The sequence below is a fragment of the Affinundibacterium macrobrachii genome, from assembly GCF_014652415.1.
GTDB classification, from domain to species: domain Bacteria; phylum Pseudomonadota; class Gammaproteobacteria; order Burkholderiales; family Burkholderiaceae_D; genus Undibacterium; species Undibacterium macrobrachii.
On the sequence record NZ_BMYT01000001.1, the window covers coordinates 1,153,427 to 1,211,097 of the forward strand.

Below are 57,671 nucleotides of genomic sequence, written 5' to 3' on the forward strand. Positions count from 1 at the left end.
TAACGCCCTTTTGCGCTGGCAAAGTGCATCGTGTCGAAAAACAGTGGTTGATCACTTACATCAAAATAACGCCCTGCTAACTCAGGGTCATTCGATTCTTGTACGATAATGCGATTGATGTATTTTTCCACTTCTTTTTGCGTTTCCATTCCACGCACAGGCCACACCATCACATCACTGCGTTTTGCCATCAATTTTTTAAATCGCGCATGTGTTGAGGCAGAATCTTCTTGCACCGTAAAAATGACATCACGTGCCAAATCAAATTCCAAGCCATGACTAAAGCCACGTCCAGTACTCACTACCTTGCCGCGTAAATCTTCAACTGTACGATACTTCGGCTTTGGCTTGCCATAGGTAATCCCCCAAATTCGCTCGACCACCACAGGCTCCGAAAAATGATAAGCAGCAATTCGTTCTCTTGAACGAGAAAAACCATAAATCACCCCTTTTCCGGCCAAGGTTTCTACTTGCGCACGCTTCCAAGGCAAAATGACTGGTTCGAACTTTAAGCCAGTCTGTTTCTCAAAGTATTTCAAAATCTCGATCAACTTTGGATCGGTCGGCAATTGTTTGCCTTGTTGATCTAGGCTTTCTTGTAAAAATAATCGAACTGGTTCTTGGGTAGCGGCTAACACTAAGTTCGGCAACAGCCAAACTAGCAAATAAGCAATTAATCTAAAACAAAAAACACGCATAAATAGGCAAAATATTTGAATAGCGCCCAGTATCGCAGCCATGATGCTTTTGAGCAAGAAACTGTTTGTCTTTAACCCACTTCAGTATAAATAAAGCTTCTAAAAAAGTAAGTAAATAAATTCATATGCTCGCATCAACAACACTTGCCTTGATGAGGAACATTTCTTCATGGATACTGTCACATCACATCGCGTCGAGCAAACTGATCGCAAGCGTTTGTATCACCATTTATTTCAACACAGGAGCACTCTGAATGGAATCACCCAAAATTCCTCAGAATGAAGAGTCCAGATTACAAGCACTGCGCGAGTATCACATTCTCGACACGCTCCCTGAAGAACGCTTTGATCGCCTTACTCGACTAGCACAACAGATTTTTAATGTTGATATTGCACTAGTCTCTTTGATTGACGCTGATCGTCAATGGTTTAAATCAAAACAAGGACTTGATGCTTGCGAAACGGATCGCGAAATTTCTTTTTGTGGTCATGCAATTTTAGAACGCGATATTTTTCATATTCCAAACGCCCTAAATGACCCACGTTTTGCCGATAATCCACTCGTTACAGGCGCGCCGAATATTCGATTCTATGCAGGCGCACCACTACGACCAGACGGTGAAAATAGCGTTGGCACCTTGTGCATTATCGATAGCAATGCACGAATGCTCAGTATAAAAGAGCAGCGTATCTTACGAGATTTGGCCGATAGCGTTGAACGTGAAATCGCCCAACTACAACAAAATTATCAGCACCAAGCCTTACTCGCATTAACCCAAATCTCATCGCTGCTTGATCCTGATTATGCGCAATTGCTGAGCAAGGGATTAAGCATCGCGCAAGAGTTTTTAGGAATGTCACAAGCGTTGATCAATCGCATGCGAGATCAACAACTAGAAACCTTGATTTGCACCGGCACACCGTGCGGCAAGCTTCAATCGCATAAATCGCGTTCACCAGTATTTGATCCGAGTTGCCAAAGCTTACGTCCGTTTTACATTGAGAACGATCAGCTTAGTTTAATTCCTGACCTAAAAAAATCGCCATATGCGGATATCGGGAACCAATCTCCGCTAAAAATTGGATCTTATATTGGCGTACCGATCAAATTTCGTGGTGAAGCTTATGGCAACCTAGTTTTTATATCGCAAGAAGCACGTGTCCCAAATTATTTTAGTAAGGTGGAGATAGAATTCATTCAATTATTTAGTGAATGGGTACATAGCAAGATTCACGAATGGGAACTGGATCAATCGCTCAAACTACAACAAAATTTAGCAAAGGCGATTTCACATGCGCAAGAACGTTTTATTCATGGACAAGATCAAAGCAAAGGATTTCAAGGATTGCTGCATGACATACTCGCTTTGGGGGATTGTCAGTTCGGTTTCATCGGCGAGATTTTAGAAGACAAATCTGGTGATCCCTTTGTAAAAACATTCGCGATCGAAACCATACAATCTGGAGCCACTGTCGATATTACTGCACCTAATGTCGACGAGCTTGGGCAAAAAACCGAACGATTGAATGAAGATAAGTTCGCACAAAGAATCGAACAAAAAATCGACATCAAACCACAGAACGATATTTTCACAGCGGCGATCCGTTCCAATTCTGTCGTGATCGATAATGCCGTCAGCGACCGCAAAGCATTTGCCAACTTTGTTCCACATGACTTAGAAATCCACAACTTTCTCGCGATACCAATTCACTATAACGATCAACGGATCGCCATGATTGGTTTGGCGAATCGGCCTTTTGGTTTTCAAGATTCGTTTATCCAATTTCTGGATCCGATCTTACTGACGATAGGCCAACTGGTTCAAGCGAATCGGGTACAAGTACAGCATACGGAAAGCGAACGACGCTTAGCTGATATTATCAAGGGCACCAATATTGGCACCTGGGAATGGAATGTACAAACCGGTGAATCTTCGTTTAATCAGCGTTGGGCAGAAATTATTGGTTACAGCATTGAGGAGCTTTCGCCTACGGATATTTCTACTTGGACTAGGTTCGCCCATCCTGATGATTTAAAAAAATCGAGTGAATTATTACAGAAGCATTTTGACGGCGAGCTCGATTATTACGAAGCCATCAATCGTATGCGTCACAAAGATGGGCACTGGGTTTGGATTTTAGATCGTGGCTGTCTTGTTAGTCGCACCGCAGATGGCAAGCCTTTAATGATGTCTGGCAGCCATGCTGACATTTCAAAACAAAAAGAGGCTGATGCAAAACTCGCCAAGGCATACGATCTGTTAGAGCAATCCAACACCATTGCACGAATAGGAACATGGGAAATTGATTTACAAAGCTCGACGCTGCAGTGGAGCAAAGTCACCAAAGAAATTTATGAAGTTCCTGACGACTTTGTCTGTACAATCCATCAAACAGCGCAGTTCTATCCCAATGAAAAAGATCAACATACCATCCAACAACTGATCCAACGAGCAATCAATCAAGGTATTTCCTTCGATACCGAATTATCTATTCTCACGTATCACAAGAAAGAGCGCTGGGTCAGAATTGTCGGCATGAGTAAATTTCATGATGACGTTTGCGAGCGTGTCTATGGCACTATTCAAGACATCAGCGAGCGCAAACGCGTGGAACGGATGAAAGATGAATTTATTTCCACTGTCAGTCATGAACTAAGAACGCCATTGACTTCGATTTCTGGCTCTTTAGGTTTGATGGTGAATGGCGTGATGGGCGCGATTCCCGACAAAATTTCTAGCATGTTGCAAATCGCTTATAAGAACAGCCAAAGACTAAGTTTTCTGATCAATGATTTACTCGACATGGAAAAAATCTTGGCAGGGAAATTAAGCTTCGCGATGGAAACACAAGCGCTGGCTCCACTGCTGCAAAATGCCGTTGAAAGCAATCTTGGCGCGGGCATCGAGCGCATGATTTCAATTGCGATTGATAATCCGCATCAAGAGATTCGAATCCATATTGATACACAGCGATTACAACAAGTCTTATCGAATGTAATCTCGAATGCAATTAAATATTCGCCGAATCATGGACATATTCAAATTACCGTATCACGACAAGACAAACAGGTGCGCATCACCGTACGTGACCAAGGTCCTGGCATTCCCCTTGCCTTTCAAACACAGATATTTAAAAAGTTTGCGCAAGCAGATTCATCGGATACGAGACAAAGAGGAGGAACTGGGCTTGGATTAGCGATCAGCAAAGAATTAATTGAAGCCATGCATGGCAAGCTCAGTTTCAGCTCAGTATATGGCGAAGGCGCTAGTTTCTATATTGATCTGCCGATACAAGAAACTTAAATGAAACACTGAAATAGAAACGCAAATAAGAAGCCAAAACAAGGACTCAAAACTTAATAAGTACCCTGTTCAATATGAGTAGCAAATCAAGCTAGCAGTAGCATTTATTAACCCAGCATCATAATAACGATAGAGACTGTCATATGAATAAATTGAAATCCATGAGCCTAGCCATTGCCTGCTGTGCATTGGCGACACCAGCCTTCGCTGCAAGCACCGTCGTCAATTGCGGCAAACTTCTGGACGTAAAAAATGGTGTGTGGCGCGATAAAGTTAGCGTAACGATTGAGAACAATCAAATCGTTTCGATTACACCGATGAAAGCAGATGCGGCAAGCGTCGATCTTAGCGGCTATTCTTGCTTGCCGGGCTTAATTGATATGCACGTACACTTATCACATGATCCCAAACCACAAGTAGAACAACTACGCGCACGCCTCACTTCTGATCCTGCGGATTATGCATATGCATCAATTAAATTGGCTGAGCGCACCTTGTTATCCGGCTTTACTACCGTGCGCGACCTCGGTGCGGGCGATGGCTTAAATGTGTCGATGAAGCGCGCCATCGAAGCTGGCAGTATTATTGGCCCACGATTATTTACTGCAGGCAAATCAATTGCGACCACTGGCGGTCATGCCGACCCTAGCAATGGCTTGTCAATGGCAATGCGTAATGCAATTGGCAAACCAGGTCCTGAGCAAGGTGTGATCAATGGTGTTGATAGTGCGCGCGAAGCGGTGCGTAGTCGTTATCAAGAAGGCGCTGATTTAATCAAGATTACGGCGACTGCGGGCGTCTTGAGTCAAGCCAGCAGCGGTGAAAATACGCAATTTACCGATGAAGAATTAAAAGCAATTATTCAAACAGCCAAGGATTATGGATTCCGCGTTGCAGCGCATGCACACGGCAATGAAGGCATCAAGCGTGCGCTGCGTGCCGGTATTGATTCGATAGAACACGGCACGTATATGGATGACGAAGCGATCGCCTTATTCAAAAAAAATGGTGCATGGTATGTTCCAACCATTTCAGCAGGTAAATTTGTTGCCGACAAAGCGAAAGTACCAAACTATTTCTCACCGTTAGTGCAACCTAAAGCTGCAGCGATTGGCCCTTTGATTCAATCGACTTTCGCGCGTGCATACAAAGCTGGTGTAAAAATCGCCTTTGGTACCGATGCTGGTGTATTCCCGAATGGCGACAATGCAAAAGAGTTTCGTTACATGGTAGAAGCCGGCATGCCAGAACTTGCAGCGATTCGTAGTGCAACTTTGAGTGCTGCGGAATTACTCAATCAAAGCAAACGACTAGGTTCAATCGAACCCAACTTTGCCGCTGACATCATTGCGGTCAAAGGCGATCCTTTAAAAGACATCAGCGTCTTAGAAAAAGTCGACTTTGTAATGAAGGATGGTGTTGTATATAAAAGACCAGATGCAAAATAAATGGCATTTATTGTCGCGTAAATGAAGCATTAATGATGCAACATTGATATACAAATGCAAAGATAAAGACTCGCTCTGATATTATCCAAGTTGAATTCAAGACAGATTCAAAGGAGATTCAAGGGAGCTTCAAAAGCACAAATCCCATTCGCAACTTGCACACCAGCAAATCTGCGAATGGATCCTTTGTTTTTATATGAAATCGAAACAAATCTGAGCGTTCCTTATTTTTGCATAACCACCTCTATTCGCCACGCCTTGTCATGCGCCCTCTGCCGATTCCTTACACGCCACTTCCACCAGTTCCTGCTACTGCCCCCAAACTTGCTTACGAAGCCATAGAGCAAGGCAAGAATTATTGGATTGTGGATGATGTTTTAGATAATGCCGAAGAAATCGCAGAACGCTGCTTCAATCAAGCGCAATGGGAGTACGGTGCGCCCTATCAACCAGAAAGTTGGCCGGGCATGCGTTTTCATGGCGCTTTATTGCCTGCAGAACTGGCACAGATCGAGGCAAAAGTGAAGGCTCTGACGGGCAAAGATCGCTTATGGACCGAACAACCGCCAAATGGATTACGACTCGATTGCAATGTCGCTCAACTTGTCGGCGAAAAAGAAAGCACACCGCATCCGCATACTGATAGCCGCAATTTATGTCGTTATGCCTGCGTCATTTATCTTAGCCCCAATCCACCGCCAGATTCCGGTACAAGTTTTTGTCGACTGCGCTACCCGAATGGCGCGATTGGCGGCAATATTGTACTGAGTCCGCACAATAATTTGGTCGATGCGTTGCAAGTAAAGGCTTTGCCAATACAGGCTTGGTATGAAGATTTGCGCGTACAAAATGTATTCAATCGCATGATTTTATACAAAGCCAATTTAGTACATTGCGCCAGTGCTTATTTTGGTAAAGAGTTACGAGAAAAGCGTCTAACCACAGTGTTCTTTTGGATGACAGACGATTAATCGAGATCAACGATCCACCATAGTGATCGCTTATTTTGCTCAATTTCCTCAATAAGCGACAGAAAACCCGCCTAATCTGGCGATCAGCTTGCCAAAATATCGCTACACTTTCAACATTCACTCATTTAGCCACGGTGTACCGCAGTCGATTCACTCGACTTCTGCACAGGACTTAACTCGAATTCAAAATGACTATGCGACAGCTTGCTCACTCTCGACCATTCACAACTATCATCAAACTGGCCTGTCTCTGCATAGGTATCAGCCTCGGTGGCTGTGGCGGCGGTAGCAAAGATGCTGCGACAACGACCACCACAACTACTACACCGAGCTTGGTGTCGATTAGCGTCACACCAGCGAATGCGACGATCTCGGTCGGCTTAAATCAACAATTTACTGCGACCGGTACTTATTCTGACGGCAGTAGCGCGGCCATTAGCAAAGATATTAGCTGGAGCACTGGCGGAACGATTTCTACGATCGTGCAAACTAGCGGTCTCGCCACTGGCAAATCGGTTGGAGTTGAAACTATTACTGCCACTGTTGGCAAGATCGTCGGCACCACTAAGCTCACGGTGCAAGCACCGTATGTCGGGGTTTCTGCCGGCGGATATCACTCTATCGTGTTGAAATCAAACGGTACTTTGATAAGTAGTGGTTTGAATCGCACGGGCCAACTCGGTAATGGCACTACCAATGATCTAGCAACATTCGCCAATCTTGGGGCGGTGAATACGTGGACACAAGTATCTTCTGGCGAATTTCACTCCATTGCAATTCGTAGCGATGGTTCAATTTGGGGCTGGGGATTTAATCAAAATGGCCAATTAGGAGATGGTAGTTTTGTTGATAAAGCCGAGCCGGCAAAAATTGGCAGCGCGACTTGGATTGCCATCGCGGCAGGCAAATCCCATACCGTCGCAGTAAAAAAAGATGGCACGTTATGGGCTTGGGGCCGAAATTTCTTCGGACAACTTGGTGATGGCACAGTCATCGACCGCGCGGTTCCGGTACAAATCGGAACTGCAAAAAACTGGACTACCGTCGCAGCCGGAACCAACCATACCATCGCTCGTCGCGATGATGGCAGTATCTGGAGCTGGGGCGATAACAGCGCTGGACAGCTTGGGATTGGCACCGTCGTCAAGGCGACCGCGCCAACACAAATTGGTACTGCAACTTGGGTGGCGATTAGTGCCGGCGAGAGCCATAGCCTTGCGATTCGCGCCGACGGTGCTTTATTCGCTTGGGGAAATAATACAAAAGGTCAAATAGGTATTCCAAGTTTATTTTTCACACTCACCCCAGCGCAAGTTGGTACGCAAACGACTTGGGCATCGGTCGCTGCAGGAGCGAATCATAGTTTAGCAATTAAGAGCGACGGTAGCCTTTGGTCATGGGGAGCAAATGATGAAGGCCAACTTGGTCTCGGCAACAATCAAACGCAAACTTCCCCTTTACAGCTTGGAGATGTCAAAACTTGGAGAGCGATCAGCGCTGGTCAAGCGCATAGCTTGGCAACTCGTTCCGATGGCAGTTTATGGGTCTGGGGTAGAAACATAGAAGGCCAATTAGGCGATAGCAAACGTACAAATAGCAACGCACCAAGCCAGATTCCTTAAGCATAATCGAGCAAACTACTGTCTTTCAGCGCCAACAAGGACTAAAATTCGCGTTATAACTCAATAAAATATGTGACTTAGTTTCGCTTAAAGTTTCGCCTAAAAATAGCGTCAGCTAGACGCTACACGCTGCTCTCGGAAAATCATCTTGCTTATTTTGCTGCAAAAACTAGTTATTGGCGCAATACTCTTCTCCTTGCCGATTCTTGGCACGGCTGCACCAACTCCATCAAAACAACATAGTCGCCCCACGGTGGCGGTTTTGATGGCAGAACAAAAAGGCGATCGCGAGCAAACGCTTCCACTTACGCGCAATGTCTTGCAACTGTTTACTTATCTCGAAGATGCCGCCCAGATCAAAATCGACATCCGCCGCTATCCTTGGCGCAGAGTTTTACATAATGGTGAAAATGGCGAAGGCTTAATTTTTGGTATTTATAAAACGCCAGAAAGATTAAAACTATTTCACTTTTCAGAACCCGTCTATTCCGACAAGGTTTGGTTGGTTAGTCGTTGCGAAGATAATCTTCAATTTAATTCGATTCAAGACTTAAAAGCTAAAAGAATCGGAATAGTGCAAGGATCAAGTGCTGGCAGTGAATTTGACAGTCAAGTCAATATCCTCTTCAAGGCAGAATATAACACCAGCAGTTTGGCGGGACGTTTCTTAAAGCTATACCAAAAACGTATGGATGCCTTCTTACTGTATGAACCGCGCACCAATCTTAAAGAAGTCCAGAAAGAATTAAATCAATTGTACGCAGCGGAATTAGACGAGTACAAAAAAAAGAAAACCGACGTTTTCTGCATCCTCCCTCGCCCAGTTTCCGTCATCGATGCCTACTTTGCGTTAAGCCTCAAAGCAGATCGCAACACACTTGATCTTATCGATAAAGTGCTGATTCAAGCAAAAAAATCGGGCGAACTTGACCGCATTTTTGCCAAGTAGTGACAGCCGTTTTACGCTTTTATCTGTCGCAAGTTGCTTTGGATTTTTCAAATTTTTCCTAATATCTCAATAGCTCAATCGATGACCATGTCTGATTTTCAAACAGAAATTCTCGCGCCTATCTCGGCTCATGCAGTGTATTTACATTGCTGCCGCCAACCGCAAGCATTGAACACAGAAATCAAGCAAACCCTAATCCAATTGCAAGAAACACTCGCAAGCACACCAGCGGTAATTGGCTTAGGTGCTTCCTTGCTCAATTTTTTGAAACTCGACATTCCAAATATGCGCAGCTTTCCGCACTTGCCAGCATCGCACATCGATATGCACGCATTTGATATCGATCTTTGGGTATGGCTAAAAGGAGATGATCGTGGAGACTTATTTCATCGTGCTAGAGAAATACAAACTTTACTCGCGCCCAGCTTCGCAGTTCAGCAGACTGTGAATGCCTTCAAATACAAATCAGGTCATGACCTCACTGACTACGAAGACGGCACTGAAAATCCGCAAGATCAAGCTGCTATAGCATGCGCTTTTATCGAAAGTAACAATCCCGCTCTGCATGGGAGTAGCTTTCTTGCAGTTCAGCGCTGGCAACATAATTTTTCCGCGTTTGATGCGATGAGCGATGCACAACAAGACGCTATGATAGGACGACGTCGTAGCGACAATGAAGAGCTCGATGACGCGCCAGAGAGCGCGCATGTGAAACGAACAGCACAAGAAAGTTTCAGTCCTGAAGCATTTGTGCTGCGCCGCTCCATGCCGTGGTCAGAACAAGACAATGCGGGATTATATTTCACCGCATTTGCACATTCATTTGATGCTTTCGAGGCACAATTGCAACGTATGTTGGGTTTAGATGATGGGATTGTCGATGCACTATTTCAAATATCTACACCGATTATTAGCTCTTACTTTTGGTGTCCGCCTATGCAAAAAGGGCGCCTCAATTTAAGCGCCCTTTTATCTACATAAAACCTCAGTATTCGACTACAGCCTTAAACGTTAGCATAAACCGTTCTCGCTAGAACTGATGTCAAGCATTTGTAAAACTAAAACGAGAGAAGTTGATGGCTAGCACGGTACTAGCCATCGCTACGCAAAGCGGCAATCGGGTCTAAACGCGATGCTTGTTTTGCTGGGAAAACACCAAACGCCAAGCCAACCGCAATACACATAGAAACGGCAATCAACAAACTGATCGGCGACCAAGCAACAGACCATCCGGCTAAGGTCGCAATGCTATACGCAGCAATCGCACCAAGCACGACACCCATCAAAGCACCCGACACCGCAATCACAAGTGCTTCTGCCAAAAATTGTTCAACGACATCTCGACGACGTGCCCCCAGCGCACGTTTCAAACCGATTTCACGGCGGCGTTCTAACACGTTCGCCAACATAATATTCATGATGCCGATCCCCCCCACCAGCAAAGATACGGCGGCAATCGAACTCATCACAATCGTAAAGATTCTTTGGGTTTGTTGGTTTTGTCGATACAAACCCATAGGCACAATTAAATTGGTGTCATCGGCATTCGCATGACGTTGCGCGATCACTGTTTGCAATACGCGAGCAGCGGTATCTGGCGCGACCTTGCCATCTAATCGTAGGCTAATACCATCCACTTCATCTTCAATTAGTGTGAATAAAAAGCGTGCACGCCCGCTTTCCCAAGGTACGAATAAGCGTTCATCATCAAGCCCGAGTTTAATGCCCTCGAATTCTGATTTTCCCGCCGAACGATCCGCCAATACGCCAACCACTTCTAGCCATGTATGATTTAACTTGACCCGTTCACCAATCGGATTTTGCTCACCAAATAAACTCTTGGCCAAGCGGGCACCAATCACACAAACCGGAGCCAAGGTCTCACTATCTTCAGTTTGTAGCCAACGCCCCTGCGCAATTTGCAAACCGCCGTGCTCAGCATAACTATGCGAGACTGCAAAGGCACGCCCCGCAATAATACTGGTGCCGTACACCAATTGATCAACTTTGATTTCTTTTCGTAAGGCCACTGATTGCGCACCGGGCACGACTGACATAGCGGCACTCGCATCGGCGGCAGACAAGCCTAAGGAACGCGTGCGAATATCCTTTAACTTATCGGTAGCGATGTTTTTTGACTCTAACAAAATATTATTCAAACCAAGTTCAGCTACTAAACGTAAAGCTTCACGTTTACTACCTTCACCCACTGCGAGCATGGCAACGATCGCGGCGACGCCAAACACCATACCTAACAAAGTTAAACCAGTTCTCAACTTACGCCGTTTTAACTCAACGATTGCCTCAAGGATTAGCGCGCGATTCATGATTTATCTTCTTTCTTTTCGGGTACTAACACCAATTTCGCACCAACACGTAGACCCGCTTTCACTTCACTACGTATTTGCCCGCGCAATCCTAGCTCAACTTTTTGCTTAAGCATGCTAGATTTTTCTTTGAGATAAACAAAGTAATCAGTGCCCTCTTGCACTAAAGCGATATTCGGTACCGTCAATACCTTATTCGCATCAAACAAAATCACTCGTCCGGTGATGGCCTGTCCAGGTGTTAATGCATACTTACGAACCACATCTTGTCCAATATTTGCTTCGAAATCAGAGTATTTGACTGGCGATTCTTTTGACTTAGTACTGGCAGTTTTCCCCAGTTTCGTCAATTTCAAATTGAGCTCGGTTCCGGTACCTGACAAACGCACTTTGACGGTTTGCCCCTCTTTCAATCCAAAGGCAGCACCTTCGGCAATACTGAATTTGGCGACTTGTTGTTCAAGATCTGGCAAAGAACCAAATTCCTCTCCCGCCCACAATTTGCTACCGACCTGCGGCAAGGAGCCATCCCAACGCGGTTTTAACAGAAACACGCCCTCGTGTGGCGCTTTCAATTCCAATGCAGATAAACTCTTACGTTGCTGCGCTATCGTCAAATTCACACTTTCTTTTTGCGACTCAACGACAGCCTGATCAGCGCGGCTACGTGAACCGATTTGATTATTCTTCCATTTTAAATAATCTTGCTTTTGATTCAGAAAGCCAATATCGACTAGCGTATCGAGAATTTTATTTTGCGCAAAAATTTGTAGATTTGCATTCGCGTAGCGTTGACTCAAATTCAAATCGCCACTCACTTTCGCACTATCAGAACTCAACTCAGCGCGACCTAGCTCTGCAGTTGACTGTATACCTAACTCCAGTAACTCTTTACGCAATAAATCCGTCTCAGCTTGCGACAATTTTGTTCTAGACTGCATCGAATCAAAAACCGCAATGGTTTGGCCTTTATTTACCATGCTGCCGTTCGCCACCATTGAGACCAGATTCCGCTCATCCCAACCTGTTCCAGGGACATTCAATTGGGTGCTCGCCGCCGCTTTAATCTCTCCGTCCGCGACAATTTCTTCTTGCCACTGACGCGCTTCAATGATTTCTACTGGCTCAGTGTCATTATTTGAATCACTGCATGCAGCTACACTACATACTGCAATCAACATTATCGAATTAAGCACTCGTCTCATTTCTTCGCTCCTGCTGGTGTAGCCACTGTTACAACGGCTTGCTGTAGCGCGGGCTTGTTGTTCGCTGAGGAAGATTGAGCACTTTGACCTGTATTTGTTTGATTCATCAGTTTCACCTGTACCGCGGTTCCGGGTTTCACATTCTTGGGCAAGCTATCAAATTCAATTTCCACATCACGCACAATGCTAGGCTGATTGGCAGACTTGCCATGAAAGACCGCACCAAACCCGACTACCCTTGCGATGAGTTCTGTATTGGTTCCCGGTGTCGTCACCGATACTAGCTGTCCTTGCTTGACCAGAGAAACCTGCGCTTCAGGTAATTTTGCTGCGACATAGATTTTCTCTGGATCAGCCAAATTTGCCACCGAGGTTCCCATAAACACTTGGCTACCAACGGCAATTTTTTCATCGTCATAGCCAACGTTGTGAACCACCATGCCTGCACGTGGTGCAAGAACTGTTAAGCCTTTTAATCCTTCTTCCAATATCGAAATCTTCTGCTGCAATTGCGCGATTTCCGATTTCAAGCTGCGTAACTCTGCGGTTCTAGCACGTAATTGGGCTTGGCGTTGACGCTCAGATAATTGAGCAAGCTGTTGAAACAAATCACGTTCGATGACCAACTTGTCATACTCAATTCGCTTGACCAATTCTTTGGGCAGAGAAGCTTTACGCAAAGCTTTCTCTGCATTACTTTTGGCTTCAACCACTGCAAGATCAGCTGCCTTCGCAGCCTCGGCATGATCTAATGCGGTCTTTTCTGCTAAGCGTTTTTTCTCATTGAGGGAACTACGATGCGTATCCAGTCGCGTTTTCACATCGTTGGCTTCAAAGATTGCAACTGGTTCTCCGGCTTTCAGATAACTGCCCTCTGGCGCTAGCATCACTAAGTTATAGTTCCAGACTTGACGGATATTCGGCGGGCCAACATTCAAAGATTGACGCGACAACACCTCGCCTTCCAAAATAACGTCTTTGGCTTTTTGATTTTCTACTGAAGTTTTTGATGCACTATCACTAGCATTTGGCTTCTTCTGATGTTCACTTTTCGCCAACGCTTTATTCGGCACGATTGTCTCGATAGACGCGCTCATTCCTTGTTGCAAGTCATAAGGCAAATTATCAGGTAGGCGAATTTCGGTTTTGAAATAACGCCCCTTGCCCCAGATCGCACGCGCTTCAGGCGCACTGGCAATCCGCTCAATCACCGCCTTGGTATAAGAACCTGGGATGGCATCGAAACGTACCTGCATCTCTTGCCCTTGCTGTAAAAACGGACGATCAGCTTCCAGTACCCAAGCAATCACTTTTAGCTTGCCGCCACCCAAAATCTGTCCAGCAACCGAACCAATTTGTGCACGCCCACCTTCGTCTAAACGTTTTCCACTCCAATTATCGTAGCCATGAATCAGCACACCATCACGCTGCGCTTTCACTTCGCTTTGCGCGACCTGCAACTTGGCAAAAGCAATTTGAATTTGCAAACGCTTGATCGCTAATTCGCTGTCTTCTAATTTGCGTTTCACCGCATCATTGGCGTTGTCTAGTGCTTTTTGTTTCACCACAAGATCGCGCGTTGCCCTATCCAATTCACCTTGATACTTGTCGTAATCTAGCGCGGATATTTGCGATTTTGGCAGAGCTGCATCGATTTTGGCTTTGGCTAAGGCTGCTTGCGCAGTAATCAAAGCCCGTTCAGCTTCTATGGTTTTCACTTCCAAATCAGCGGCTTCGCGCAAACCCTTCTCACGATTTTGTGAAATCTCAAGTTCGATTCTTTCGATGTCAGAATCACCCATAGAATCCACACGCAAAACGACATCACCTGCTTTGACCTTGCTTCCCTCTGGCACAAAATAACGCAAAGTAACGGGTGAGACGATCGCGCTCGGCACAATAATCGGAATTGAATCCGCTGCCTGCAACTCACCCGTTAACAACACTGGTCTTTGGTACTTAGGTGTCGCTGGCTTGTCGGCAAAGACGGGAAAACTAAACGCGGAGACTAGGCACATTAGCGTCAATGTGCTACCGAAATTTAATTTGCAGCGTGATGTGAATTTCATGCGACCACCTCAGCCACTTTGCCATCTTTCAAATGAATAGTGCGCTGCGCCTTCGCGGCGATATTTGGATCATGGGTCACCAACACCATGGTTTGCCCATTGGCGTGTAGCTCGGCCAGCAGAGCTAACACATCCGTCGCGCTTTTTGAATCGAGGTTACCAGTAGGTTCATCGGCTAATAGTAAGGCTGGCTGATTGAGTAATGCGCGCGCAATCGCGGCTCGCTGTAATTGCCCGCCCGATAATTCCCCAGGCAAATGCCCCATACGCTGACCTAAACCAATACGTTCTAGCAACACACGCGCACGATTTTCTGCTTCAGGATCTGGCTGTTCAGCGTAGCGCTGCGGTAGCAATACATTTTCCAACACCGTCAATCGTGGCAATAAGTGAAAAGATTGAAACACAAAGCCAATCCGACGATTACGTAAATCTGACGAGGCATCGTCATCCATACTACCGATCTCATCTTGCTCTAAATGGTAAGTACCACTATCTGGTTTATCCAAAGCACCAAGCACATTCAGTAAGGTCGATTTACCCGAACCAGACGGCCCCATAATCGCCACAAACTCACCACGCGCTATCGATAAGTCAACGCCATCTAAGGCACGGATTTCGTTACCACCTTGTTTATAAGTCTTACAAATATTTCTTAGCGCAATCATCGAACCATCCTGTCTGCACAATTTGCGTTGGTGAAAAATTGAAATCATATTAAGTGGCAGGAAGTATCCTTACTCAAATAACAATTGTCAATTATCAATTGTGCTAAAGAATGATTTTATTTTTTATTTCCGCATTCATAATTCGATGTCGCATCACGCACATGACTAAACATGCAGCTCAACACACAGCTAAATACAAATGTGGAAAACAAAAAACCCGCAATCACTTGCGGGTTTCTGTGGTCGAACTAAGCTACAAATTAGCAAGGCATTTCAGCATTTTTACGTGAGTAGAACCACCAAGTAATCACCATGCAACTGATGTAGAAAGCGATGAAGGTGTACAAAGCCATATCAGGAGCGCCTGTGATTTTGATGGAAGTACCAAAACCCTGAGGAATAAAAAATCCACCATAAGCACCAATCGCACCTGAGAAACCTAAAACAGCGGCAGATTCTTTTGCTGCATCCAAACGCGCTTGTCTAATCGCAGCTTCACCTTTGCCTGCGCTAGCACGTTCTCTTTCTGTTTGAAAAATAATCGGAATCATGCAAAACGTTGAGCCGTTTCCTAAGCCAGTCAAAATAAACATACCAATAAACGAGAATAAAAACACACTAAATTGATGTGCGTGTAACGCTGGCAATATACCGAAAGCAATCACTGCTGCCATTGCCGCGAAGACCCAGAATGTCAAACGTGCACCGCCCAATTTATCGGACAAGATACCACCGACTGGACGTGCTAAAGCACCAGCTAAAGGGCCGAGGAAAGCGAACTTTGCGACATCGACTTCAGGAAACTGTGCTTTAATCAACATCGCAAATGCTGCCGAGAATCCGATGAAAGAACCAAAGGTACCGATGTATAACCAGCACATTAACCAGTTATGTTTGCGTTTAAAAATGATTGCTTGATCAGAGAAAGACGCTTTGGCTGAGGCAATATCATTCATGCCAAACCATGCTGCAATCGTTGCCACCACAATGAACGGCACCCAAATAAAGCCCGCATTCGCCAACCAAAACATTTTGTCAGTATTGGTTTTAACATTGTGATACAAGAAACCATCACCAGAAATCGCCGCACCGAATACTGCAGATGAAATCACTAGTGGTGCGACAAACTGCACGACTGAAACCCCAAGATTACCAATCCCAGCATTCATGCCTGTGGCATATCCTTTACGTGATTTTGGGAAGAAGAAGCTGATGTTTGCCATACTCGAACTAAAGTTACCACCACCGAGGCCACACAATAGAGCGAGTATCAATAAGGTGGAATAACTGGTTGTGGGATCTTGCAAAGCGAAGCCCATGCCAATCGCTGGAATCAACAAACTCGCAGTCGATATCGCGGTGAAACGACGACCACCAAAAACAGGAACTAAAAAAGAATAAAAAATTCTCAGAGTTGCTCCCGACAATGCCGGCAAAGCAGTCAAGAAAAATAGCTGATCTTTGGTGAATTTAAATCCAGCCTTATCCAAGTTAGCAGCCACCACACTCCACAGCATCCACACTGAAAACGCTAACATCAAGCAAGGTATTGAAATCCACAAATTTCGATTTGCAATGCCATTACCTTCTTTTTGCCAAAATCCACTATCCTCCGGCTCCCAACGACTTAATACATGTCCCATCTCGTACTCCTTCACTGAATTAATCTCACATTTAATCTCAAATTATTTTTGATGTTAGAGACTCTTTATGCCTGCTGATTTGTACTTACCAATGACAGTTCGACTGCACAAAGAAAAACGCACCATCCTGAATGTCATCTTAAGGATGGTGCGTCTATTTGAGAATTCTACGTATGGGGATAGAACGATCCGCAAAAGTAGGGGTTGATCAGCCAAAAGAACTAGTCCGAACTCCCTGCTCTACATTTAATTCCGGCGTGATACGTCGCGTTAAGGGGCGCACATTATTTTTAGCAGCTGGTGTCTCTTGTGCTGCGCTAGTGCTTGCATACGCCTTCAATGCCGTCATGCAGTGAATATAAATTCGCGATGCGCTGACACGGATTAAGTTTAATTCACTTAAGTGATGCAACATCCGAGAGAAAGTCTCTGGCGTTAGATTGAGTAAAGATGCCACCACATTTTTCTTTAACTCAAGGCGGATGTCGTTACTGTCTTGGGTAACAGCAACCTGTACCAAATAATCGACCACCCTTTGCATGGCATTGTGCGATGATTGTCGTTCTACGCTGCGGATAAATCCTAGCAAACGATACGACAAACCCGTCATCATTTGACGTGCAATTGTTGGTGATTGGTCGAGCAATTTAAATAGCGCATTACGCGGCAAACGCAGTAGCAAAGAAGGCTCTAAAGACTCTGCATAAAATGGATATGGCTCGTCTAAGAACAGCATAGCTTCACCAAAACATTGACCCGGGCGAATTAACTCAACGATCTTGTCACTGCCATTGGACGATGGAATCGCCAATTTCACCAAGCCATAGACCAAAATAAAACAGGCATCTGCCGTATCGCCTTTTTGAAACAGACTCAGACCTTTATCTAACTCCATTTTCACGACTTCTTTTTTTAAGCTTTCTAACTCAAACGGCGAAATATGGCGAAATAAAGCCTGATTCGATAAAAGTCCATCAAGATTAATCTTACTCATAGCGAGTCCCCCATCTTATAAATGTGTGTGACACAGTGTAATGGGGGAAGATAAGCGTCGACTATACGTCGTTAGGAGTAGTTCGGCGTTGCAGATGGCTAGTCATTATTTGCCGAGTTGACAATCTTATGGGTAATTACTTGTCCATCCCATGCTCAACCGCATAGACCGCAATTTGCACACGGCTAGTTAGATTAAGCTTTTTCAGAATGTTTTGTACATGAATTTTGACTGTGCTTTCAGCAACATCAAGATTGCGCGCAATTTCTTTATTACTTTCACCACGGGCTAGGCACACCATCGTCTCGCGTTCACGTGGTGTCAGTTTTTCACGTTCTGGCGCGGTCGATACATTATTCCCTGATCGAAATTGCATGACCAACTTGGCTGTCATCGACTCCGCAATCACAGGCTCACCAGCGGCAGCGCGTTTAATCGCTTGGGTTAGATAGTCCGCTTCAATATTCTTCAACAAATAGCCACGAGCGCCATTCTTTAAAGCGGTTGTTAGGTCTTCTGCTTCTTCTGAGACTGTCAGCATCAACACTGCAGTGTCGGGCAAATCTTCGACGATCAATTGCATCGCTTCCAATCCAGATAAGCCTGGCATGTTTAAATCCATTAACACGACATCAGGCTTTAATTGTTTTGCGCGTTTGATACCTTCCAAACCATCAGAGGCCTCGCCAACAATTTCGAATTCGGGGTTACGTTGCAATAACAATCGTATGCCACTACGAAACAAGCTGTGATCATCGACTAATAAAATTTTTATGCTCATGTCTCTACAATTTCTTCGCTAGATTGTTTACTAAGTTTAAGCCACCAGAATTAAGCCACAAGAATTAAGCAACTAAGCGTTCTGCACGTTTCAAGTGCAAAGCAATTGTAGTGCCTTGGTCAACTGAACTCTCAATCGAAAACTGTGCAGCAAGACGCTCGGCTCGTTCGTGCATAATGCGTAAGCCAACGTGACTATCACCTTTTTGCGCGACCTTACTCATATCAAAACCAGCGCCATCATCATGAACCGTCATCACAAAATCACGATCGTTTGCAACCTTGACTTTAACCTCGCTCGCTTGCGCATGTTTACGCACATTTGATAAGGCTTCCTGCAAGATAAACAGCACTTGTAATTGCTGCTCAGGCGCTAATTGTGCGCCATCACCACTAATTTCTATCGTCGCGTGTACGCCAGTTTGACGCTGAAATTTAGACACCACGTTACGCATTTCAGATTCTAAATTACTGTCTTGCAAACGGGTACGGAAATTTAACAAAAGTTCTCGCACATCCTCGTAACTTTCTTGGATTCCTGCACGTAGCAGCGGCGTGATATCGTGAATTTCTTCGATATCATTGCGCTTCAATGAGTCTTCCAACATCTGCACTTGCAAGTTCAAGAAATTAAGCCCTTGTGCAATACTGTCGTGCAAACCTTGCGCCAACAAATTGCGCTCTTGCGACACCGCGAATTCTTTTTCTCTGGCGATTAAGCGCTGATTCTCAATCGATGAACCTAAGTTTTTACCCAAAATTTCTAGCAAGCGACGTTCCTCGCCTTTCACTACACGCTCTTGAGAAAAGTGCAAAGAGAAACTACCGATCACTTGATCACGCGCCTGAATTTGAAACACGGCTAAGGAGACATAGCCTTCTTCTTGGCAACGATAACGTTTTTGTTGATCCAATAAACGAAAATCGCGCACTAAAATAACGCCTTTCGAAGTAGCAGCACCACACAAGCAATCATCTTTTTTAATGCAATGCTCTTCCTCAATCATTTTTTCCGAAATACCTTCATGTACCGTGATATGAACATTACCTTTATCATTATCGAGAATACGAACCGTACCACCATCGGCATTCATTCTCTGCATAATTCTATGCAAGAATCCACGGCATAATTCTTCAATCGCATGAGGGCCAGAGAGAAATGCCGCGATCTCATACATCGTACTAATTTCGTGATTCTGCGCTTGTAGCTTTGCGGTTTTTTCTGAAACACGATCTTCCAAAGTTCTATGCACAGTTTGCACATGATCGGCCATTTGATTAAAGGCTTGGGCTAAGACGCCGAATTCATCTTCAGTTTCTATCGGAAGTCGCACGCTTAAATCGTCTTTACTCATACGCGCGATACCCGCTTGCATGCGCGTAACTGGACCAACAATCCACAAGTACAAAAGATAAAGTAAGGCAATACTGGCGGCGAGTGACATAAAAATCAAGGCGGTCTGACACAGCCTTAGCCACGTGGTTTTTTCTTCTAATTCGACTTCAACTAGCGAGACCAGTTGATTAATATTTTTAACGAATCCGGGTAATTGTGCAGCATAAACTTCTAGCGCAATTTGCTTTAATTGTGGATCGGTTTGCGCCACGACTTTCTGCGCGTTGACTTGAATATGTTGATGCCAATCTTGCTGCACCTTTTTCATTTGCTCGCGTATCGGTGTCGTTTGTGGCAAGAACAAAGGGCGCTTGGCATCACCATGTTCGAGATCGGATAAGGTGCGATTAAATTCTTGCAACTCTTGTATAACGCTATTACCCTTCTGCGGATGTTCCAAAACCATCGCCAAGCGATAAGAACGCATACGCAAACTACCCGCCTCATTAATCGCTGCGCCACCACCTTCTAACTGCCAAGACAATAATAAGGTGTAACCAATCGCAGCTAAAGTCAAAGCCAAACCAACTACCGTCGTCATTAAAATACGAAAAGTCAGGCGCTTGCCTATCGGTAATTGGTTGGTGGAATCCATATGGCTCTTCTCTAACTCGCTGTGTTTTTCACTTTGATTGATCTGCTATTGATCGACTATTGACCGACTATTGACTGACTATTGATCAACTACTCAATCAACCAACTCTGGATTTTTGCTAACTTCTTCTGTCGTTTCATGTGATTCAACAGCATCAACACTGCTCGCGTGCGGCACACCAAGTGGGCACACCATAGGCAGAAAGCTATCGGTACGGTCAGAGTATGCCAGCAATGCGCCGTTTGTCATATCGAAATACCAACCATGTAGTGCAATTTCGCCACTTTGTTCACGTTCTGCAACCCACGGGAAGCTACGCAAATTATTGAGTGACATGATAATCGCCCCAAGCTCGCAGGCGTGATTTTGTACTTCTTTGCTACAGTGACTTAATTGGCTTAACACTTGCTGTTTAACCGGTTCAACAATACGCATCCAACGACCAATAAAATCAATCTTACGACTCGGTTGATAACCCTGCATCAATGCCCGTATGCCACCACATTTTTCGTGCCCCATGACGATAATACGCTTCACATTTAAAGCTTCTACCGCAAACTGTATCGCTGCACTAACCCCTTGTTGATTGCCAGATTCATTACATGGTGGCACTAAATTCGCCACATTGCGAATCACAAAAATATCGCCAGGATCACAATCAAGTAGTAAAGCAGGATCAACCCGCGAATCACAACAGCCAATTAACAAGGTAGTCGGATTCTGACCATTATTCAACTTATTATAAAGCGGCTTTTCACCAGCAAAATATTTGGACTGAAAGCGTTGAAACCCTTCAATAAATTGGTGAATATTACGCACTTCCATCTTCAACCTCACTCTATTTTACTCAGTAGACTATCCACCGGTTTGTGACATAAACCGGATAATTTTATGTCTTTGTGTCGTGAACTCGTGGCGCTCTGGTTTGAGTTCTATCGCTTCTCGTATCGCCTGTTCAAGCTCTGTATCACTGATCCCCGCACGCAATAAAGGACGCAAAGCAAATTGTTCGTCTTGCCCCAAGCACATATACAGCGTGCCATCGACCGCCAAACGTACGCGATTGCAACTGGCACAAAAATGTTGGCTAATCGGCGAAATAAAACCGATCGTTCCTTGCCCATCTCGACGTGTCCAATAGCGTGCCGGACCGCCACCCAATTCTTCAGCCGCTGGAATCAAATCAAACTGACGCACCAATTGGTCTCGAATTGGACCAATGTCGCGGTATTGACTATTTTGTCCAGTACTACCCATCGGCATCGCCTCAATTAGGCGCAAAATGAAACCTTCGTTAAAGCAAAATTCCGCCATACGGGGAATTTCATGCTCATTAACACCGCCCATCACTACCATGTTGAGCTTAATAGGCTTAAATCCTGCCTGCTTACCAGCTTGCAATCCCGCCATGATGCTGGCGAAGCTATCGCGCCCCGTGATATTTTCCATACAAGCTTTATCTAGACTATCTAGACTAACATTGATGCGGCTCACACCAGCCTGATACAAAGCCTGTGCATGCTTATGCAATTGCGTCGCATTTGTCGATAAAGAAATGTCTCGAATCTCCTCATGGCTAGCCAAACGTTCGACTAACTGTGGCAAATTGCGTCTCAATAATGGCTCGCCACCAGTCAAGCGCACGCGCGCCACGCCCAAGCGACCAAAAGCAGCAACCACTCTTTCAATCTCCGCGAAGGTGAGCCAGTTCTCCGGCTCCTCAAAGCCGTTAAACCCTTTAGGCATGCAATAACTGCAGCGCAAATCACATTTATCGGTGACCGAGACACGCAGATAAGTTAATTGCCGACCAAAGCGATCAATCAATTGCGCTCCAGAAGCCGATGCTGGGGATATAGAGAGATTTTTCATGCTGTCATTTTGTGCCGATTAAAGCCACAGCACAATTCGCCGCCAAGCTAGATCATCTAGTTCTTTTGGGGGATAAATCTTGTCCCAGATCAAATTTTGTCAGTGTTTGCAAATACCAAAAGTAATTGGAATAGACATGCTTGAAAGTTTGCGCACTTACATCATCAAAGAATAACGAAAGCACAACGGCAATTGCAAAATTGTGCGATAAACAAGAAAATCAATTGATCAACTATCAAAAAATTGCTAGCCTGATTCATAGACGCTATGACAATGCATAAGCAAAGTTGTGCACATTTATATCTCTATAGCGACAGAACATTTTTCATACGATATTGTGGTTATGCATAAAGTAATTAAACTGCTTTTAATTGTATTGTGTTGGCAACTCTTTGATTGCTCAATCGGCCACGCTACAGCCAAAGTACTGCCTCTACAAAATAGCACTAATGCTATTAACTTAAAATCGCATTGGCAGGTTCTAGAAGATAAATCAGGCTCCCTCACAATTAACGACATCTTACGACTAGAGCAAGCAGATTCAAGCAAGGCTGAGCGCACTCCAAAAGCTGCAAACGGATTTAGATTATTGAGTGGTAATCTAAGCGCCTCATATACACGTTCAGTCTTTTGGTTAAAATTAGATTTGCAACGCCAAGACCCAGCGACATCAACAGAGTGGTGGATGGAAGTAACTCCGAATATGCTCGATGATGTGCGTGCATATCATGTACAGAATCAAAACATCATTAGTACACATCGGTCTGGTGACCATACCCGCTTCGTCGATGGTGAAACACGTCATCGTCTAGCAGTGTATCGCCTCGCAATAGCAGATACTGAAAAACACAGCATTTATATACGCATACAAACTAGCAGCGCTTTGTATTTCAGTGCGCACTTATACACCCCTCAAGCTTTTGCCGAGGCCAGTAATTTTCAATCGAGCTTGTTGGGCGTGTTCTACGGCATCATGTTGGCGATGATTGCCTACAATCTCATTTTGATGTTCGGGTATCGGGACAATGCTAATGTTTTTTATTTGCTCTTGTCCGTACTCACATTGTTAGTTGGCTTCAACAACAATGGTCATCTGGCGCTGTATTTTGAACCCGATAATGTCTGGTTAATTGAGCTAATTCAAAGCCTCGCGGTACCCAGCCTTTTACTGTTTTATTCGCTATTCATTAACAGCTTCTTACAGCTGCCCAAAATCATGCCGAATATCGCCAAAGGATTTCGGATATTACAAATATTTGCGGTACTGATCATGATTGCCGTACTAGCGGGATATAACAGCTACGTTGCCGCCACTGCGCAAATTCTCGCTTTTATTCAGATGATTGTAGTGATTCCTATCGGCATGCTGATAGGCTGGCGTGGCTACCGCCCTGGCTATATTGTGGTGGCTGCGACAACCGCATGGATCGCTGGCGGCTTATTAGTCATCTTACGCAATCTCGGTGTAATTGAAAGTTCTTGGTTAAGTGAATATGGTTTCCAAATTGGCGCTGCCATTGAAATCATCCTACTCGCCTTAGCGCAAGCAGATCGTATCAATATCATTAAGAATGAAAATGCACTCGCACAAGCGCAACTGCTTTCTATCTCGCAAAAAGCCGAACAAGAATTAGAAAGCAAAATCCAGCAACGCACCAAAGAGATGGCAGAATTAATTGAACGCTTGGAAAAACTCGATAAGCAAAAAAATGAATTCTTGGGAATTGCCGCCCATGATTTAAAAAATCCGCTAACCGGCATCATTGGGCTCAGCGATTTAATGCGCAAACTCGAACCAAGCATCACACCCGAACAGCGCTATAGTTATCTAGAAAGAATTAGTCGCAGTGGCAATCGCATGATGCATATCATCACCAATTTGCTCGACGTAAATGCGATGGAATCGGGCAATGCCAAACTCGAAAAAAATACGATCAATATTGTCGAACTTTGCCATCAAGTCTTAATTCAATACGAACATAATTTGCGCGCAAAAGAATTACAGTATCAACTAAATTTTTCCGACACAGAATATGCAAGCAATCCACCTAGCCTGATGGTGTTAGTCGACCAAAATGCGTGCTTTCAAGTGTTAGATAATTTGATTTCGAACGCGATCAAGTATTCACCTATCGGCAAACTGATCACCATTCAATTATCGCGACATGAAGAGTTCGCGCAAATTTGTATTCAAGATCAAGGACAAGGATTAACAGCAGAAGACCAGCAACGTTTGTTCGAACGCTTTAGCAAGCTATCGAGCGTGCCAACTGCAGGTGAACATTCAACTGGCTTGGGACTGTCTATCGTCAAGAAACTCACTGAAGCGATGGGCGGTACCGTCAGCTGCGAGAGTGAGTTTGGCAATGGCTGCAGCTTTGTTGTTGAATTACCTTTAGCCAAACAGAAAGACAGTAAAGACTAAGTCATAGCCGCTAATGTTAGCTGTGATAAAAGTTGATTGAATAGCGCGACCAATTCAAACTGAATTTAAAGCCCATTCAAAAAATAGTTAGGATCAATTTTGATCTATCTGATTAACACGATCAGGCGCAATAAGTGGCAACACCATAATGAAGCGACTACCTTGTTCAAGCTCACTTTGAACTTGAATACTTCCGCCCAAAATAGAATGAATAATGTTGTAGCAAATATGTAGTCCTAAACCACTACCGCCGGTACCAAGTCGCGTGGTAAAGAAGGGCTCAAAAATTCGTTCTCTATTTTCTTGCGCAATGCCGACACCGTTATCTTCGACAATCAATTCCACCCGCGCCGCATCTAAAGCGCGACCACGAATCAAGATGAGCCCATTTTTGCGCTCATTAAATCCGTGCACCATAGCATTGATAATCAAATTATTTAGAACCTGTCCTAAAGAACCTGGATAACTATCGAGAACCAAGTCTGCTGCAATTTCTACGCGAATCTCATGGCCTTCTCGCTTGCTGCGATTAAACAAGGTTAAGGCGACTTCCTGACAGAAATGGTTTAAATCAAAACTACGACGTTGGTCTGAAGTCTGATCAACCGCAATTTGCTTAAAGCTACTCACTAAATTGGCAGCACTCGTTAGACTACGTACCATTAAATCCGAGGAACTAATGGCACTCAGCGTGTAGTTCTCTAAATCAGAACGCCGTAATTGATTTTCCTTTACTTTTTGCAAGAACTCCTCAGTCATTTCCTGCATCGTACTCGCCATCAATAAGCTATTGCCGATTGGTGTATTTAGTTCGTGTGCGACACCCGCCACCAATGATCCTAGCGCGGCAAGTTTTTCTTGCTCGACCAACTTCGATTGCGTGATTTTTAAACGACGATAGGCTTCAGCATTGTCATACGCAACGCCGGTGTAAGAAGCTAAGGTACGCAAGATGTTTAAATCATTTAAGCTAAATGCATTCGCCTCTTTACTTAATGCCCCCACCACACCCATCACGCGACCACCTAAAATAATCGGCACGTATACGCCAGAACGCGAGTCTTCAGTCGGAGTACCATCTTCCAAACGCACATAGGCTTCTCCGCTACGTTTCGCGATGATGGAATCAATCTCACGACTATCGTGCGCAATTTCGTTGACGATCAACTCCTGTCCGCTCAATACACAACGCGCGGCTGGTTGCTCCTCTGCGTCTAAACTACGCTCGTACGGCAAAATCAACTGATCTCCTTGCACCGTGTATTCAAAGCTAATTACCCGTCTATCCCAATCGACAATACCAACGCCAAATGTACTAGCACGCACCATGCTGCGAATATTTTGATACAGCGTATTAAGAATCTCTCGTTTATCAAGCGAGGAAGTAATTTGCAAACCGATTTCACTTAATCGCCCGATATCATTACGCGCACGTTCAGCGATTTCTCTTTGTGCTTCGGCTAATTTTTTTTGCGCTAATACCTCTTGCGTTTGCGCCTTTACCTGCTGCTCCAGATACAGTTGATTCTCACGAATGGCTTTTAAACGTACATGATAGGCAAAGCGTAACGCACTCAAGCCGATCACCATCCACATGCCATACCACCACCAAGTTCGCCAAAACGGTGGGGTCACAACGACAGTTAAAATTTCGGTGCTTTCCCCCCATACACCATCAGGATTGGCGGCTTTTGCCATTAATCGGTAAGTACGGGCATCCAGATTGGTGTAGGTGGCGACGCTACGATCGCCTTGTCCATAAATCCAATCTTGGTCATAGCCTTCCAACTTCCACGCATAACGATTTTGCGTACGATTATAGAAATGTAAGGCGGCCAATTCAAAGCTGACCATGGTTTGCGTGTGATCTAGCTTGATTTGTTTGCTCGCGCTTAAAGGGCCGTCTATGCCTAAACTTTTTAAATCTGCTAGGCCGTTCTTTGCAGCGGTTTCGGCATCACCAACTTTACTCGTATTTTGCTTGGTGTTTGCCGCACTATCTGTTTGATTGTCGGCCATCGTCAGCGACTTATTAAACAGCAAAATATCACTCAAAACCACGCGTGGTGCCACTCTATTTTCCCAAATATTTTGTGGATGAAAATAAGTCAAACCGACCCCACCAAACAGCATACTGCCATCTGGCATTCTCGTGGCAGCAGCAAAATTGAAAGCGCCATCAAAGCGTCCAAAAGATGGAAAGTTATGCCCCTCTCTCGTTTCTGGACGCACGCGCATTAAACCGCGTTCACTACTCATCCAAATTTCGCCGTTTTCAGCATCTTGCATGGCCTCGATCACATCTTTAGGGATTTGCGGGATATCCGCCCAAGAGACGAGTTCCCAAGCGTTAGCGCCAACCGCCCCTGCCACTGGTTTCACTTCTAATAAGCCACCTAGAATCGTCGCCGCCCAGATACGACCATACTTGTCTTGTCGTAAGGCGGTCACACCTAATTTGTGTGGAGTTGGTAACCACGCAGACGGCTTACCGATCGCTAAAAATTTTTCCGCTTGTGAATCGAAAATAAACAAGCCGCCTTTACTGCCTACCCACAAACGATGTTGTTGATCAATCAAAAGACTATCAATTGCATCATCGTTTATCCAATCTGGGCGATTCAGTTCCGCTTTATAGATTCGAAAACTGCCGTCCTGCTTGATTCGATAAAGACCAACACTAGTACCGGCCCATACGTCACCGTGCTGGTCTTGTACCAATGAGGTAAAGCGCGCACCGATAGGAAAACTTTTATCTAATTCGAGATCACGACTAGATTGTGTTATTGGATTAAAAATCTGCAAGCGCTCGCCGCCTACCCATAATTGCTTCTTGCTATCCAACATCATGGCTCGTATATATTCCACCCCCATTTGTTGTTGCGTGAAGCGCTGTGTTTCTCCACTAGCGAGATGCAAACGATTTAAACCACCGCCCAAAGTACCGAGCCAAGCATGCTCGTTTCCGTCTGGTAAAACAGCTGTGACTAAACGATGAGATAGGCTGCGTTCATCGCCCGGAATATTCAGATAACTGGTAAAACTGCGTCCCTTCAAATCCACTAAATTTGCACCATAGTCACTGGTACCAACCCATAAGCCACCGCTCGCGTCTTGCATCAACGAGGTAATCGAATCGCCACTTAAACTACTATTGACGGATGGACGATTACGGAATTTTTCCAGCATCTGTTGATCATCGCGCCAACGTAATAATCCTTGATCATCTCCCATACCCAACCACATAGCATGTTCATGATCTTGCAATATCGCAGTGATAGTTGCATTCGGCAGCTTTAAATTGGACGGTAAAGTCAGCGATTTGAGCTGATTTTGCTGCAAAGTCCATATCTGCAAGCCATCGGTCAATCCAACCCAAAGTTGCCCATGACGATCGAATGCTAGACTACGTACTTGTGCAGATGATTGTGCCAACGCCTTAGCTTTTGCGTGCGCTGCGCTGATGTTGACACGATGCGTCAACTTTCCTTGATGATCGATACGCGCAATGGTTTGGCCCTGTCCTATCCAAATCGCGCCTACCTTATTACCTGTATTATTTGTATTATTGGTTTGATTATCGCTAATCAATGCGCGCACTTCACCAACAAACTCGCCAGATACCGCACCTTCAGCTCGCCAGCGAGTAAATTGCTGACTAGTTGGATCAAACAACATTAATCCAGCCGCAGTCGCTATCCACAAACCACCGCGATCTGCTTGCGTGATGCCATACACCACTTGCTGTTTCAAATCCATATCGGTAGGCATCGCGATCCGCTGTATCGACTCTTTACGCAAATCCAAAACATTTAAACCGCGTCGCGTTCCTATCCACAAGCGCTGTTGATCATCTTCAAATAAACTGAAAATACGATCGTGACTAATGCTGTTCTCGTTTGCAGGTGCATGTGAAAATAAACGGATATGTCGGCCGTCGTAACGAACCAAACCATTCGCGGTTCCCATCCACACAAATCCATTGCGGGTTTGATACACGGTCATGATGCCAGTACTCGGCAAGCCTTGATCGATACTAAAATGATCAAAGCGCAAACGATGCAAGGAGCCTGCATTAGCAAGACTACAAAAAGTCATTTCGGCTAACAATAATACAAAGCCAAGCAAGCAATTTGCGAGTAGCGGACGCAAAGATGGGACAAAAAGAAGTTGCAAGTGTAAACCCCTTATTGAGAACCTGACTCACGGATCTGAATGACGAACCTGAATGATGAGAGCACAGTTAGCGAATCGCCAAGCTGAATCGCTATGCCCTTTGATAGCAACTATAACAGACAAAAAGTACATAAGAAAAATACTTCTGAGTCGTCTAGGGTCTCTTGATAAAACTTCTGCAAGAATTTATTTTATTGCTTGGGGAGCACCTATAAAGTTATGCCCTGAGGGGTGATACAGAAATATAGTACTAACGAGGGCGACACACTTTATTCAACTGATTTCAGCTGATGTCGGCACTTTTGGTGGAAATAAAACACGTCGCAACTCACGACGGTAACGCGCTAAACTCATCAATAACATCACTGCCAACATCGCTTGGGAGAACGCGAAGGTAATGCCAGCTACATATTTCCATGGTAGCGGTGAAATCGGCAAGCACAAGAGGCAAAGCAAAGCCAACACAGCGCTATACGCCTGCCAACGTAAACGCGTCGGTGGCAAAACCACTTGCATACTTGGAACCCGTTGTCCCATAGGAGTTTGACGACGCAAATGTAAGAAAATCAAAAACGGAATAATTTTCCCTAGCATCGCATTGACTGGCATCACTGCACCACCAACCAAGCACAATACGCCTATCCACCAAGGTAAAAAACTCAGCCATTCACTTGATAAATAAGATGTCAGATGAAGGAGTATCAAAAGCAGACCCGCTGCACTAGCCCAACTCATGGCGCAAACCAGCCACAATACCCATGCTGGATCAAAACGACGCTTTGCACCAAGTAAAGCGCGCATCGACACCAACGCCAAAGCCATCACAAACAAAGCCAGTGCCGATAAAAAACCATCCAACAAGCGCTCAGAGAGCGGCACAAACAACAACAGCAAACCCAACCAAATATCCCAAGGTAAGCGTCGATGCCAAGTCAAACTAGGACGATTAGTTTGCCAAAACATGGGTACCACAGTTGACGCAACACCAAGTACCAGACAGGCAATCCAGCCAACCAACCCCCAAGCAACATGCAAGCGTAAAAAATAAGCGATATCGACTTGCCACCATGCCGCAAATGCACCCGCCAACACCACCCCGAGTCCAATCACCATGCTCAAGGGTAGGACAATTCCACGTAAAGTCTTGAGGCTAGCATCGGGATGCGATGGCAACACAATCCGCCAAGCCGCTGGCGCTAATGCCAGCACGATGGCACCATATAAAAATACGGCGAGCCAAGCGGCCACTGCAAAACCTTGGCGATCACCTGCTAAAAATCCTAGACTTAAACCAGCAGCAATCGCAGTCGAGCCAAGCGCAACAAACGGTGCAATCCATTTTGCGGGTCGTACCACCTGCCCTGCCACCACTGGAAACAATTGAAATAAAGCACCAACCATAATCGGTGCGAGCATTCCCAACACCAAGACATGGGTGACGGCTAACACTAAAGGTGAAAAACGGTTAGGTAATCCTGCTTCGGGACCAAAGGCGAGTAACAAGCCTGCCGCCACACCTAACCATGGCGCGGGCAACAGACATCCAAAAATCGTTGCTGGCGAAGGTGCTAGTTCATAGTTGAGAATTTTTGGAGCTGACATCGCTTCGCCTCTGCGATTGGAACATCTGCTTGCTGTCGAGCAGTTTAGCGCAACGTACTATTTAACGCACAATATAACGCACTATTTATGTGAACTTCAGCCTGAGTTTAAGGCATCCGTTTTTCAAATTGCTCCGCCTAAGCAAGCTTTGCTAGCTTGCGCTGAGCAAAGAAGCTTGCTAAATCGAGATGGTAATTAAGCTGCGCAAGAACACGCGCCACCACAACCGCCCATACCAAGTACCGACATCAAATTCGGCACACTACCACCGCACATAGGGTAGAGAATATTTTCTTCTTTCACATTATGCTGTTGAATCAAAACATTCAGTGTATCGATGGTTGCCAAGGCCGATTCAATTTGTCCTTGTTCAACTTCATCCATAGCTTGATCGCGCAATTGACGGATCTCTGCATGTTCGCCACGCATCACCACGGTAGGGCCGTTGGTCATGCCTGTGGCTTTTTCAAACGCAGGGAATAAACGTTCTTCTTCCAGACGGAAATGGTGTTCTAACTGTTCATCAAACAAGCGAAAATTTCTACCAGCTGAAGACAGATCTGCTTTATGCAAAGCGGCTTCAACCCGATTTAATTGATCATCACATTCTTGGTGTTGCTTCACCAAACTCATCATTGCTTGCGACATGATTTGCTCCTACCTAAATTGAAAATCTTTGCCGCAGAGGCGCAGAGGACGCCGAGAATTTCTATTTACCTCGTCAACACTTAAATCTTATAAAACTTAACAAACTTAAGCATGATTTAAAGAAGGCTCGATCTCGATAAAAATACCTCTGCGTACTCTGCGCCTCTGCGGCGAAAAAACTACTGCACCAAAGGCGTGTTCGCCCCTGCCAATTCGATACCACTGATCTTGGCTTGTCCAACCATTAATTGTAAATACTGACGCATCGCATGATCGTGGCTCGCTCTTTGCATCGCATCGGCGATCTTGCTTTCAACTTGCTCAAATGGCAGTAATTTACCTGCCAATTTACGACCCAGTTGCACGATGTGCAGACCAAATCGCGTTTCTACCAAACGTGGCACGATCTTATGTTCTTCTGCAGAGAAAATCACTTTTTCAAATTCAGGAACGGTGTCACCACGCGTTAATTGGCCGAGATTGCCACCGACTTCGCTTGATGGACAGTTTGAATTCGCTTTTGCCATCGCGGCAAAATTGGCTGGATTGTCCAACAAATCTTGCAAGACTACTTCGGCATGACGTCGCAAATTATCGAGATCGAGCGCAGGTGTCACTTGGAATAAAATGTGATTTGCTTCAACCAATTCACCCACAGTAAAACGCTGTGGATGCGCTTGATAGTGACGCAGACATTCTTCTGAACTTGGCTTAGGTACGACGACTTCACGTACTAACAAAGCTTCGATTTTGTCTTCATCTTCACCTGACAAACCGAGTTCATTTGCCTTATCCAACAAGACACGACGCAACACCAAAGCCGTCATCGCACTCTTCATCGGATCTGCCGTACCTTGATGCTCAGGCAGCTCTTTTTCCATCTCAGCATCGCTGAGTTCGTAACCATTAACTATGACGGGCATGATTGCCTCCAATTTAGTTTTATTCGCCGCAGAGGGCTAAAAAATTTCATGAATTTCTCCGCGTACTCTGCGCCTCTGCGGTTCTAAGATTTATCGTGGGCGAACGAGTTGCCATGCACGGCTCAAATAACCGACAGAAGCAAAACCACTCCATACATGCACTAAACGAGTGAACGGGAAAATCACAAACAAAGTCAAGCCCATAAACAAGTGCGCCTTAAACAAGAACGGTGCAGTGACGATATAACTAGCCGCATCACCTTTGAAGGTAACGATGTGCTGCGCCCAAGTCATCAACAAGACCATCATGTGTCCATCGCGATGATGCAAAGATTCGAAGATGGTAGACAAGCCCAAGCCCAAGGTGATGAAAATCCACAGTAACAAGACTTTGTCACCGGTTTTGGTCACGGCAGAGATACGTGCATCGGTAAAACGGCGGTGCATCAAAATCAACAAGCCAACCATACACAAAGTCCCAAACACGCCACCCATCACAATCGCGATCATTTGTTTGAAGCCATGTGACACACCCAAGGTATCCCAGACAATTACAGGTGTCAGCAAACCGACCATGTGACCGAAGAACAGGCCAAGTACGCCGATGTGGAACAAGATATTACCCACACGCAGATTACCGGCATGCAGCAGTTGAGAAGAATCACTCTTCCACGTATATTGCTCACGCTCGAAACGTGCCAAGCTACCGAACAAGAAAATCGCTAAAGCGATGTAGGGATAAATCCCGTATAAAAATTGATGTAAGTAGTCCATGATGTTTCCTCTTTATTGATTCTGCATTCTAAAATTCACGCGTGAATGAAATTAACTTACTTAATCCCCTCCCCTTCCAAGGGGAGGGTTAGGGTGGGGATGGGTTTCGGTTGATGTATTAATGTGGGTATATCCCACTAAAACCCATCCCCATCCCGACCTTCCCCTTGAAGGGGAAGGAGTAACACATACAAACTAATCAGTGCTAGCTTGGCAATTCAGAACCTGCAACCTTGGGTTGACGTGGATAAAAATTCACTGCCTGCGCGCCACCTGATGCGCCACTAGATGAGCACGACAATCCCGGTTTCAACAAAGGCTCAACACCATCGACACCTGGACCAAATGTTTCCATTGCGTCGTCCATATCGCGCACTGGTGGCTCACCTTGTTCTTGCGGAACCACATCGGTAAATGCTGTCAACAATAAGAACGCGTTGGCGTACGGACTGTCTTTGCGTTGCAAACGAATACCGATAGCAGCCAATACATGGATCGCGTCACCAAGTAATTTCTCAGCGGTTTCTGCATCGACCAAGCTTAAAAATTCCAAGAACAGTGGCACGTAATCCGGCAACTCGCTCGCTTCTGGCTCAAAACCATAATGACGATATTCAGAGATTAAATCGACCATCGCTTGACCACGATCACGACTCTCACCGTGAATATGCTCGAACAAGTGCAGAGCCACTGAAGGGGTACGATCGAAGGTTCCCACGTAATTTTCTTGCACACTGATCAAATCACTCTGTTGCAAATAATTTAGCAAAGGCTGGAGAGCATCAGCAGCCTCTTGATCTGATGCTAATTCAGCGCGAATCTCTGGCAAAGCAGCGATCAGATCGGGCTGCGGGTAACTCAGTAGTGCGGATAAAATGCGATAAATTTGCATACGATTTCCTTTATTCTTTGTGATTTTGTTGGCGTTATCTTGACTTTTAACGTTCCCTCTCCCGCAAGCGGGAGAGGGTTAGGGTGAGGGGCGTTGAGAAATCCGAAATGTTTAATGAAAAGCCCAAATGTTCAAATAAAACACATCACGCTCGCTTAACCACCCTCATCCCCAACCCCTGTTCTTCTAAACCCGCCGCTTGCGGGAGAAGGGAGCTAAAAGCTACTCCGTCGTTGAAAGTTTTTTTCTCGACTTCGGCATATCCACAAAAATCACACTACCCTGCGGCTTCTTACCAAACAAGGCGCCATCAGACGTACCGCCTGAGCAACCATTACCAAAAGTAAATCCGCAACTACCTTTTTCGTTGAAACTATCTTCCACCATTTCTTTGTGTGAAGAAGGAATCACGAAACGGTCTTCGTAGTTGGCAATCGCCATGGTTTGATACATGTCTTCGACTTGTGCTGCTGTCAAACCGACTTGTTTCAAGACATCATGATCGAGTTCACCATGCACGACTTCTGAACGCTTATAAGCACGCATCGCCAACATTTTTTCCAGCGCTTCTAAGACTGGCTCTTCTTTGCCCGCTGTTAGCAAGTTCGCTAAATAGCGCACAGGAATACGCAAGGATTTCACGTCAGGAATAATACCGTTCATGCCCATGTGGCCTGCTTCTGCGGCTTTTTGAATTGGTGACAGAGGTGGTACATACCAAACCATAGGCAAAGTACGATATTCAGGATGCAATGGGAAAGCAATCTTCCACTCCATCGCCATTTTGTACACAGGCGATTTTTGCGCAGATTCAATCCAGCTTTCTGGAATACCATGTTTGCGCGCTTCAGCGATAACTTCTGGATCATGCGGATCTAAGAAGCAATCTAACTGCGCTTGATACAAGTCTTGCTCATTCGGTGTTGATGCCGCCGCTTCAATCTTATCGGCGTCATACAACAACACGCCCAAGTAACGAATACGGCCTACGCAAGTTTCTGAACAAACTGTTGGCTGACCTGCTTCGATACGTGGATAGCAGAAAGTGCACTTCTCAGCTTTGCCTGAACTCCAGTTGTAGTAAATCTTTTTGTAAGGGCAACCAGAGATACACATACGCCAGCCGCGGCACTTGTCCTGATCGACCAACACGATACCGTCATCTTCGCGTTTGTAGATCGAGCCAGATGGGCAAGATGCGACACAAGCCGGATTCAGACAGTGTTCGCACAAACGTGGCAAATACATCATGAAAGTCGATTCAAAGGTGCTGTACATTTCTTTTTGTACGCCTTCGAACAACTGATCACGACTACGTGAACTAAATTCGCCGCCTAAGTCATCTTCCCAGTTCGGGCCCCAAACGATCTTGTCCATTTTCTTACCAGTGATGACAGAGATAGGACGTGCTGTTGGCGGTGTTTGTGACAATGGCGCGTTTTGCAAGCGCTCATAGTCATACGTGAACGGTTCGTAGTAATCGTCGATCTGTGGCAAGTTAGGATTGGCAAAAATATTCGCCAAGATGCGCAATTTGCCACCTTGTTTTGGCTCTAATTTGCCAGCCTCATTTCTATGCCAACCACCTTTCCATTTCGCTTGATTTTCCCATTCTTTAGGATAACCAATACCTGGCTTCGTTTCGACGTTATTGAACCACGCGTACTCAACGCCGTCACGGCTGGTCCACACGTTCTTACAGGTCACGGAACAGGTGTGGCAACCGATACATTTATCAAGGTTCAACACCATGCCTACTTGTGCGCGAATTTTCATGACGCTGCTCCTTCAGATTCTTCTAACTTGCCTTCTAACCAATCCACTTTTTTCATCTTACGCAAGACCACAAACTCGTCACGGTTACTACCTACGGTGCCGTAGTAGTTAAAGCCGTACGCTTGCTGCGCATAGCCACCGATCATGTGCGTTGGTTTCAACACCGCACGGGTCACCGAGTTATGGATACCGCCACGCATACCGGACAATTCTGCACCTGGTGTATTGACGATTTTTTCTTGAGCGTGATACATCAAGCACATACCTTTTGGCACACGCTGACTGACCACCACACGCGCTGTCAAAGTACCGTTACTGTTAAACACTTCGACCCAATCGTTATCCACCAAACCGGCTTCTTTCGCTTCGATCTCAGAAACCCAAACGTGTGGGCCACCGCGACTCAAGGTCAACATACGCAAGTTATCAGAGTAAGTAGAGTGGATACCCCATTTTTGATGCGGTGTAATCCAGTTCAACACGATCTCTTTTTCACCATTCGGTGATTTATTCAACATCGGCGCCACAGTCTTGGTGTCAATCGCTGGTTTGTACACGCACAAACCTTCACCAAAATCGAGCATCCAACGGTGATCTTGGTAGAACTGCTGACGACCAGTGAGCGTGCGCCATGGGATCAATTCATGTACGTTGGTGTAACCAGCGTTGTAGCTGACTTCTTCCGATTCCAAACCAGACCAAGTCGGTGCAGAAATAATCTTACGTGGTTGCGCTTGCACATCGCGGAAACGGATCTTGTCATGTTCACGACCCACCGCTAAATGCGTATGATCGCGGCCAGTAATTTTCGATAAGGCTTCCCACGCTTTGACGGAAACATGACCATTGGTTTCTGGTGCAAAGGTCAAAATCATTTCGCAAGCATCAATCGCTGTTTCCAGACGTGGGCGGCCTTTTGATACGCCCTCTTCTGTCACCACTTTAGTGATACCGCCGATTTCATGGACTTCGTGTTCGGTATTCCAATTAATACCTTTACCGCCATTGCCGAGTTTGTCTAACAAAGGCCCAATTGAGGTGAACTTTTTGTAGATCTCTTTGTAGTTGCGTTCTACGACCACAAAGTTTGGTGCAGTCTTACCAGGAATCAAATCACACTCGCCTTTTTTCCAGTCTTTTGGCTCAAAGGCTTGACCCAATTCACCCGGTGTATCGTGCATCAATGGTTGCAAGACGATATCTTTGCGGGTACCAAGGTAATCACCACCGATTTCAGTGAATTTCTTAGCGATACGTTTGTAAATTTCCCAGTCAGTTTTGCTTTCCCACAGAGGTTGCACAGCTTCACTCAATGGGTGAATGAATGGGTGCATGTCAGAGGTATTCAAATCGTCTTTTTCATACCATGTCGCGGTTGGCAACACGATGTCGCCATACAAGCAAGTCGTGCTCATACGGAAATCCAAGACCGTCAACAAGTCCAACTTACCTTCCGCTGCTTCTTCACGGAATTTCACTTCTGAAGGTTTAACCGCTTCATCTGGATCATCAAACAAGGCGTTTTGTGTACCGAGCAAATACTTCAAGAAGTACTCATGGCCTTTGCCTGAACTACCGAGAATATTCGAACGCCATACGAACATATTGCGTGGGAAGTTCTTAGGATTATCTGGGTCATCGCAACTCATATTCACTGCGCCAGATTTCAAACTTTGTTTCAAGTATTCTGCTGGCTCCATGCCCGCTGCTGCCGCTGCATCACAAACGTCTAATGGATTAGTTTCCAACTGCGGTGCAGATGGCAACCAACCGAGACGCTCAGACTTGGCATTCATATCGATCATGCTCATGTGGCTGACTTTGGATTTATCCGCAGTCGGCGCGAGGATTTCATCGATGTGCAATTTCTCATGACGCCATTGGCTAGTATGCGCATAGAAGAAACTAGTGCCGTTCATTTGGCGCGGTGGACGTGTCCAATCAGACGCAAACGCTAATGGAGCCCAACCGAATTGTGGACGAAGTTTTTCTTGGCCCACATAGTGCGCCCAACCACCACCGGATTGACCAACGCAACCGCACATCATCAGCATATTGATTATGCCGCGATAAATCATATCGTTGTGGTACCAGTGATTCAAAGCGGCACCGACGATGACCATACTCTTACCATGCGTGTCGTGGGCATTTTGCGCGAATTCACGCGCTACCTGAATCACTAATTCACGTTTAACGCTAGTATGTTTTTCTTGCCATGCTGGTGTGTATGGAATGTCGTCATCATAGGAATGCGCGACCGCGCCGCCGAGACCTTGATCGACACCGTAGTTAGCCATCGACAAGTCATACACAGTCGCGACTAAAATTTCAGTGCCATCTGCCAATTGCACTTTACGTGCAGGTACATTGCGCAACACCATGTCGTTTGCATCAGCACCACCGAAGTAGTTAAAGCCAACACTAACAACTTCATCATGCTTAGCAACCAGACTCAATTGCGGATCGATCTCACGACCTGAACCACCATCTTTAGGTTCCAAGTTCCAACGACCGACTTTCTCGCCGTCGTTAACTTTCCCTTCACCCCAACGATAACCAATCGAACCATTCGGTGCGACGATGTTATTGGTATTCGCATCGATCGCGAGCGTCTTCCAATCGCCATTATTCGCTTCATTCAAGCCACCTGGCAATTGCGAAGCACGCAGCATTTGATCTGGCACGAAACAACCGTTACGCTCAACCAAGCGTACCAACATAGGCATGTCGGTATATTGTTTAACATAGCTGCGGAAATAATCAGACTTGCCACCGAGGTGGAATTCTTTCAAGATCACATGGCCCATCGCCATCGCTAAGGCTGCATCAGTACCTTGTTTTGGTGCCATCCAAATGTCACCAAATTTCACCATCTCGCCGAAGTCAGAAGACACCGCAACTGTTTTCGTTCCTTTGTAGCGAACTTCAGTATAGAAGTGCGCATCGGGTGTGCGCGTTTGCGGTACGTTGGAGCCCCACACCATCAAGTAAGTAGAGTTATACCAATCGGCAGATTCTGGCACGTCGGTTTGCTCACCCCAAATTTGTGGGCTCGCTGGTGGCAAATCGCAATACCAATCGTAGAAAGACAAACAAGCGCCACCGATCAAAGACAAGTAACGTGCGCCCGCTGCATACGACACCATCGACATCGCTGGAATTGGTGAGAAACCAATCACGCGGTCAGGACCGAATTTCTTCACGGTGAAAGCATTCGCCGCTGCGATAATTTCTTGCGCTGTATCCCAATCAGCACGCACAAATCCACCAAGGCCGCGCACAGATTTATAGCGTTTAGCTTTTTCTGGATTTTGACTGATCGACTCCCACGCCTGAATTGGGCCCATGGTCTTGCGCGCTTCTTGCCACATCTCCATCAAGCGACCGCGAATCATAGGATATTTCACGCGCTGTGCAGAATACACATACCAGCTATATGAAGCACCACGTGGGCAACCGCGTGGTTCATGGTTAGGCAAATCAGGACGAGTACGTGGATAATCGGTTTGTTGAGTTTCCCATGTGATCAAACCGTTCTTGACATACACTTTCCAAGAGCAAGAACCCGTACAGTTCACGCCGTGCGTAGAACGCACAATCTTGTCATGCTGCCAGCGGCTGCGATACGCATTCTCCCACTGTCTATCCTCATCTACCACCGCACCATGTCCGTCAGAATAGGTGGATTTCACCTTAGACATGAACTTCAATCTATCCAGAAAATGACTCATCTCAAGCTCCTTGTTGTTTGAGATAGAGCGAACCTAATATTCACTCTACTTTGACATGATCAAAGTTTAGAGAGTTGAGCCGACTACGCCCATTCTTCAGAGCGGTGTCTGAGGATAAGCATTGGCACTAGGGTGGGATAGTTCTTTGGAACTAGGCGGGGGATTTCTGGTGCTGGATTTTGAATTAACTCAAAATTGGGCGGAATATGATGAGTCGGAACTTGTAATCTGTGGAGCTCATTACCTGAAAATGTAATTGTTGGGTTATGAGTCTTTTTCGCAACATAATCGCGATGACAAAAAATGAAGATTAACGGAAATATCCGGCATGCATACGACTGCGCTTTTCTAAGAACGCCGAAGTAAGTTTAATGTTGTCGAATAAATAAATGCTTATTCAATATCTAAAACTCCAACGCGCAATTCGTCGATAGGGATCTCAAACTCAGGAATCCCTACTACTTCCAAATTTGCTTCCATTATTTGACCAAAATCGATCCTTAAATCTCTCAGAATCCCATTTCGCAGTATGGGCAATTGGGAAACATCAACAGTAACAGATGCTCTATTCTTCGCCTTAGTTATTTCTATACCTATTCCTTGAACCTTCTCGTAAAAAACACTTCTTTCTTCAAAATTAATTCCGGGCTCTCCATATGCCAACACTGACGCCATATGATAATCAACACTTTTCAAAGTTACATTTGCTGAAAAATTTACAGCATTAACTTGATACTTATCAATCAACAAAGGGGAATTTGTCAAAATCTAGCCTTGCAGGGACAAGTAAAATCTATCTTGAGTTTATCGCCTAAAGAATTAACAAACTGCTGGAAGAGCTCGAGTAAATTCGACGCACTTTTGCGGACATACCTTTCTGCGCTTGAAAGCTTTTTTTCTAAATCGTTAGAAGCGGGCATCTCAAACTGCAAAGAAATGTCTTGAAACTCCAAATACGTTATGTACACTCGTGAGCCCAATCCCCAAGCACTTATCTCGAAATCAGAGAGTAAGTTTAAGTCTCGCAGAATGACGCCGAAAGCTTTTGCTTTCGCGATCGCACCTGCGGTAAAACCGGAATTAGACACACCAATAATCGTATCAGCGCCTAAACTGACTCGACGACCAATCAGTTCTTCGACCCACTTTACGTCCTGAATCTTTTTATGAATTCGGCATTCAATTATCGTGAGAGAATCATCTCGTCGAATCGAAATATCAATTTGACGTAGCCGACTAACATTATCAGGATCTGGAATTTTATCGTTCCATGTGATGACACTATCTTCACGTTCTAAAAGCTTATGGAATCGTGCGATGGTCTCTTCAAAGTTATCAGATGTCTTTGTCAAACTCTATCGAACCTTCAAAAAATTTAACTCAATACAGAGTGTTACAAGATTAAGACAACCCGCTAATCACACCATTATCATCAATATCAATATGCAAAGCAGCAGGTACCGCAGGCAATCCCGGCAAACGCATAATCGCGCCTGTGATTGGTACTAAGAAGCCAGCACCAGCAGCGATTTCGAATTCGCGTACTGTGAGTTCAAAGCCGCTTGGTCTTCCGATTAAGGCTTCATTATCCGAGAAAGACTTTTGCGTTTTCGCGATGCAAATTGGTAGATGCCCCAAACCCAAACCTTCGATGTGTTTGATGTCAGCCAAAGCTTTGGCTTGAAAAACTACAGAACCGGCGCCGTAGATTTTTTTGGCGACAGTTTCGACCTTGGTTTTGATATCGCTATTCCAATCGTAAATTGGCGTATAGCGTCCGTTGAAGTTTTCTGCGGTTTCCACTACCGCACGGGCTAAGTCGGTTGTTCCTTCACCGCCTTTTGCCCAGCCTTCTGATAGCGCCACTTTGGCTCCACGTGTTTCACACGCTTGTTTTAAGAAAGCGAGTTCTTCGTCGCTGTCGCTGCTGAAGCGATTGATAGACACTACCGCTGGCAAACCGAATTGGGCGATGTTTTCTAAATGCTTTTCGAGATTCGCAAAACCTGCTTTGAGCGCATCTATATTCGGTGTTGTTAGCGTTTTGAGATCTTGACCACCGTGATATTTCAACGCTCTAACTGTAGCGACAATGACGACTGCCGATGGGCTCAAACCGGAATAACCGCATTTAATGTCTAGGAATTTTTCTGCACCTAGATCTGCTCCGAAACCAGCTTCTGTCACCACATAATCGGATAAAGACAAACCAAGTTTGGTTGCTAATACCGAGTTGGTACCTTGTGCAATATTCGCGAATGGACCGCCATGAATAATCGCGGGATTGCCCTCTAAGGTTTGTACCAAATTCGGTTTGATCGCATCTTTCAACAATGCCGCCATCGCGCCTTGTGCTTTCAGATCACGGCAGTAAATCGGTTTATTGTCGTAAGTATCGCCGACATAAATATTGCCCAGTTTGGTTTTGAGATCTTGGAAGGATTCTGCAAGGCACAAGATCGCCATGATCTCGGACGCTGCCGTAATATTAAAACCCGCTTCACGTGGGTTGCCGCCAGGACGCCCACCCAAGCCGGTAATGATGCTGCGCAATGAGCGATCATTCATATCCATCACGCGTTTCCATTTGACGGTGCGTGGATCGATGCCTAGGCTTTCTTTTTGAAAGTAAATATTATTGTCGATCAAAGCGGCTAATAAATTATTCGCCTTTTCGATGGCTGAAAAATCACCCGTAAAATGCAAGTTGATATCTTCCATCGGCACCACTTGCGAATAACCGCCACCCGCTGCGCCGCCTTTAATGCCGAACACTGGGCCTAATGATGGTTCGCGCAACACGACCGTGGTTTTTTTACCGATACGATTGAGGCCTTCGGTGAGGCCAATTGATGTGGTGGTTTTACCTTCGCCCGGTGGCGTTGGTGTGATGGCGGTGACCAAGATCAATTTGTTCTTTTTGATTTTTTCTGGGTCAATCAAGTGCAGTGGCAATTTGGCTTTGTACTTGCCATAGTGTTCGAGATCATCGGTATCCACACCCAATACTTTGGCAATCTCGTTGACGTGCTTGAGTTGTGCGCTTTGCGCGATTTCTAAATCACTTTTGACTTCTTGGTTTGCCATATTAATTTCTCTCATGAATAAACAAAGGCGTGAAAAAATAAATTCCATCTCTTTTGAATAGGAATTTTGTGCAAGCACAATATACATAAATTCGTGCAAAAACTCTTATGATTTCGCAGAAATTATCTGCAAAAGTCAATTAAACCAGAGTAAAGTATTGCGAGACGTTCTATAAAAATTCCAAATGTTCATGGAGGCCATATGCGCAGTATCTTTCTTTCGCTATGTGTACTTGGATTAACTGCCTGCGCAACACCTGAGCAGACGCAAGTGACTCCAAGTGCGATAGAAGCAGTTGCTGCAGCGCCCAACAAAGTCATTTGGCATGACGAATATTTTGATGAAGTACCCGCGATTCCCATCATCTCAAGAGCAGAAGTTTTTGAACTATCTGATCAATTGAAGCAGCGAATAATTCAAGCTGAGGTTCAAAAACTGGGCAACATTTCGAAAACCCGTTTTTTACTCGACTTGGTTTACACCAAAGATTCAGCAGAGTTCTCTTATAACAATAATGAAACGACGACTGCTAAAAAGACCTGGGAAAGCAAGCGTGGTAATTGCATTTCCTTAACGATCTTGGCTTATTCGATCGGCCGCGCTTTGAATTTGCCAATCGTGATGCAAGAAGTGGAGATACCGGTTCAATTCGATCGCCGTGGCAACTTAGATTTTTTAAGTTCGCACGTCAATGCAATGGTAATGCAAAAAGATTTTTGGTTTGAACGCGAAGGTGAGAACCGAGGCTATTTGATTATCGATTTTGAGCCACAGACCATGGTGTTACATAAAGGTCGAGCCTTAAATGAAGATGAAATTTTATCGCGCTTCTATAACAATCTTGGTGCCGAGCACCTTGTAAAAAATCAGAAAAGCGCAGCCTACGCATATTTCAAAGCAGCGATCCTGGCCGCACCGAATAATTCACTGGCTTATAGCAATCTAGCAGAGCTGTATCTGCAAACAGGTTGGCATGAAGAGGCTGAACAAACCTTGGCACACGCTTTACGAATTAACGAAAATGATGTTATCGCTATGCGCAATATGCAAAAAATTATGCAGATGCAAAATCGTGATGCCGAGGTTTTGATGCTTGCAAAAAAAATTGAGGCTAGCAATGCCGAAAATCCTCACTATTGGATAGGCTTGGGGATTCAGGCGATAAAGAATAAGGAATATCTCAGTGCAGTAAAGTACTTAGAGAAGGCGAAAAAAATGGCGCATGGCTACGCTGAAATTCATAGAAATTTAGCAGAAGCTTACTTACATACAGGGAATATGGCAGGCGCAAAGTACGAAATTAGTCAATTGATCGACTTAGTGCCAGACCATCCTAAGTCGATCTTATTGCGCAATAAATTTGCGATGCGCTAAAGAGTCATCAAGCTGCATCAGACCTACGTACTTCAACCTGATGCAGCCATATTACATCGTGCAGATGAATGCAAAACTGCGGCCGCCTAATTAGTGATGATCTTTCCGTCTTTCATCACCAACTTAACTTGTCGCACACGTCGAATATTTTGACTTGGATCGCCCTCAACAGCGATTAAATCTGCCAACATACCGCTGCGAATGCTACCAATTTTGTCGGCATAGCCAAATGCCTTCGCATTCAAGGAAGTTGCCGAGCGCAACACCTCGATCGCACTCATGCCATAGTCAACCATCAATTCCATTTCACGCGCGTTATCGCCGTGCGCATAAACACCGACATCGCCGCCCATACAAATATCCACACCCGATTGCAATGCCAACTTAAAACATTGGCGCTTAGCTAATAGACGAGCAGGCTCGGGATCGACGCCTTTTTTCCAACCACGATATTGCTCAATCGCGTCACCCGCTGCCAAGGTTGGGCACAAGGTGACATTCTTTTCTTTCATGCGTTTAAAAACTTCGGCTGTACCGCTGTCGCCATGTTCTATGGTCGAAGCGCCTGCTTCAATTGCGCGTAACATGCCGTCTGGGGTAGATGCATGCGCAACCAATTGCCGCTTACCGCTATTGGCAATACTCGCCATGACTGCCATCTCTGCCACAGAAAAGATCGGCACGGCTTCACCATCTCGTCCTGCACGATAATCGGCATATACTTTGATCACATCAGCGCCCTTGCCAATTTGGCTGCGCACTTCAAGCGAAATCTGTTCAATACCCGATACCTCAGCAGCACCTTGCGGCAAATCGATATCAGGATTTTGACTCTTAGGTCCATAAGCCCCCTTGGCAACGAGCGCCTTGGTGGCGATGATCATGCGCGGGCCAAGGATTACTCCTTTTTCTATCGCCTTTTTTAAACCAACGTCGTCGTATTCCGCGCCTTCAGTTCCAAGATCACGCACAGTCGTAAAACCAGCAGCCAATGTGGCTTTTGCATGATTCACCGCACGTACCACGCGTTCTGCGCGACTTTCTTTTAATACTTGGTCATCCCAACTAACTTCGTTATAAGGGTGCAGCAGTAAATGCGAATGCCCTTCGATTAAGCCGGGCAACAGGCTTTGTCCCTTCAACTCAATCACACGGGTATCTGCGGGCAGCTTAAAACGCATAGGACCGGCTTCAACGATCTTATTGTTTTTCACCAGCACGACCCAATCTTGCTGCATTTTCTGTCCATCAAATACACGATCAGGCTTTAATAGAATCATCGTATCTGCGGCTTGAGCGCAGAGCGGAACGAACGCAAATACACTGCCCATCAAGCTCATTTTCCATATCGTTTTTTTCATGCCTTCATCCTTTATTGAAGCTTCTATTTTTGAATCCAATAGCAAGCATCTAAGCTCCCATCTTGACGCCAGTGAACGGTAACAAATCAATGCTGCATACAACTTATGCCGACGAACAATAGCAGGATTTATTGCCGTCAAGCACGCTTATTTCCCTGCTTCAACAGAAGTCAAAGCGATAGTGTGGGATTTATACAAACATCGGCAAATAAACGCGGAATATTTATTGCTGATCAAATTTATCAAACAATCTAACTTAAAATTCATGTCAATTATTTTAAGAATGGGTGAATTATGGAGACGACTCAATTATCTTCACACAAACGAGGATTTTGCTTCGCCAAGCTGTTTCTGAGCTTATTGTTTTCTTTATGCTTGTGCTCGCACCTGATCAGCGCGGCATCCGCACAAGAAGCTAAACCCACAACGGCAACTCAAGCGGCAGAATTAAGTGATACAGATAAAGCACAGCAAATTCAATTGCAGCAAGAACTGACCAAATTGTTGGCGGAAAATTCGCGTATCAACAAAGAAAAAATAGAATATCTTGAGGCGCAATCGCAAAAAGTCTTTTGGACGCAATGCTTGATTGGTTTCTTGGTCGTGATGATGTTGGTCTCTTTATTCTCGTTCTGGCGCTTGCATGTGCAGCATAAATTTCAGGATGGTATCGATGCCCTAACTACCTCAATCCGAAGCTTTCAAGACTCCCTATTCTCGCTCTCTTTCATTGATACCTCACAACTCAGCACGGTCGGTAGTATGTCGTCATTTCATACCACTGGAACAGATGCAGAGAACACGACGCAAGGCGGCAATAGTCGTTTTAAAAAGACCTTAAATCCCAACACCGGCGATGAATTTTCTGATATTCGTGGTTTTTTTGATGCTTGGCTCAATGTGTATAAGCCTGGTGATCCAAGCTATGAAGAAGCCTTAGCTGCTGCGATCAAACCAAATTCTCCCAAGCCTTGGCTACAAAAATTAGATAGCTCACGTCAAAACAAAGATCAATCTGCATTTGAAGCTGTCAGTAAAGAGCTAAAAAAGTTTTTCAACATCCGCTTATTGCCGTGGCAAACACCTGCCACGCCGATGCAGAAACAATTGAGCGACTATCCACACGTGATCAATAAAATCATCGAATTGTGGCCGAAAGATGAAGTCGTCATTTATCTCGAACGTTTATTAAACAATTCAAGAATGAGTCCACGTGAAGGATTTGATTTAAACATCTTTCTGCAACTAGAAAGCTTATTGGAACTGGCGCAGCGTGAAGACCGCCCACGTCAGATCAATCAATTACGAGAACTAGGTGTCGCCGAATTTTTATTCGTTACACCACCTTCTACGAATGTATCTGCCACACTCGCGCCACAAGCAAACTTAGCGCCAGATTCTATCAGCCGCCCAAAAAAAACACTTGAAGCAGCACCTGAAACCAGCATAGCTAAACTTGAAGAGCTTGCTGCACCAAAGACGATAAACCCAGAAAAAATCACCCCGACGATCATCGAAGACAAAAACACAGCATCGCGCATAACACCAACCAAAAATGATCCGACTCAAACTGCGAACGCGCATGAAGTGCGTTTGCAGTTAGCGCAAGCCTATCTGGAAATGGCAGACTCCGAAGGAGCATGTTTGTTATTAGAAGAGATCATTCGCGATGCAACGCCTGCACAACAAGCGCATGCGAAACGCTTATTGGCTGATATTGAAAAGAAGCGCGCGAATTTAGATCAGAGCAGTCGCAATACTTACTTCCACTAAATACACTAAATACACATAAACCCAAACAGATCTACAAGCTAAACACTCGCTCATTTAGTCGCTTTATTTTCCGCGAGCTGCGCACTAACCGCAGCAAAAAACGCTTGATCGTCGACCACAGCGCCACCTGTCGGTTTGACTTGCGCGCCCCAAACGACGATCACGATGTTATTGCGTGGATTCAGATATAAATACTGGCCGTGTATTCCTATCGCCATATACGCGCCATCTTGAAACCCTTGTTCGCTGTTCACAGGCCACCACAAATAACCATAGGGAATGAAATCACCTTGGCGCAGACGCTTTGGCGTTCCAGCTTCATAAGTCCATGCGGTGGGCAAAATTAATTCTTTCGCCGCCAAGCCACCACCCAACATAAACAAACCAAAGCGTCCATAATCACGCAAGGTAGCACTGAAGCCACTACCACCAATCTCGACCCCATTCGGCGCGTCTAACCACCAAGTCGCATCGGCTTCCATGCCGTACTTTGACCATATCCGTTCCTGCAAATAAGCAGATAAAGACATGCCTATCGCATTGCGTAACAGTTGCGCGGCAACTTGGGTTTCACCTGTGCTGTAATTAAATCGACTGCCCGGCACAAATGCCTGCGGCAAACCAGCCATCACTCGCATACTGGAACCGGCTTGTTGCGCGATCTGTGCCTCCAATAACTTACGACGATCTGATCGAGGATCTGAGTAAGCCTCGTTCCAACGCACGCCTGAACTCATCATCAATACGTCTCTGATAGTCGCCTGTTGATAAGCGCTATCTTTTAGCTCAGGGATATACTTGATCACCAGATCATCAAGTCGCTGAATCTTGCCCTGCTTGATTGCAGCGCCAATCAAAGTCGAGGTAATCGACTTTGCAATTGACATTGACATCCAACGCGTCTGCGCTGAATTTCCATAACGATATTTCTCTAGGTGGATTTGGCCATCTTTAAGTATCAATAATCCGGCAACCTGATTCCATTCAAGATACTGTTCAAGCGAAACCCGACGCCCACGATCGATAAAGTAAAATTCACTAATCGACTTTGCCGCGACCGGTAAGGCTTTTGGCTTTGCCGATTTTAGGATGCGATGAGACGGAAATAAACGATCAATATTACGAAAGGTATTAACTGCGATGGCAGGCGACAATGTGCCATCATAGATTTCGCGCACTTTGCCAATTGATTCTTTCGCATGCGGATAAGAATTCTTTACTTGCGCGGTGGACGTGGTAGTTGTGGAGGCCTGCGCTACTGGCTGTGCCGATGCGAGCGGTGATGTAGGCAGCGCAATTGCGCTGATAAGGAGCGCAATTAACAGAGGTCGAATCGGCGTCATAAGCCCTCATTTAGAAAATAGTCAGCGTAAAAATATCGAAACAGTATTCTTGGTGTTGTTTAGTTTTACTTCATTTTGCTTCTTTGTCTTCATCAAGCGCTGATTGTATCGTTGATCCTTCCTGCAAAAATACGAATCCAATCAAGTAAGTACCGTCTAGATTGCATTTCTATCCTCGCAAGAACGACACGATCATTTTTGGCTTAACTCAACAACACCAGAATATTATCCCTCTTTTTACGCTGCTTATTTACACCGCTTATTTACAAAAATTGTTTAATCTCTAGCTTTGTGTACATCCTAAAATACGGAGTTGGACAGCTTTGAAACTGTCCCGACAGGCTATTTCTTTAGCGCCTGACTGAGACTCAAATCAAGCGTCACTACTTCCTTAGTTTTGTTCGACCACATCCAGCAATAATCCTGGCTTTGAGTGACTTCAAATTGCTCAGCCGCAGAATCACGTGCTTGATATTTGACGGGTAAGCTCACTTTTTTACCTTCGTGAAAATGGATATTAAAATCCAAAGGCTTCGCACTTTGATATTGCCAATCGATTTTTGTGCCGAGCATGAGTTTGCCGCAGACTTCGAGTATGCCTCCTGCTTTAATCTCACCACGATGTTGAAAACGCCCTTGCTCATCCCATTTTAATTCGACCAAGCTTGCATTTGCCGTAGCCGACAATCCCATGCCTGCAGCAATCACCACGCAGATGGTGGCGAAGCGGACGCTAGCGGGCTTAGAGTTTAAGAATTTAAAGCGCATCATCTTAGTGCTTATGCTCGTGCGCATGTTCAGCTTCCTTACGATTTCCCTTTTCCGCTGCTTTAGCGTTGACTTTTTTCGCCATAGCAAATGGCGTAAAACGCGCTTGTTCAGCTGGTTTACCCGCCATCGTTACTGTCAATGCACCCTTCAAATTCGCGGTTGAAGCATACGTCGCTTTACCGACAAAACGATTTTCCCCTTCTGGTACTAAATCAACCGTGGTCTTTTTGGTTCCCTGCACTAAAGTCAGACTGGCGCTTGCTCCTTTAGTAGAAATACCTTTATTGGCGTGATCAGTGACATACACCGTGACTGGATTTTCTTTGGCGGTTTTGCTGTCTTGTGCCAACACCAATTCAAAGTGATACACACCCGCCATGCGAGTTTGACCGCCATTCGGTGACTTGATCGAATCAAAGTATTTGTCATCATGAGCGTATGCGCTAGTAAGGCTGGCTGCACTAATTGCTACACTGGCTAAAGCTGTAAAAACGAATTTAGAGAATTTCATGCTATTTCCTTTTCTAAAAAATGATCACTTTACTTCAAATTAAAATACTTCTTGCTGTTCTTTATCTTTCGTCGCGGCTAATAAATTCAACAAAGGCTTCTCACCCCAGCGCCAGAACATCAATGGGGTTAACACGGTATCGAGCAAAGTAGAACTGATCAAACCACCAAAGATGACTACTGCCACAGGATGCAAAATCTCTTTACCCGGTGCGTCGGCTGAAATCAACAAAGGTAACAAAGCAAACGCCGCGACTAAAGCAGTCATCAAGACTGGCGTTAAGCGTTCTAGTGAGCCACGAATAATCATCTGTTTGCCAAATTGCTCGCCTTCAAACGCACACAAATTAATATAGTGGCTAATTTTCAAAATACCATTGCGCGTTGAGATACCAGCCAAGGTAATAAAGCCAACCAAAGCAGCCACTGACAAAGTTTGTCCTGCTAACCATAGCGCTATTACAGCACCAACCAAAGCCAGCGGGATATTCCCCATAATCATCATCGTTAAAGCAATCGAACGATAACGGCTATACAGCACCAAGAACATCAAAGACAAAGACACCAGCGACAACAAGGCAATCAAATTCGAGGCTTTTTCTTGTGCTTGAAATTGCCCTTCTAAAGAAGTCGAATAACCAACTGGCAAATTCTTTGCAGCCAATTCTTCACGTATATCTTTGATCACTTCAGTCATATCACGACCATCAGTATTTGCCGACAAGACGATACGACGACGCGAATTTTCGCGATTAATTTGATTTGGGCCATCACTCTCCTCCACCTTGGCGAGTTGCGATAGCGGTACATGACCACGCGGGGTTTCTATCAATAATTGCTGCAAAGCTTGTAGATCGCGGCCGTTTTCTGGTAACCGCAAAAGCATATCGAAGCGCCGATTTCCCTCAATGATTTGAGTGATTTTTTCGCCTTCAATTTGTTGCTGCAAGCTGCGTAATAGCACACCAGGCGCAATACCGTAACGCGCCGCTTGATCATAATCGACATGAATTTTAATCTGCGGAATTAAGACCTGTTTCTCAATTTGCAAATCGGTAATCCCGGGAACGCGGCTCAAACTTTCGCGTAAATCATTGGCGATATTACGCAGTGTGTCGAGATCATCACCAACCACTTTCAAAGCAATCTGCGCACGCACACCAGACAACAAATGATCTAGACGATGCGAAATCGGCTGACCGACATTGCTATTCGCAGGCAAGACTTTGAGACGTTCGCGGATATCCTGAATAATCTCATCACGACTACGTTTAGATTTCTTTAAATCGACATCCATCTCGCTATAGTGCACGCCTTCAGCATGTTCATCCAACTCAGCACGACCGGTTCGGCGCCCGACTTGTGTCACTTCTGGAACTGCTAACATCAATTGCTCAGCCAGACTACCGAGGCGGTTCGATTCTTCCAATGAAGTTCCGGGATTCAATACCAAGTTAACAGTCAAGGTGCCTTCATTAAACGCAGGCAAAAACGCGCGAGGGAAAAATGGCACGGTGATCGCCGCCAAAACCACTGCGACAATTGCCACTGCGAACAAGCTACGTACATGTTGGAAAGACCAATTCAACAGTCGCGTGTCCCACTTTTTCAACCATAGCACGAGCGCACTATCGCCATGACCTAGCTGCTTCATCTTTGGCAATAAGAAGTAGCACAATACTGGCGTTACCGTCATCGCCACTGCCATGCTAGCCAGAATCGAGACTACATAGGCGATCCCAAGTGGTGTGAATAAACTGCCTTCAATCCCCGGCAAAGCAAACAAGGGCACGAACACCAACACCACAATCACAGTCGCATACACAATCCCGCTGCGCACTTCTCCGGAGGCACTGGCAATCACCTGCAAGCTAGGTAAAGGTTGTGCCAGCAAACTATTTTCTTTAAGTCGCCGCAACACGTTTTCCACATCGACCACGGCATCATCGACCAATTCACCAATCGCAATCGCTAATCCGCCCAGCGTCATGGTATTAATCGATAAATCCAAATAGCGGAACACCAAGATAGTCGCCAACAAAGATAAAGGAATCGCCACTAAAGAAATGATCGTGGTACGAATATTCAACAAGAATAGGAACAATAAGATTGCCACCATGATCGCGCCATCACGCAAGGCATCATTCACGTTATCGAGCGAATTCTTAATAAAGTCAGCTTGGCGGAACAAGAATTGCGGTTGCTCTACCCCTTGCGGCAAATTCTTTCCTAATTCGGCGATTGCGCGTTCAACTTCACGAGTCAATTTCACACTGTCTGCGGTTGGTTGTTTTTGCACCGAGAGTATGACCGCTGGTTTGCCTTTATAGCCACCATCACCACGTTTAAAAGCTGGTGCAATTGCCACATCAGCGACTTGTTTCAATAAGATCGCTTGCCCTTGCTTTACCGCTACTACGACATTTTGCAAATCTTCAATACGACTGGTGCGACCGATTTGACGAATCAAATATTCGCGCCCATTTGCCTCTGCAAAACCACCACTGGTATTGGCGCCAAAATCTTTGAGTGCAGCTTCGACTTTATCGAGTTCGATACCCAATGACTGCAGTTGTGCGGGCTTGATCTCAACCCGATACTGACGAACTTCGCCACCAATCGGCGTGACCTGCGCTACGCCCGGAATATTCAATAAACGTGGTCGCATCACCCAATCGGCATATTCACGTACTTGCATCGCGGATGTACTCGCAGCCGCATTGGTTGAATTGGTCTCGGTACTATTGGAATCAGCACTATGAGAATCTGCACTGACAGGCAATGCAATCAACAAGATTTCTCCCATAATAGAAGAAATCGGCCCCATTTGCGGTGTCACGCCAACTGGTAATTGCTCACGCACCAAACTCAAACGTTCTGCGATTTGCTGACGATTACGGTAAATGTCGGTCCCCCAATCAAACTCAACATAGATAATCGATAAACCGACACCCGATACCGAACGGACACGCGTGACGCCGGGCATGCCGTTCATGGTTGATTCAAGCGGAAAACTCACCAGTTGTTCGACTTCTTCCGGTGCCATACCGCCGGCTTCCGTCATCAAAGTCACTGTAGGCTTGTTCAAATCAGGAAAAACATCGACCGGCATTTGACGCATGCTGAGCAAGCCGTAAACGATCAACAAAATTGATGCAGCGAGTACGATCAGCCGTTGGCGTAAGCTGGTGTTAATAATGAATTGGAACATGGGCAGACTTCCTTACTTCACTTGCGCTAACAAACTTGCGCCAGCGGTCACCACGCGTTCATCTTCTTTTAAGCCGGAGACGATAGCGACACGCTCAGCGTCCAGACTATGCGCCACCACTTTACGTTGTACAAAACGTTCCGCTTCCGTATGTACCCATACCGCTGATTCACCGCCTGTCAACTTCATCACAGCGAAATTCGGTACGGCAAATCCTGTTGTTAAGCGCTTGGTTTGAATAATCACTTTTATCGCCTGCCCAACGGCTACTGCGGTCGGTTTGCCTGAGACTCTGAACAGTAAAGGTATTGCTTGCTCACGCATTTGCTGACCGCCCCCGACAAAGTTCAGCGATAAACCGAGTGACGCATTTGCTGACACCGAAGTCTTTTGCTGCTGCCAAGTCGCGGTTGCATTCGCAATGTCTGCGGTCAAAATAGGATCGTAAGCCAAAGCTTCTACCATCAAACGATTCGGATCAATGATTTCAAACAAGGTTTCTTTGGCATCAAATACCTGTCCTGTGACCGCATTCGCCACACTAATGATGCCTGACACTGGCGCGATCAAGGCTTCACTTTTTGACAGACTCGCTTCAACCGCTGCTTTACGTTTTTTCAGCGCTTCATAATCAAAACGTGCCGCTTCCACCGTAGCTTTAGGCAAAGCTTCGGATAATTGTTCATAGCGTTGCACCTTACGTTCGGCAATCGATAATTGTGAATCGATATCCGCCAAAATTGATTGGCTATTACCTCGATCCAAACTACTCATCACCGGACGTAAATACGCTAAGACTTGGCCTTTACTTACACGTTGACCTAGACTAGGCAAACCAGCTGGCCCCGCTTCTAATCGACCTGGCTGACTAGCCTGCACACGACCGCCCGCATTTGGGTCAGCGATAATTTTGCCGTTGAGTTCTATCGTATTCGGTAATTCTGCTTGCTCGGTGAGCAGCGTGCGCAATGCCAGTTGTCTTTGCACAATCTTAGGCACAAACAAACTGCCGTCAGATAAACGCTGCGCCGCTGTCGCATCCAAAAAGCTTGGCTTGGCGTTCGCACTAGCATTAGGTTTTGCAGCAGCTTTGGCCGGCTTTTTACTATGATCTTCATCGCCATGTGCTTGTACTAAGTTAGCGTGAGTCAACAAGAATAGTGCAGAAAAAAACGTCGATAACTTCATGGCGGATTTCAAAATGGATCGTGTTTGCATGACTTACGCTCCCCAAGCAGAACGGTTTTGGCGACGCTTGAACATCAAAATAGCAATGGAAAATATCACAGCTAACAGTAAGCCCAGTACAATCCACCAGCCAGTTTTCGATGTTTCTGGATGATCATGCGCTTGCTCGCTGAGATCAGGGATCTCTAAACTCGCCGTCATCACATCCCCTATTTCACCCGCCTGTACCGAAATCGACAAGGGATATTTACCCACTTTTTCCATCACACCCTTCGCCAACTCGATCACATACACACCCGGTGCAGTCTGTTTAGCGATCGCTTTCAACGAGCCACCGCTCTCAACTTCAATTTGTGCATCGGCGACCAAACTATTGTCGGCAAAACGATCTAAATAAATGATCAAAGAACGGCCTTGCAACACCGCGACCAACTCAAAATCTTCAGTTTGAGCAGTAGCGCGCGGCGCGACCTGCGTCGTAGGTGCGGCGGGAGTGGCATGTTCGTGGTCATCATTACCGTGTGCGATCGCCGTGCTGGCGATTTGCATACTCAGAAAAAAAACAATTAAACAAAAAAAGGATTTCAAAACTCACTCCTTGATAGCGTGAAATCGTCGTCAAACTTGCGCAGAGCAAAACAAACCAAAGCAAAATGACAATCAACAACATCAACCATGTTAAAAATAACCACTATTATCGCTTTCGCATCACGACAGTTAGCTGACTGCAAGATTACAAATCTGTAATCTGCGGGCGCAAAAATGAGACTCTTAAAGTTAGCTAGGGCATTCTGGGGATTAAAGGGGAATTTATTGGAGTGAAGTGGAACTTCGCGGGTAAAATTGGCAAAAAGGGGAAAAATTCTCCAAGCTTTTCTGTTATCGCATCAAAATCACATCAAACATCCAAGTCCTACATGAAAATCCTAATCGTTGAAGATGAACAAAAAACTGGCGATTACCTTAAACAAGGCTTAAGCGAATTCGGCTTTAGCGTTGATCTCGCCCGCAATGGTTTAGATGGATTGCATTTAGCCAAATCAGACGACTATGATTTATTGATACTCGATGTCATGCTGCCGGAGCTAAACGGCTGGCAAGTGTTAGAAACCTTGCGTCGTCAAGGCTTACAAACCCCGGTCTTGTTCTTGACGGCGAAAGACCAAGTCGAAGATCGCGTCAAAGGCTTGGAACTCGGTGCTGATGATTATTTGGTTAAGCCATTTGCATTCTCTGAATTAGTCGCACGCGTCCGAACTCTACTTAGACGCGGAAAAAATCAAATTGAATCCGCCACTTTGCGCGTAGCTGATCTTGAATTAGATCGTCTCAAACATCGGGTCACAAGAAATGGACAAAGAATAGAATTAACCGCCAAAGAATTTTCATTACTCGAATTATTCATGCGCCGACAGGGCGAAGTGCTGACCCGCTCACTGATCGCCTCCCAAGTTTGGGATATGAATTTTGATAGCGATACCAATGTGATTGAAGTGGCAGTTCGCCGCTTACGTAGCAAAATCGATGACGCTTTTGAACCGAAGTTAATTCACACACTACGCGGCATGGGCTATGTGATGGAAGTGAAAGAAATATAATGCAGCAACTCTCACTGACAGCGCGTTTAACGCTATTTTTCACCAGCCTATCGTGTATCGTTTTGCTCAGCTTGGGCTGGTTGATTGGTGCGTCCATCGATGCGCACTTCAAAGAGCAAGATCACCATGCGCTAAGCGGAAAATTAGAACTTGCACAGCACATCATTGAACGTGTGAATAGCGAGCAAGAAGTACGCAATCTAGCAGATCAGCTCAGTGATGCCTTAGTCGGGCATCATGATTTAGCGATCACCATTTTAGATAAACAAGGCCAAGTAATCTTGGCATCAGAGACGGTTAAATTTCCCGCTGAATATTTACAACGAGCACGAAGCCAAACCAGCCCCACCCTATTTTCTTGGGATGCCAATGGCGATCACTATCGCGGCTTGGTCAGTGTTTTTACTACCAAAGATCCGCAATATGCACCCATCACCGTGGCGATTGCAACCGACATTGCGCACCACCAAGAATTCATGGCGAGCTTTCGTAAGACTTTGTGGCTGTTTGTCTTTGTAGCTGCTGCACTGACGAGTGTGTTAGCGTGGTTTGCTGCCAGCCGAGGCTTACGTCCATTGCGCATCATGCGAGAACGCGCAGCCAAAGTGACCGCCAATAAATTAGATCAACGCTTACCATTAGAGTCAGTGCCGCCAGAATTAGCCGACTTGGCACAGAGCTTAAATCAAATGCTAGCAAGACTAGAAGAAGCGTTTCAACGTTTATCTGATTTTTCTTCCGATCTTGCACATGAGTTACGCACGCCTATCAGCAATTTAATGACGCAAACCCAAGTGTCTTTATCGCAAGCGCGCGATGCACAAAGTTATCGCGAAATCTTAGAATCAAATGCCGAAGAATACAGCCGTCTGGCGCGCATGATTGCGGATATGTTATTTCTTGCCAAAGCAGAAAATGGCCTAAGTCTCGCCAATGTAGAAGCGGTCGATATCGTGCGCGAACTGCGCGATTTATTTGAATTTTATGAGGCACTAGCGGACGAAAAAACGATTCGCTTTGATCTACAAATTGAGCAATCAAATGCCGCCAGCTGGGTGATACGCGGTGATCGTTTGATGTTAAGACGAGCACTCAGCAATATCTTATCTAATGCCCTACGCTACACATCAGAAGGTAACAGTATCCAAGTGCATCTACAGCAACAAACCTCGTGTATCGAGCTGAAGATTTGCAACCCCGGCAGCACCATTCCTGCACACCATCTGAGTCGTCTCTTTGAACGTTTTTACCGCGTCGACCATGCGCGCCAACATGCCGATGGCGAGGGTTCTGGCTTAGGTTTAGCGATCGTGAAGGCGATTATCGATGGGCATCGTGGACAAATCAGCGCAAGCTCGGAAAATCAACTAACTTGTTTTACCATTCATCTTCCGCAGCAAAATTAAGCATCGCCAAACCAAGCAGATCTAAAATAAAAAAAGCGCCTTGTGCATTGATACACAAGGCGCTTTTTTGTCTCAACGGGATTTATTTTTTAGTGTCATAAAATCGGTTTTACTGACTAAGACGTTTCGCCAATTCATATAAAAACCGTTGACCTTCATACAGCGATTTCACCGGTAAACGTTCATTCAAGCCATGCGCGTTCGAGCCCTCGGGGTAATGGAAAATGCCGCTCACGCCATAAGTCCAAATTCCCGCATTATTCAAGAAGCGACCGTCAGTGCCACCCGGCGACATGGTCGGTACTACAGGAACACCTGGCCACATTTGTTGCGTTAAATCAGTCACGGCTTTCATCAATTCAGGATGTAAGGGCTGTGCAGGCGATGCTGTGGCAGTACCGACTGGCGTCACTTTTATCGCACTGTCCGCCAATACCGATTGGATGCTGGCTTGCGTCTGCTCGACGGTTTCACCGGGCAGAATACGACAATTCACATTGGCCTGCGCACGCTGCGGCAATGCATTGGTGGCGTGCCCTGCATTCACCATGGTCGCCACG

Annotated in this window: 41 protein-coding genes (2 of these 41 running past the window's edge); 11 read left to right on the forward strand and 30 right to left on the reverse strand. The window is 45.5% G+C overall.

The window, feature by feature from the left end; genetic code table 11:
- On the reverse strand, positions 1–740 hold the 5' portion of the coding sequence (locus IE103_RS05155) for a substrate-binding periplasmic protein (protein WP_189344880.1). 88 nt of this gene lie to the left of the window's left edge; the window shows 740 of its 828 coding nt (coding positions 1–740); the start codon lies at positions 738–740; its stop codon lies off the left edge, out of view.
- A gap of 212 nt (positions 741–952) precedes the next feature.
- On the opposite strand from IE103_RS05155, the gene IE103_RS05160 reads away from it, so the two are divergent.
- From IE103_RS05160 to IE103_RS05185, 6 genes are all read left to right on the forward strand, one after another.
- Entirely contained in the window at positions 953–4,003 is a 3,051-nt protein-coding gene (locus IE103_RS05160; RefSeq protein ID WP_189344881.1) for a GAF domain-containing protein, read from the forward strand.
- 161 nt (positions 4,004–4,164) lie between these two features.
- Entirely contained in the window at positions 4,165–5,451 is a 1,287-nt protein-coding gene (locus tag IE103_RS05165; RefSeq protein WP_229827080.1) for a metal-dependent hydrolase family protein, read from the forward strand.
- Between the two features lie 263 nt (positions 5,452–5,714).
- Positions 5,715–6,422 (forward strand): DUF6445 family protein, encoded by a 708-nt coding sequence (locus IE103_RS05170; protein ID WP_229827081.1) that lies wholly within the window; start codon positions 5,715–5,717, stop codon positions 6,420–6,422.
- A gap of 188 nt (positions 6,423–6,610) precedes the next feature.
- Positions 6,611–8,044 (forward strand): RCC1 domain-containing protein, encoded by a 1,434-nt coding sequence (locus IE103_RS05175; RefSeq protein ID WP_189344883.1) that lies wholly within the window; start codon positions 6,611–6,613, stop codon positions 8,042–8,044.
- Between the two features lie 148 nt (positions 8,045–8,192).
- A complete protein-coding gene (locus tag IE103_RS05180) occupies positions 8,193–8,993 on the forward strand; it encodes a substrate-binding periplasmic protein (protein WP_189344884.1) in 801 nt (266 codons plus the stop codon).
- 87 nt (positions 8,994–9,080) lie between these two features.
- Positions 9,081–9,974, forward strand: coding sequence for a Dyp-type peroxidase (locus tag IE103_RS05185; RefSeq protein WP_189344885.1), 894 nt, complete (start codon positions 9,081–9,083; stop codon positions 9,972–9,974).
- Positions 9,975–10,084: 110 nt separating this feature from the next.
- Here the strand turns inward: IE103_RS05185 and IE103_RS05190 are convergent, their stop codons facing one another.
- The 10 genes from IE103_RS05190 to moaA form a co-directional block, all read right to left on the reverse strand.
- A complete protein-coding gene (locus IE103_RS05190; RefSeq protein WP_189344886.1) occupies positions 10,085–11,320 on the reverse strand; it encodes an ABC transporter permease in 1,236 nt (411 codons plus the stop codon).
- On the reverse strand, positions 11,317–12,525 hold the full coding sequence (locus IE103_RS05195) for an efflux RND transporter periplasmic adaptor subunit (RefSeq protein WP_189344887.1): 1,209 nt from the start codon (positions 12,523–12,525) through the stop codon (positions 11,317–11,319). Before IE103_RS05195 ends, IE103_RS05190 begins: the two co-directional genes overlap by 4 nt.
- A complete protein-coding gene (locus tag IE103_RS05200; protein WP_189344888.1) occupies positions 12,522–14,594 on the reverse strand; it encodes an HlyD family secretion protein in 2,073 nt (690 codons plus the stop codon). The genes IE103_RS05195 and IE103_RS05200 overlap by 4 nt, the downstream gene beginning before the upstream one ends.
- Positions 14,591–15,262, reverse strand: coding sequence for an ABC transporter ATP-binding protein (locus tag IE103_RS05205; protein ID WP_189344889.1), 672 nt, complete (start codon positions 15,260–15,262; stop codon positions 14,591–14,593). The genes IE103_RS05200 and IE103_RS05205 overlap by 4 nt, the downstream gene beginning before the upstream one ends.
- Before the next feature lie 260 nt (positions 15,263–15,522).
- Entirely contained in the window at positions 15,523–16,905 is a 1,383-nt protein-coding gene (locus IE103_RS05210) for a NarK family nitrate/nitrite MFS transporter (RefSeq protein WP_189344890.1), read from the reverse strand.
- Between the two features lie 208 nt (positions 16,906–17,113).
- Positions 17,114–17,899 carry a Crp/Fnr family transcriptional regulator gene (locus IE103_RS05215; RefSeq protein ID WP_189344891.1) on the reverse strand — a complete coding sequence of 262 codons (786 nt, stop codon included), beginning with the start codon at positions 17,897–17,899 and terminating at the stop codon, positions 17,114–17,116.
- Positions 17,900–18,035: 136 nt separating this feature from the next.
- Positions 18,036–18,680, reverse strand: coding sequence for a response regulator (locus IE103_RS05220; protein WP_189344892.1), 645 nt, complete (start codon positions 18,678–18,680; stop codon positions 18,036–18,038).
- Positions 18,681–18,744: 64 nt separating this feature from the next.
- Complete coding sequence (locus IE103_RS05225) at positions 18,745–20,670, reverse strand: type IV pili methyl-accepting chemotaxis transducer N-terminal domain-containing protein (RefSeq protein WP_189344893.1); 1,926 nt, start codon at positions 20,668–20,670, stop codon at positions 18,745–18,747.
- Between the two features lie 93 nt (positions 20,671–20,763).
- On the reverse strand, positions 20,764–21,495 hold the full coding sequence (locus tag IE103_RS05230) for a carbonic anhydrase (RefSeq protein WP_308426969.1): 732 nt from the start codon (positions 21,493–21,495) through the stop codon (positions 20,764–20,766).
- A gap of 30 nt (positions 21,496–21,525) precedes the next feature.
- Positions 21,526–22,542 (reverse strand): GTP 3',8-cyclase MoaA, encoded by a 1,017-nt coding sequence (gene moaA / locus IE103_RS05235; RefSeq protein ID WP_189344894.1) that lies wholly within the window; start codon positions 22,540–22,542, stop codon positions 21,526–21,528.
- A gap of 343 nt (positions 22,543–22,885) precedes the next feature.
- Here moaA and IE103_RS05240 point away from each other — a divergent pair, with 343 nt between their 5' ends.
- Positions 22,886–24,967 (forward strand): sensor histidine kinase, encoded by a 2,082-nt coding sequence (locus IE103_RS05240; RefSeq protein ID WP_189344895.1) that lies wholly within the window; start codon positions 22,886–22,888, stop codon positions 24,965–24,967.
- Between the two features lie 93 nt (positions 24,968–25,060).
- Here IE103_RS05240 and IE103_RS05245 read toward each other — a convergent pair whose 3' ends face one another.
- The 11 genes from IE103_RS05245 to IE103_RS05295 form a co-directional block, all read right to left on the reverse strand.
- The gene (locus IE103_RS05245) at positions 25,061–29,143 is read right to left on the reverse strand and encodes a two-component regulator propeller domain-containing protein (protein WP_189344896.1); all 4,083 of its coding nucleotides are present in this window, start codon (positions 29,141–29,143) and stop codon (positions 25,061–25,063) included.
- A 273-nt stretch (positions 29,144–29,416) separates the two neighbouring features.
- Positions 29,417–30,745: a hypothetical protein gene (locus tag IE103_RS05250; protein WP_189344897.1), complete on the reverse strand. Its 1,329-nt coding sequence runs from the start codon at positions 30,743–30,745 to the stop codon at positions 29,417–29,419.
- Positions 30,746–30,940: 195 nt separating this feature from the next.
- Positions 30,941–31,393, reverse strand: coding sequence for a hemerythrin domain-containing protein (locus IE103_RS05255; protein WP_189344898.1), 453 nt, complete (start codon positions 31,391–31,393; stop codon positions 30,941–30,943).
- Between the two features lie 179 nt (positions 31,394–31,572).
- Entirely contained in the window at positions 31,573–32,316 is a 744-nt protein-coding gene (locus IE103_RS05260) for a peptidylprolyl isomerase (protein WP_189344899.1), read from the reverse strand.
- Positions 32,317–32,406: 90 nt separating this feature from the next.
- Complete coding sequence (gene narI / locus IE103_RS05265) at positions 32,407–33,090, reverse strand: respiratory nitrate reductase subunit gamma (RefSeq protein WP_189344900.1); 684 nt, start codon at positions 33,088–33,090, stop codon at positions 32,407–32,409.
- A 205-nt stretch (positions 33,091–33,295) separates the two neighbouring features.
- Positions 33,296–33,982 (reverse strand): nitrate reductase molybdenum cofactor assembly chaperone, encoded by a 687-nt coding sequence (gene narJ, locus IE103_RS05270; protein WP_189344901.1) that lies wholly within the window; start codon positions 33,980–33,982, stop codon positions 33,296–33,298.
- 222 nt (positions 33,983–34,204) lie between these two features.
- Positions 34,205–35,758: a nitrate reductase subunit beta gene (gene narH, locus IE103_RS05275; RefSeq protein ID WP_189344902.1), complete on the reverse strand. Its 1,554-nt coding sequence runs from the start codon at positions 35,756–35,758 to the stop codon at positions 34,205–34,207.
- On the reverse strand, positions 35,755–39,489 hold the full coding sequence (locus tag IE103_RS05280) for a nitrate reductase subunit alpha (protein ID WP_189344903.1): 3,735 nt from the start codon (positions 39,487–39,489) through the stop codon (positions 35,755–35,757). The genes narH and IE103_RS05280 overlap by 4 nt, the downstream gene beginning before the upstream one ends.
- A 393-nt stretch (positions 39,490–39,882) precedes the next feature.
- Positions 39,883–40,254 (reverse strand): hypothetical protein, encoded by a 372-nt coding sequence (locus IE103_RS05285; protein WP_189344904.1) that lies wholly within the window; start codon positions 40,252–40,254, stop codon positions 39,883–39,885.
- Entirely contained in the window at positions 40,251–40,841 is a 591-nt protein-coding gene (locus tag IE103_RS05290; RefSeq protein WP_189344905.1) for a restriction endonuclease, read from the reverse strand. The genes IE103_RS05285 and IE103_RS05290 overlap by 4 nt, the downstream gene beginning before the upstream one ends.
- A 49-nt stretch (positions 40,842–40,890) precedes the next feature.
- Positions 40,891–42,576, reverse strand: coding sequence for a formate--tetrahydrofolate ligase (locus IE103_RS05295; RefSeq protein ID WP_189344906.1), 1,686 nt, complete (start codon positions 42,574–42,576; stop codon positions 40,891–40,893).
- Between the two features lie 201 nt (positions 42,577–42,777).
- On the opposite strand from IE103_RS05295, the gene IE103_RS05300 reads away from it, so the two are divergent.
- Positions 42,778–43,950 carry a tetratricopeptide repeat protein gene (locus IE103_RS05300; protein ID WP_189344907.1) on the forward strand — a complete coding sequence of 391 codons (1,173 nt, stop codon included), beginning with the start codon at positions 42,778–42,780 and terminating at the stop codon, positions 43,948–43,950.
- Between the two features lie 86 nt (positions 43,951–44,036).
- On the opposite strand, the gene IE103_RS05305 is transcribed toward IE103_RS05300, so the two are convergent.
- Positions 44,037–45,311 carry a metal-dependent hydrolase family protein gene (locus IE103_RS05305; RefSeq protein WP_189344908.1) on the reverse strand — a complete coding sequence of 425 codons (1,275 nt, stop codon included), beginning with the start codon at positions 45,309–45,311 and terminating at the stop codon, positions 44,037–44,039.
- A gap of 294 nt (positions 45,312–45,605) precedes the next feature.
- Between IE103_RS05305 and IE103_RS05310 the strand changes: the two genes are divergently transcribed.
- Complete coding sequence (locus tag IE103_RS05310; protein ID WP_189344909.1) at positions 45,606–47,084, forward strand: FimV C-terminal domain-containing protein; 1,479 nt, start codon at positions 45,606–45,608, stop codon at positions 47,082–47,084.
- Between the two features lie 50 nt (positions 47,085–47,134).
- Here IE103_RS05310 and IE103_RS05315 read toward each other — a convergent pair whose 3' ends face one another.
- The 6 genes from IE103_RS05315 to IE103_RS05340 form a co-directional block, all read right to left on the reverse strand.
- Positions 47,135–48,427: a serine hydrolase domain-containing protein gene (locus IE103_RS05315; protein ID WP_189344910.1), complete on the reverse strand. Its 1,293-nt coding sequence runs from the start codon at positions 48,425–48,427 to the stop codon at positions 47,135–47,137.
- Between the two features lie 342 nt (positions 48,428–48,769).
- Positions 48,770–49,222: a hypothetical protein gene (locus IE103_RS05320; protein ID WP_189344911.1), complete on the reverse strand. Its 453-nt coding sequence runs from the start codon at positions 49,220–49,222 to the stop codon at positions 48,770–48,772.
- Positions 49,200–49,709, reverse strand: a complete 510-nt coding sequence (locus IE103_RS05325; protein WP_189344912.1) for a hypothetical protein — start codon at positions 49,707–49,709, stop codon at positions 49,200–49,202. Before IE103_RS05325 ends, IE103_RS05320 begins: the two co-directional genes overlap by 23 nt.
- Positions 49,710–49,748: 39 nt before the next feature.
- Positions 49,749–52,919: an efflux RND transporter permease subunit gene (locus IE103_RS05330; protein ID WP_189344913.1), complete on the reverse strand. Its 3,171-nt coding sequence runs from the start codon at positions 52,917–52,919 to the stop codon at positions 49,749–49,751.
- A gap of 12 nt (positions 52,920–52,931) precedes the next feature.
- Positions 52,932–54,137 carry an efflux RND transporter periplasmic adaptor subunit gene (locus IE103_RS05335; RefSeq protein ID WP_229827082.1) on the reverse strand — a complete coding sequence of 402 codons (1,206 nt, stop codon included), beginning with the start codon at positions 54,135–54,137 and terminating at the stop codon, positions 52,932–52,934.
- A 3-nt stretch (positions 54,138–54,140) separates the two neighbouring features.
- Positions 54,141–54,695, reverse strand: coding sequence for a hypothetical protein (locus IE103_RS05340; protein WP_189344914.1), 555 nt, complete (start codon positions 54,693–54,695; stop codon positions 54,141–54,143).
- 329 nt (positions 54,696–55,024) lie between these two features.
- Between IE103_RS05340 and IE103_RS05345 the strand changes: the two genes are divergently transcribed.
- Together IE103_RS05345 and IE103_RS05350 are read left to right on the forward strand one after the other, a co-directional pair.
- Positions 55,025–55,705: a heavy metal response regulator transcription factor gene (locus tag IE103_RS05345; protein WP_189344915.1), complete on the forward strand. Its 681-nt coding sequence runs from the start codon at positions 55,025–55,027 to the stop codon at positions 55,703–55,705.
- Positions 55,705–57,111 (forward strand): heavy metal sensor histidine kinase, encoded by a 1,407-nt coding sequence (locus tag IE103_RS05350; protein ID WP_189344916.1) that lies wholly within the window; start codon positions 55,705–55,707, stop codon positions 57,109–57,111. The genes IE103_RS05345 and IE103_RS05350 overlap by 1 nt, the downstream gene beginning before the upstream one ends.
- Before the next feature lie 109 nt (positions 57,112–57,220).
- Here the strand turns inward: IE103_RS05350 and IE103_RS05355 are convergent, their stop codons facing one another.
- Positions 57,221–57,671: the 3' portion of a M20/M25/M40 family metallo-hydrolase gene (locus IE103_RS05355; RefSeq protein ID WP_189344917.1), read on the reverse strand. 998 nt of this gene lie beyond the right edge of the window; 451 of the gene's 1,449 nt are visible here — the last part of the coding sequence; its start codon lies off the right edge, out of view — the gene reads right to left on this strand; its stop codon occupies positions 57,221–57,223.

What these genes read in the sequence shown, in the direction of transcription:
- IE103_RS05160 (WP_189344881.1), top strand. Translation starts at nt 953, where the DNA reads ATGGAATCACCCAAAATTCCTCAGAATGAAGAGTCCAGATTACAAGCA.
- IE103_RS05165 (WP_229827080.1), top strand. Translation starts at nt 4,165, where the DNA reads ATGAGCCTAGCCATTGCCTGCTGTGCATTGGCGACACCAGCCTTCGCT.
- IE103_RS05170 (WP_229827081.1), top strand. Translation starts at nt 5,715, where the DNA reads ATGCGCCCTCTGCCGATTCCTTACACGCCACTTCCACCAGTTCCTGCT.
- IE103_RS05175 (WP_189344883.1), top strand. Translation starts at nt 6,611, where the DNA reads ATGACTATGCGACAGCTTGCTCACTCTCGACCATTCACAACTATCATC.
- IE103_RS05185 (WP_189344885.1), top strand. Translation starts at nt 9,081, where the DNA reads ATGTCTGATTTTCAAACAGAAATTCTCGCGCCTATCTCGGCTCATGCA.
- IE103_RS05190 (WP_189344886.1), bottom strand. Translation starts at nt 11,320, where the DNA reads ATGAATCGCGCGCTAATCCTTGAGGCAATCGTTGAGTTAAAACGGCGT.
- IE103_RS05195 (WP_189344887.1), bottom strand. Translation starts at nt 12,525, where the DNA reads ATGAGACGAGTGCTTAATTCGATAATGTTGATTGCAGTATGTAGTGTA.
- IE103_RS05200 (WP_189344888.1), bottom strand. Translation starts at nt 14,594, where the DNA reads ATGAAATTCACATCACGCTGCAAATTAAATTTCGGTAGCACATTGACG.
- IE103_RS05205 (WP_189344889.1), bottom strand. Translation starts at nt 15,262, where the DNA reads ATGATTGCGCTAAGAAATATTTGTAAGACTTATAAACAAGGTGGTAAC.
- IE103_RS05210 (WP_189344890.1), bottom strand. Translation starts at nt 16,905, where the DNA reads ATGGGACATGTATTAAGTCGTTGGGAGCCGGAGGATAGTGGATTTTGG.
- IE103_RS05215 (WP_189344891.1), bottom strand. Translation starts at nt 17,899, where the DNA reads ATGAGTAAGATTAATCTTGATGGACTTTTATCGAATCAGGCTTTATTT.
- IE103_RS05220 (WP_189344892.1), bottom strand. Translation starts at nt 18,680, where the DNA reads ATGAGCATAAAAATTTTATTAGTCGATGATCACAGCTTGTTTCGTAGT.
- IE103_RS05225 (WP_189344893.1), bottom strand. Translation starts at nt 20,670, where the DNA reads ATGGATTCCACCAACCAATTACCGATAGGCAAGCGCCTGACTTTTCGT.
- IE103_RS05230 (WP_308426969.1), bottom strand. Translation starts at nt 21,495, where the DNA reads ATGGAAGTGCGTAATATTCACCAATTTATTGAAGGGTTTCAACGCTTT.
- moaA (WP_189344894.1), bottom strand. Translation starts at nt 22,542, where the DNA reads ATGAAAAATCTCTCTATATCCCCAGCATCGGCTTCTGGAGCGCAATTG.
- IE103_RS05240 (WP_189344895.1), top strand. Translation starts at nt 22,886, where the DNA reads ATGCATAAAGTAATTAAACTGCTTTTAATTGTATTGTGTTGGCAACTC.
- IE103_RS05250 (WP_189344897.1), bottom strand. Translation starts at nt 30,745, where the DNA reads ATGTCAGCTCCAAAAATTCTCAACTATGAACTAGCACCTTCGCCAGCA.
- IE103_RS05255 (WP_189344898.1), bottom strand. Translation starts at nt 31,393, where the DNA reads ATGTCGCAAGCAATGATGAGTTTGGTGAAGCAACACCAAGAATGTGAT.
- IE103_RS05260 (WP_189344899.1), bottom strand. Translation starts at nt 32,316, where the DNA reads ATGCCCGTCATAGTTAATGGTTACGAACTCAGCGATGCTGAGATGGAA.
- narI (WP_189344900.1), bottom strand. Translation starts at nt 33,090, where the DNA reads ATGGACTACTTACATCAATTTTTATACGGGATTTATCCCTACATCGCT.
- narJ (WP_189344901.1), bottom strand. Translation starts at nt 33,982, where the DNA reads ATGCAAATTTATCGCATTTTATCCGCACTACTGAGTTACCCGCAGCCC.
- narH (WP_189344902.1), bottom strand. Translation starts at nt 35,758, where the DNA reads ATGAAAATTCGCGCACAAGTAGGCATGGTGTTGAACCTTGATAAATGT.
- IE103_RS05280 (WP_189344903.1), bottom strand. Translation starts at nt 39,489, where the DNA reads ATGAGTCATTTTCTGGATAGATTGAAGTTCATGTCTAAGGTGAAATCC.
- IE103_RS05295 (WP_189344906.1), bottom strand. Translation starts at nt 42,576, where the DNA reads ATGGCAAACCAAGAAGTCAAAAGTGATTTAGAAATCGCGCAAAGCGCA.
- IE103_RS05300 (WP_189344907.1), top strand. Translation starts at nt 42,778, where the DNA reads ATGCGCAGTATCTTTCTTTCGCTATGTGTACTTGGATTAACTGCCTGC.
- IE103_RS05305 (WP_189344908.1), bottom strand. Translation starts at nt 45,311, where the DNA reads ATGAAAAAAACGATATGGAAAATGAGCTTGATGGGCAGTGTATTTGCG.
- IE103_RS05310 (WP_189344909.1), top strand. Translation starts at nt 45,606, where the DNA reads ATGGAGACGACTCAATTATCTTCACACAAACGAGGATTTTGCTTCGCC.
- IE103_RS05315 (WP_189344910.1), bottom strand. Translation starts at nt 48,427, where the DNA reads ATGACGCCGATTCGACCTCTGTTAATTGCGCTCCTTATCAGCGCAATT.
- IE103_RS05320 (WP_189344911.1), bottom strand. Translation starts at nt 49,222, where the DNA reads ATGCGCACGAGCATAAGCACTAAGATGATGCGCTTTAAATTCTTAAAC.
- IE103_RS05325 (WP_189344912.1), bottom strand. Translation starts at nt 49,709, where the DNA reads ATGAAATTCTCTAAATTCGTTTTTACAGCTTTAGCCAGTGTAGCAATT.
- IE103_RS05330 (WP_189344913.1), bottom strand. Translation starts at nt 52,919, where the DNA reads ATGTTCCAATTCATTATTAACACCAGCTTACGCCAACGGCTGATCGTA.
- IE103_RS05335 (WP_229827082.1), bottom strand. Translation starts at nt 54,137, where the DNA reads ATGCAAACACGATCCATTTTGAAATCCGCCATGAAGTTATCGACGTTT.
- IE103_RS05345 (WP_189344915.1), top strand. Translation starts at nt 55,025, where the DNA reads ATGAAAATCCTAATCGTTGAAGATGAACAAAAAACTGGCGATTACCTT.
- IE103_RS05350 (WP_189344916.1), top strand. Translation starts at nt 55,705, where the DNA reads ATGCAGCAACTCTCACTGACAGCGCGTTTAACGCTATTTTTCACCAGC.